Annotated in this window: 45 protein-coding genes, 1 tRNA gene and 1 CRISPR repeat array; of the genes, 35 read left to right on the plus strand and 11 right to left on the minus strand. The window is 37.9% G+C overall.

Annotation, left to right across the window (positions count from 1 at the left end; all coding sequences use genetic code 11):
• Window positions 1-29 precede the first annotated feature (29 nt).
• The gene (locus FFR48_RS03290; RefSeq protein ID WP_137666370.1) at window positions 30-893 is read right to left on the minus strand and encodes a M48 family metallopeptidase; all 864 of its coding nucleotides are present in this window, start codon (window positions 891-893) and stop codon (window positions 30-32) included.
• 202 nt (window positions 894-1,095) lie between these two features.
• Between FFR48_RS03290 and FFR48_RS03295 the strand changes: the two genes are divergently transcribed.
• From FFR48_RS03295 to FFR48_RS03310, 4 genes are all read left to right on the plus strand, one after another.
• On the plus strand, window positions 1,096-2,658 hold the full coding sequence (locus tag FFR48_RS03295; RefSeq protein WP_137666371.1) for a hydantoinase B/oxoprolinase family protein: 1,563 nt from the start codon (window positions 1,096-1,098) through the stop codon (window positions 2,656-2,658).
• A 482-nt stretch (window positions 2,659-3,140) separates the two neighbouring features.
• Window positions 3,141-3,509 (plus strand): pentapeptide repeat-containing protein, encoded by a 369-nt coding sequence (locus FFR48_RS03300; protein ID WP_096565005.1) that lies wholly within the window; start codon window positions 3,141-3,143, stop codon window positions 3,507-3,509.
• Window positions 3,510-3,841: 332 nt separating this feature from the next.
• Window positions 3,842-4,258 (plus strand): XisH family protein, encoded by a 417-nt coding sequence (locus tag FFR48_RS03305; RefSeq protein ID WP_137666372.1) that lies wholly within the window; start codon window positions 3,842-3,844, stop codon window positions 4,256-4,258.
• Window positions 4,246-4,581 carry a XisI protein gene (locus tag FFR48_RS03310; protein WP_137666373.1) on the plus strand — a complete coding sequence of 112 codons (336 nt, stop codon included), beginning with the start codon at window positions 4,246-4,248 and terminating at the stop codon, window positions 4,579-4,581. The genes FFR48_RS03305 and FFR48_RS03310 overlap by 13 nt, the downstream gene beginning before the upstream one ends.
• 72 nt (window positions 4,582-4,653) lie before the next feature.
• Window positions 4,654-5,476: a CRISPR direct-repeat array (repeat unit 36 nt; unit sequence GTTTCAATCCCTAATAGGGATTATTTAATGTTGCAA).
• A 241-nt stretch (window positions 5,477-5,717) separates the two neighbouring features.
• Here the strand turns inward: FFR48_RS03310 and FFR48_RS03315 are convergent.
• Window positions 5,718-6,533, minus strand: coding sequence for a DUF1838 domain-containing protein (locus FFR48_RS03315; RefSeq protein WP_137666374.1), 816 nt, complete (start codon window positions 6,531-6,533; stop codon window positions 5,718-5,720).
• 223 nt (window positions 6,534-6,756) lie between these two features.
• Window positions 6,757-7,788, minus strand: coding sequence for a VOC family protein (locus tag FFR48_RS03320; RefSeq protein WP_137666375.1), 1,032 nt, complete (start codon window positions 7,786-7,788; stop codon window positions 6,757-6,759).
• A gap of 378 nt (window positions 7,789-8,166) precedes the next feature.
• On the opposite strand from FFR48_RS03320, the gene FFR48_RS03325 reads away from it, so the two are divergent.
• The 4 genes from FFR48_RS03325 (at window position 8,167) to FFR48_RS03340 (ending at window position 12,783) form a co-directional block, all read left to right on the plus strand.
• Window positions 8,167-9,864: an NYN domain-containing protein gene (locus tag FFR48_RS03325; protein ID WP_137666376.1), complete on the plus strand. Its 1,698-nt coding sequence runs from the start codon at window positions 8,167-8,169 to the stop codon at window positions 9,862-9,864.
• A gap of 327 nt (window positions 9,865-10,191) precedes the next feature.
• Window positions 10,192-10,509: a hypothetical protein gene (locus FFR48_RS03330; RefSeq protein ID WP_096565013.1), complete on the plus strand. Its 318-nt coding sequence runs from the start codon at window positions 10,192-10,194 to the stop codon at window positions 10,507-10,509.
• Window positions 10,510-10,575: 66 nt separating this feature from the next.
• Complete coding sequence (locus FFR48_RS03335; RefSeq protein WP_096565015.1) at window positions 10,576-10,878, plus strand: DUF433 domain-containing protein; 303 nt, start codon at window positions 10,576-10,578, stop codon at window positions 10,876-10,878.
• A gap of 252 nt (window positions 10,879-11,130) precedes the next feature.
• Window positions 11,131-12,783 (plus strand): nuclease-related domain-containing DEAD/DEAH box helicase, encoded by a 1,653-nt coding sequence (locus FFR48_RS03340; protein WP_137666377.1) that lies wholly within the window; start codon window positions 11,131-11,133, stop codon window positions 12,781-12,783.
• On the opposite strand, the gene FFR48_RS03345 is transcribed toward FFR48_RS03340, so the two are convergent.
• The gene (locus FFR48_RS03345) at window positions 12,780-14,477 is read right to left on the minus strand and encodes a reverse transcriptase domain-containing protein (RefSeq protein WP_096565019.1); all 1,698 of its coding nucleotides are present in this window, start codon (window positions 14,475-14,477) and stop codon (window positions 12,780-12,782) included. The two genes, FFR48_RS03340 and FFR48_RS03345, sit on opposite strands and share 4 nt — an antisense overlap.
• 108 nt (window positions 14,478-14,585) lie before the next feature.
• On the minus strand, window positions 14,586-15,788 hold the full coding sequence (locus FFR48_RS03350) for a phosphoglycerate kinase (RefSeq protein ID WP_137666378.1): 1,203 nt from the start codon (window positions 15,786-15,788) through the stop codon (window positions 14,586-14,588).
• An 89-nt stretch (window positions 15,789-15,877) separates the two neighbouring features.
• Between FFR48_RS03350 and FFR48_RS03355 the strand changes: the two genes are divergently transcribed.
• From FFR48_RS03355 to FFR48_RS03365, 3 genes are all read left to right on the plus strand, one after another.
• Window positions 15,878-16,285, plus strand: coding sequence for a universal stress protein (locus FFR48_RS03355; RefSeq protein ID WP_137666379.1), 408 nt, complete (start codon window positions 15,878-15,880; stop codon window positions 16,283-16,285).
• Window positions 16,286-16,321: 36 nt separating this feature from the next.
• On the plus strand, window positions 16,322-16,489 hold the full coding sequence (locus FFR48_RS03360) for a hypothetical protein (protein ID WP_201277571.1): 168 nt from the start codon (window positions 16,322-16,324) through the stop codon (window positions 16,487-16,489).
• 127 nt (window positions 16,490-16,616) lie between these two features.
• Window positions 16,617-16,940, plus strand: coding sequence for a DUF1825 family protein (locus FFR48_RS03365; RefSeq protein WP_137666380.1), 324 nt, complete (start codon window positions 16,617-16,619; stop codon window positions 16,938-16,940).
• Between the two features lie 150 nt (window positions 16,941-17,090).
• Here the strand turns inward: FFR48_RS03365 and FFR48_RS03370 are convergent, their stop codons facing one another.
• Window positions 17,091-19,013, minus strand: coding sequence for a transglycosylase domain-containing protein (locus tag FFR48_RS03370; RefSeq protein ID WP_137666381.1), 1,923 nt, complete (start codon window positions 19,011-19,013; stop codon window positions 17,091-17,093).
• A gap of 182 nt (window positions 19,014-19,195) precedes the next feature.
• Between FFR48_RS03370 and tyrS the strand changes: the two genes are divergently transcribed.
• The 4 genes from tyrS to FFR48_RS03390 all read left to right on the plus strand — a co-directional run bounded on the left by tyrS (window position 19,196) and on the right by FFR48_RS03390 (window position 23,217).
• The gene (tyrS, locus tag FFR48_RS03375) at window positions 19,196-20,392 is read left to right on the plus strand and encodes a tyrosine--tRNA ligase (RefSeq protein ID WP_236103976.1); all 1,197 of its coding nucleotides are present in this window, start codon (window positions 19,196-19,198) and stop codon (window positions 20,390-20,392) included.
• Window positions 20,393-20,526: 134 nt separating this feature from the next.
• Window positions 20,527-21,147 carry a Uma2 family endonuclease gene (locus FFR48_RS03380; protein ID WP_137666382.1) on the plus strand — a complete coding sequence of 207 codons (621 nt, stop codon included), beginning with the start codon at window positions 20,527-20,529 and terminating at the stop codon, window positions 21,145-21,147.
• A 451-nt stretch (window positions 21,148-21,598) separates the two neighbouring features.
• Window positions 21,599-22,312, plus strand: coding sequence for an orotidine-5'-phosphate decarboxylase (pyrF, locus tag FFR48_RS03385; RefSeq protein WP_137666383.1), 714 nt, complete (start codon window positions 21,599-21,601; stop codon window positions 22,310-22,312).
• A 206-nt stretch (window positions 22,313-22,518) separates the two neighbouring features.
• Window positions 22,519-23,217 carry a hypothetical protein gene (locus FFR48_RS03390; RefSeq protein ID WP_236103977.1) on the plus strand — a complete coding sequence of 233 codons (699 nt, stop codon included), beginning with the start codon at window positions 22,519-22,521 and terminating at the stop codon, window positions 23,215-23,217.
• On the opposite strand, the gene glgB is transcribed toward FFR48_RS03390, so the two are convergent.
• Window positions 23,177-25,468, minus strand: coding sequence for a 1,4-alpha-glucan branching enzyme (gene glgB, locus FFR48_RS03395; RefSeq protein WP_137666384.1), 2,292 nt, complete (start codon window positions 25,466-25,468; stop codon window positions 23,177-23,179). The two genes, FFR48_RS03390 and glgB, sit on opposite strands and share 41 nt — an antisense overlap.
• A 731-nt stretch (window positions 25,469-26,199) precedes the next feature.
• Between glgB and FFR48_RS03400 the strand changes: the two genes are divergently transcribed.
• Window positions 26,200-26,748, plus strand: coding sequence for a peptidoglycan-binding domain-containing protein (locus FFR48_RS03400; RefSeq protein WP_096565035.1), 549 nt, complete (start codon window positions 26,200-26,202; stop codon window positions 26,746-26,748).
• On the plus strand, window positions 26,730-26,915 hold the full coding sequence (locus FFR48_RS03405; RefSeq protein ID WP_137666385.1) for a hypothetical protein: 186 nt from the start codon (window positions 26,730-26,732) through the stop codon (window positions 26,913-26,915). The genes FFR48_RS03400 and FFR48_RS03405 overlap by 19 nt, the downstream gene beginning before the upstream one ends.
• Window positions 26,916-27,112: 197 nt before the next feature.
• On the opposite strand, the gene FFR48_RS03410 is transcribed toward FFR48_RS03405, so the two are convergent.
• Window positions 27,113-27,185 (minus strand) — tRNA-His (locus FFR48_RS03410).
• 117 nt (window positions 27,186-27,302) lie between these two features.
• On the opposite strand from FFR48_RS03410, the gene FFR48_RS03415 reads away from it, so the two are divergent.
• Window positions 27,303-27,683 (plus strand): DUF4359 domain-containing protein, encoded by a 381-nt coding sequence (locus FFR48_RS03415; protein WP_137666386.1) that lies wholly within the window; start codon window positions 27,303-27,305, stop codon window positions 27,681-27,683.
• 130 nt (window positions 27,684-27,813) lie between these two features.
• Here FFR48_RS03415 and FFR48_RS03420 read toward each other — a convergent pair whose 3' ends face one another.
• Window positions 27,814-28,002: a hypothetical protein gene (locus FFR48_RS03420; protein WP_096565039.1), complete on the minus strand. Its 189-nt coding sequence runs from the start codon at window positions 28,000-28,002 to the stop codon at window positions 27,814-27,816.
• A 48-nt stretch (window positions 28,003-28,050) separates the two neighbouring features.
• Between FFR48_RS03420 and FFR48_RS03425 the strand changes: the two genes are divergently transcribed.
• Both FFR48_RS03425 and cobA read left to right on the plus strand, forming a co-directional pair.
• Window positions 28,051-28,782 carry a sirohydrochlorin chelatase gene (locus FFR48_RS03425; protein ID WP_137666387.1) on the plus strand — a complete coding sequence of 244 codons (732 nt, stop codon included), beginning with the start codon at window positions 28,051-28,053 and terminating at the stop codon, window positions 28,780-28,782.
• Window positions 28,775-29,521 carry a uroporphyrinogen-III C-methyltransferase gene (gene cobA, locus FFR48_RS03430; protein WP_096565043.1) on the plus strand — a complete coding sequence of 249 codons (747 nt, stop codon included), beginning with the start codon at window positions 28,775-28,777 and terminating at the stop codon, window positions 29,519-29,521. The genes FFR48_RS03425 and cobA overlap by 8 nt, the downstream gene beginning before the upstream one ends.
• Before the next feature lie 59 nt (window positions 29,522-29,580).
• On the opposite strand, the gene FFR48_RS03435 is transcribed toward cobA, so the two are convergent.
• Window positions 29,581-30,660 carry a response regulator gene (locus FFR48_RS03435; protein ID WP_096565045.1) on the minus strand — a complete coding sequence of 360 codons (1,080 nt, stop codon included), beginning with the start codon at window positions 30,658-30,660 and terminating at the stop codon, window positions 29,581-29,583.
• Window positions 30,661-31,728: 1,068 nt separating this feature from the next.
• Between FFR48_RS03435 and FFR48_RS03440 the strand changes: the two genes are divergently transcribed.
• The 15 genes from FFR48_RS03440 to FFR48_RS03505 all read left to right on the plus strand — a co-directional run bounded on the left by FFR48_RS03440 (window position 31,729) and on the right by FFR48_RS03505 (window position 45,672).
• Window positions 31,729-32,649 carry an RluA family pseudouridine synthase gene (locus FFR48_RS03440; protein WP_137666388.1) on the plus strand — a complete coding sequence of 307 codons (921 nt, stop codon included), beginning with the start codon at window positions 31,729-31,731 and terminating at the stop codon, window positions 32,647-32,649.
• A 24-nt stretch (window positions 32,650-32,673) separates the two neighbouring features.
• On the plus strand, window positions 32,674-32,802 hold the full coding sequence (locus FFR48_RS29975) for a hypothetical protein (RefSeq protein WP_268932399.1): 129 nt from the start codon (window positions 32,674-32,676) through the stop codon (window positions 32,800-32,802).
• A 561-nt stretch (window positions 32,803-33,363) separates the two neighbouring features.
• Window positions 33,364-33,885, plus strand: coding sequence for a C-phycocyanin subunit beta (cpcB, locus tag FFR48_RS03445; protein ID WP_096565049.1), 522 nt, complete (start codon window positions 33,364-33,366; stop codon window positions 33,883-33,885).
• 103 nt (window positions 33,886-33,988) lie between these two features.
• Complete coding sequence (gene cpcA, locus FFR48_RS03450) at window positions 33,989-34,477, plus strand: C-phycocyanin subunit alpha (RefSeq protein ID WP_096565051.1); 489 nt, start codon at window positions 33,989-33,991, stop codon at window positions 34,475-34,477.
• Window positions 34,478-34,833: 356 nt separating this feature from the next.
• Window positions 34,834-35,694, plus strand: a complete 861-nt coding sequence (locus FFR48_RS03455; RefSeq protein WP_096565053.1) for a phycobilisome linker polypeptide — start codon at window positions 34,834-34,836, stop codon at window positions 35,692-35,694.
• Between the two features lie 50 nt (window positions 35,695-35,744).
• Entirely contained in the window at window positions 35,745-35,987 is a 243-nt protein-coding gene (gene cpcD, locus FFR48_RS03460; protein ID WP_096565055.1) for a rod-capping linker protein CpcD, read from the plus strand.
• A 10-nt stretch (window positions 35,988-35,997) separates the two neighbouring features.
• Complete coding sequence (gene cpcE / locus FFR48_RS03465; RefSeq protein ID WP_137666389.1) at window positions 35,998-36,822, plus strand: C-phycocyanin alpha-cysteine-84 phycocyanobilin lyase subunit CpcE; 825 nt, start codon at window positions 35,998-36,000, stop codon at window positions 36,820-36,822.
• A 109-nt stretch (window positions 36,823-36,931) separates the two neighbouring features.
• Window positions 36,932-37,540, plus strand: a complete 609-nt coding sequence (gene cpcF, locus FFR48_RS03470; protein ID WP_096565059.1) for a C-phycocyanin alpha-cysteine-84 phycocyanobilin lyase subunit CpcF — start codon at window positions 36,932-36,934, stop codon at window positions 37,538-37,540.
• A 187-nt stretch (window positions 37,541-37,727) separates the two neighbouring features.
• Window positions 37,728-38,567 carry a phycobilisome rod-core linker protein CpcG1 gene (gene cpcG1 / locus FFR48_RS03475; RefSeq protein ID WP_096565061.1) on the plus strand — a complete coding sequence of 280 codons (840 nt, stop codon included), beginning with the start codon at window positions 37,728-37,730 and terminating at the stop codon, window positions 38,565-38,567.
• A gap of 90 nt (window positions 38,568-38,657) precedes the next feature.
• Window positions 38,658-39,401: a phycobilisome rod-core linker protein CpcG2 gene (gene cpcG2, locus FFR48_RS03480; RefSeq protein ID WP_137666390.1), complete on the plus strand. Its 744-nt coding sequence runs from the start codon at window positions 38,658-38,660 to the stop codon at window positions 39,399-39,401.
• 147 nt (window positions 39,402-39,548) lie between these two features.
• Window positions 39,549-40,310 (plus strand): phycobilisome rod-core linker protein CpcG4, encoded by a 762-nt coding sequence (cpcG4, locus tag FFR48_RS03485; RefSeq protein WP_096565065.1) that lies wholly within the window; start codon window positions 39,549-39,551, stop codon window positions 40,308-40,310.
• A 464-nt stretch (window positions 40,311-40,774) separates the two neighbouring features.
• Complete coding sequence (locus FFR48_RS03490; protein WP_137666391.1) at window positions 40,775-41,392, plus strand: DUF3859 domain-containing protein; 618 nt, start codon at window positions 40,775-40,777, stop codon at window positions 41,390-41,392.
• 2 nt (window positions 41,393-41,394) lie between these two features.
• A complete protein-coding gene (locus FFR48_RS03495; RefSeq protein WP_137666392.1) occupies window positions 41,395-43,110 on the plus strand; it encodes an asparagine synthetase B family protein in 1,716 nt (571 codons plus the stop codon).
• Window positions 43,077-44,312, plus strand: a complete 1,236-nt coding sequence (locus FFR48_RS03500) for a diaminopimelate decarboxylase family protein (protein WP_137666393.1) — start codon at window positions 43,077-43,079, stop codon at window positions 44,310-44,312. Before FFR48_RS03495 ends, FFR48_RS03500 begins: the two co-directional genes overlap by 34 nt.
• Before the next feature lie 61 nt (window positions 44,313-44,373).
• Window positions 44,374-45,672 (plus strand): toprim domain-containing protein, encoded by a 1,299-nt coding sequence (locus FFR48_RS03505; RefSeq protein ID WP_137666394.1) that lies wholly within the window; start codon window positions 44,374-44,376, stop codon window positions 45,670-45,672.
• 16 nt (window positions 45,673-45,688) lie between these two features.
• Here FFR48_RS03505 and FFR48_RS03510 read toward each other — a convergent pair whose 3' ends face one another.
• Window positions 45,689-46,150: a DUF29 domain-containing protein gene (locus FFR48_RS03510; RefSeq protein WP_137666395.1), complete on the minus strand. Its 462-nt coding sequence runs from the start codon at window positions 46,148-46,150 to the stop codon at window positions 45,689-45,691.
• Window positions 46,151-46,321 lie beyond the last annotated feature (171 nt).

The raw sequence follows: 46,321 nt of genomic DNA on the forward strand, positions 1-46,321 counted from the left end.
CCCCCAGTCCCCAATAGTTACCAATTTCTCTATCCTCCCTTGGGTGCGGTTTCAGTTTCTCCTTTAAAACCGTGATTTTGCATAAGTATATGGTATTCCGTACTACTTGCCCATCGATCAATTTCCCTGGCTCGCAATACGGGTACTGGGTGGCTTAACTGGGCAGTGCGGGCTTCTTTCACCATTACACCCAGTTCCGTGTTACTGATGTCATCATAAGCACGGGCTTGGGCAACAAAAGCATCAAGATTTAATTGAGGTGCTAAGGTGGGAGAACCACCAGCTAACTTCATTAACACAGACATGACAACTTTGGGGTTTTGGGTAGCTAACAAAGCAGCGCGATCGCAAGTAAACTCTGCACAACGTACCCATTCTAATAACTGTGCTTGTAATGTTTGAGCTAAAACCGCACCCACATTAGGTAAAATTGCAGCTGCTAAAATGAGTAAGTTCACAGGTGTTAAATAAACACTATGATCGCATTTGAGATGTCCTAACTCATGGGCAATAACCGCTTGTATTTCTTCTGGTGTGAGCATATCAATTAAAGAAGTATGCAACACCACAAATGGCTGTTTACCCCGCATGGCAAAAGTATAAGCATTAGGGGCGGGATGTTGACGCACGTATAGTTGAGGTGGTTCAATATCTAAAATATTGCAAGCGTCTAATAATAAATTGTGTAAATATGGTAATTGTTTTTCACCCACCAAGACACTAGCAGCAATATTTTCTACATAAAAAACCTGTTCTGCCATTGGACCTAGCCAATTTCTGACCATCATATCTATACCAGGAATTTGCTTGAGAGTTTTTGTAGCTTCCAAGTCTAGAGGATGACGGAATGAGTCAGCTTTTAAACCAATTAGAGCAGTTTTAACTAAAGACATAATGATGGCAATCAATAAAAAATATTATTCCCACAGATAGTATAGCGATTAGGATAGCGATTTCAGACCCGTGATAAAACCCAATACTTGTGGGTACAGGCGATCGCCTCAAACTCACTCCTGGGAGTACGGGTAACCACGGGGGTTTGCCCCTACGACTGTATCTAAAAAGATGTCAAAAATTAATTAGGAAGAAATTATCATGTACAACACAACTCAACCTGATCCAGTTCGTTTAGAAATATTCAAAAATCTCTATCAATTTATCGCCGAACAAATGGGAATTATGCTGCAAAACACAGCAGCATCAGTTAATATTAAAGAACGGCTAGATTTTTCCTGTGCGATTTTTGATAGTTCTGGTTTATTAGTTGCTAATGCTCCTCATATTCCTGTACACTTAGGCTCAATGAGTGAAAGTGTCCGCAGTTTAATTAATGATGTTGGGGACACAATCAAACCAGGAAATGTTTATTTATCCAATAACCCTTATAACGGTGGAACACATTTACCTGATGTCACAGCTATTACTCCTGTATTTTTAGGAACTAACATAGGAAATAAAAACAATATTCCCAGTCCTATATTTTATGTTGCTTCACGTGGACATCAAGCGGATATTGGTGGTATTACTCCCGGTTCTATGCCTCCTCATAGTACCACAATTTTAGAAGAAGGAATTATTTTTGATAATTTTCTCTTAGTGCAAGAGGGAGAATTTCAAGAAACAGCAATCAGAAATTATTTGTTAAATCATCCCTATCCTAGTCGTAATCCTGACCAAAATATAGCAGATTTTAAAGCTCAAATTGCTGCTAATGAAAGGGGAGTACAAGAACTGCTAAAAATGGTTGAGCAATATGGACTAGAAACTGTTAAACTTTATATGCAGTTTGTTCAAGACAATGCAGAAGAATCTGTGAGAAGAGCAATTGATGTTTTAAAAGATGGATCATTTATTTATGAAATGGATAGCGGTGCAAAAATTGAAGTTAATGTAAAAATCAACAGAGAAACCCGCAGTGCCAAGATTGATTTTACTGGAACATCTGCACAATTAAATAGTAATTTCAATGCCCCCAAAGCTGTAACTCAAGCGGCGGTTTTATATGTCTTTAGAACTTTGGTTGATGATAATATTCCCCTGAATGCTGGTTGTCTCAAACCTTTAGAAATTATTATCCCTCAAGGTTGTATGTTAAACCCAACTTATCCCGCGGCAGTAGTAGCAGGAAATGTAGAAACTTCCCAAACAATTGTTGATGCTTTATATGGTGCTTTGGGTGTGATGGCAGCTTCCCAAGGAACAATGAATAATTTTACTTTTGGTAATCAGAAATATCAATATTATGAAACTATTTGCGGTGGTTCTGGTGCAGGAATAAATTTTGATGGTACTGATGGGGTTCATACCCACATGACTAACTCCCGCTTAACAGATCCTGAAGTTTTAGAAACTCGTTATCCTGTGCAAGTGGAAAGTTTTGGTTTGCGTTCCCATAGTGGAGGGAAAGGAAAATATTGCGGGGGTGATGGGGTGATCCGTCGTATTAAATTTTTAGAACCAATGACTGCTAATATTCTCTCTGGCCATCGTCTGGTTCCTCCCTTCGGTTTAAATGGTGCTGAAGCGGGAAAAATAGGACGCAACTGGGTACAAAGACAAAATGGCACTGAGGAAATTTTAGGTAGTACCGCTACTGTAGAGATGCAACCAGGGGATATTTTTGTGATCGAAACTCCAGGAGGAGGAGGTTGTGGTTAAATGAAGCTACACAGGCAAAACCTGCCTACGCGGGTTATGTTTTCCACCAGTGTCAGTTCATAAACTGTCACTCTCTACACTGGCTATTTGGTGTCAAAAGAGATATTCTTATCTGATGCAAGGAGTGATACCACTTCACTCATGTTTGTTACAGGTTATCTTAACAGTGCTTTCCCTAATAGCAGTGTAGAAGATTTAATCGGTTGCATACGATGAAATGGTATAAAGTTATACGGGGGGTGCCTGAGTAAGCAAAAAGGACTCAGGCGCTTTTTCGTGTATAAAAAAAATGGTGATTTTTCTGGTATCAATTTGTTCGTTTGTAATGGTACTGGAAAAGATGGGAAAATACAGGGCAGGGTGCAAGGGGAGAAAAGTTAGAGTTTTCCTCTCTCTATCAATAGCGGATTAGCGGTTTTTGTGGTTAAATGATAGGTAGGAACAGAAATCACTGTGTCGTTGCTAAAGGCAGTGAAATATAGATGGATGCGGAGGATATTAAACGGCGCTATGCCGCTGGAGAGAGATATTTTCTATCTGCTCACTTGGTTGGAATCAAGTTGATTGATGCTTATTTACCGGGAATCAATTTGTGGGGAGCAGATTTAAGTGATGCTAATCTCGCTAAAGCTAAACTTTGGGGTGCAAATTTGAGTAGGGCAAATTTAGCTGATGCTAATTTGACTAGGGCTAATTTGTGTGGCGTTAATCTCTCTGAAGCTAATCTTCGGGGTGCGAGGCTGCACTATACTAAGTTATATGGTGCGAATTTGAAGGGCGCTTGTTATGATGACAGCACGCGCTTTTCTAAGGGTTTTGATCCCGTTAGTCATGGTATGCGGAAGTTGTGAAACTTTGGTTTTATTGTTGGTGATGGGGATAAATTGGGCGATCGCATTCTCTTGGATGATAGGAGGGCGATCGCACACAACTTTATTTTTATTATTGGGGTAAAACCTTCTTTTAGTGTCAGTTTTATGATCAATTAGTTAATGTCCTAACCAACCTATCCACCGATATTAAATTTTAACCCAAAATTCAGCAATTGAGCAATCCACTTTTGCTAGTTTCAATCCCTAATAAGGATTATTTAATGTTGCAATAATTTGTTCTAAGATTGTAATTGAAATACTGCCCACCCTAAAAGGGTAGAGATTCTGGGATCAACATTAGAAAGACAACAATGGCAGCTAAAGATAAGTTTCATACTGTGGTGAGAAGAGCTTTAGAAAAGGAGGAGTGGAAGATAACTGATGATCCCCTACGACTGGAAGTTGGCGGAACCAAGTTTGAAATTGATTTAGGTGCAGAGCAACTTTTGGCCGCAGAGCGGGGCAAAGAAAAAATTGCAGTTGAGATTAAAACTTTCCTGAGTGATTCGCCACTAACCGATTATCATGCCGCATTAGGGCAATTTTTGAATTATCGACTTGCTTTAGAAATCAGTGATCCAACTCGTATTCTCTATTTGGCAGTACCAATAGGTGTTTATGAATCTTTTTTTAAGCGGGAATTTGCCCAAATTTCAATAGAGAGATATCAGATTAAACAAATTATTTATGACCCAATTGAAGAGGTAATTTTACAATGGATACCATAGCATCTTATCGCAATATCATTCAGTCGTTGTTGACTGCTTATGCTGCCATCCCAATAGCCAATGGTAAGATTGATTGTTACACTGTTTTTGATACTAAACAAGATCATTACCAAGTCATGAATGTTGGATGGGATGGCCATCGGCGTGTCTATGGTTGTGTTTTACATTTGGATATTAAAGAGGGAAAAATCTGGATTGAGCAAAATATGACGGAAATGATGGTGGCTGAAGAACTTGTAGCGCGAGGAGTTGCAAAGGAAGATATTATTTTAGGTTTTCAAGCTCCTGAAATGCGGGAATATACAGACTATGGAGTTGCTTGATTGTATCTTCATCACAATTATTTCATGTTGCAACTTTGCAATTTTATAGATTGATTTTGGGTACTATCTCCAGTTTCAATCCCTAATAGGGATTATTTAATGTTGCAACTCTGTGAAGTCCGCAACGTTAATGCACATTAAAGCAGTTTCAATCCCTAATAGGGATTATTTAATGTTGCAAGAGTTGGCAGATTTAGTCCATATCTACCGCAATGGTTTCAATCCCTAATAGGGATTATTTAATGTTGCAAGCAATGTTCCTAAATAAGAGGATTAAGCACTTCTAGCGTTTCAATCCCTAATAGGGATTATTTAATGTTGCAACGTGGTAGATCCTCGCCAATTAAATTAGTAAAAAAAGTTTCAATCCCTAATAGGGATTATTTAATGTTGCAATAAAGGGAGTGGACTGAGGTAAAACTGATTTTTGGGTTTCAATCCCTAATAGGGATTATTTAATGTTGCAATGGCACAGGAGGAAAGAAGATTAATTTCCGAACGGTTTCAATCCCTAATAGGGATTATTTAATGTTGCAAGAAATCTTTTTCTTCATTATCCATACTTGTCTCTAGGTTTCAATCCCTAATAGGGATTATTTAATGTTGCAATCTCAAGCGACTAAAGCGGGTCTTATCTGGATTGAGTTTCAATCCCTAATAGGGATTATTTAATGTTGCAATTAACTATTCTAAATAGTTGAGTTCTATCTAAACGTTTCAATCCCTAATAGGGATTATTTAATGTTGCAACCCAATGGTACGACCGAAAAACAGCCATGATGGTGCTGTTTCAATCCCTAATAGGGATTATTTAATGTTGCAAGTGGGATTAACTAACATAGAAGCGCCCTTTTATGGAGTTTCAATCCCTAATAGGGATTATTTAATGTTGCAACGCGGCATCCTGGAAGCCTAGATATATGTAGTTTTCAAGATTCGGTTGCGCGGATGTTCTAATGATAGTCCATTTCAGGAATTGCGTCAAGAGGGAAAAACGTTGAAACCAAGACAGGGTAAGGTGCGCGGGTGGTTGTTCTACACAAATAACTCCCAATCCTTGCAGAGAGAGAGATCCAGGCATTTTTTTCAACACCTCAAAATTTACACCCACCCATCCGCGCATTTCGGACTACAAACTAACCTTCCTCCGCTGCTGGTAAAGGAAAAACTTCCCCAGCCAAATAATCAGAAAAATGCTTCTGAAAATATAACCAAGAAGTCATATCTTCCCCTTCCATAAAAGCATTCGGCGCTTGCTTATACAAAGGCACACGGTTATTAATTTCCGCTTGTAACAGTGGGGGTAACTCTGTAAAACCGCCCACCTTGCCACCAATAGCACTATATATAAGTTGTCCTGGTTGTTCACCCATCTTCATCCAAGGCAACCATTGACCAATTCTATCCCAACTTAATTTTAATTCTGTAACGGAATTAAGTTCTGAGTTGAGCAAATCTGCACTCTTGACAGTAATTTTAAATAACTCAGCCGCTTGATAAGTTGGAGATGGACTGTAGGAAGCAAACTGGGGATCTTTTGCCAAAGGGTTGGGATAATGGGGAAACAGATCAAAGACAAAGGTAGTATTTTCACCTTCCACCTGTACAGGCAGTTTACCTTTAAACTTACCTTGTACGGGATTATTAGCTACGTGCATCACCGTCACAGTTTCCCCAGTCCAGGGATTTTCCCATTTTCGTAAAATTTCATCTGTTTCTGGGTTGAGGTAATAAGTCAGTTCCCTAGAAGTAAAATCCCAACGACCTTCCGCAGTGGGAATACACCGACTTACACTCATACCGATAATTTTAAATAAAAGTTGTCGCTTTTCCCCAGGGACAAAACTATAAATTTTACCTGTCCAAACTAAAAAAGTAGATTCATTAGCATCTAAGGAAGAACGAGTTTTCACCCATTGTTGGGCATCAACTTCTTGGATGTGGGCTACCATATTCTGTATATTTTCTCCTTATGATTATAGTAGGGACTGGGGACTGGTGATTGGGGACTGGTGACTGGTGACTGGTGACTGGGGAAGAAAATTTTAGATTTTATATTTTAGATTTTAGATTGGAGTTGACAAAAACAATCCAAAATTCAAAATTCAAAATCCAAAATCCAAAATACATAACTCCTGACTCCTGACTCCTGACTCCTGACTCCTGACTCCTGACCTAACTTTTTGCTACTAAAGTCCAGAAATAACCATCTGGGGCAACAAAAGAAAAACTCATTTCTCCAAATTCATTATTTACAATATTAGTAAATTTCTGTACATTACTTGCCCGAATTTTATCAAAATAATCGTGTATTCCTTGCACCCGATAAGTGTAAAGACACATTCCTAAACTTCCTGGTTGAGCAAATGTAAAACTTGATTCTAAGGGGATATTTTCTGGAAAGCGTACAATATAAAGTCTACCACTGCGAGCTTCCATTAAGTTAGTTTGAGAAGAACGGGGATCATCAAAAGCCGTAACTATAAACTTTTCCCCTGGATGGAGGTCAAAAAAATCTCGTCCTGCAAAAGAAGATTCATAGCTGGTTTCTACATCATCTCGCACACGCAACAAACCCAAAACTTCTTCATAAAACCGCAGGGTTTCTTTGCTGTCGTCTTGAACTACTAACCCCAAATGGGTAAACTGACTGGTGCCAAAAGGTGCATTGTGATTTATTTTGCCATAGTAGGGCATGACATAACCAAAGCGTTGAAATAACACCTGTCGCGTTAAGGGTTGCAGCAGTAGCATTTCTCTCACTCCCACTGCTGGATCAACAAAGGGACGGTTTTTGTGTTCTTTTTGATAAATGACTTCCCAGTAAGGGTAAGTATATCTAATTGTATGACCTGCGGCTCTGGCATTTTCCGCATGATTTAAAATCCCTAATAAATCAGCAGTTAAAGCCGTAGTCCAGCGATTACCCTTGATTTTCATGGAACTGATACCCAAACCTTGATTTATGGGATTTTCCCAAGTCATCAATCTGATTAAACCATGATCTGCATCTTGGTGATTAAGACGAATTGCTTTTAAAGAGGAGTTTACCCCATATAATTGATACGCTGTTTCTGCGTTTAATTCTCCCACTGATCCAATACGATAACCAAATTGTTGCCAATATTGAATTGCTAAAATCGGCTCTGAAACGCCAATACAAACTTCATAGATACCTTCAATTGTCGTGGTTTTTGCTTGAGTCATGGTTCAATCAATTTAGGTGTAAACTGTTAGTACATAGGCAAAGTCGGGAACAGTGGAAAGCCAGCCCGGAAAGCGAACTAAATGCGATCGCTTAAAAAGTTCACCAATCTTTGGGCTTTTCCTATGAAGTGTCAGCAGCGAGAGAATATCAAGTGCGGAAATTTCCCCAAAAGTAGACTCACACTTTTATACTATTTGAGAGATGTTCCCACATCTAAAACTGTAAACTTGATATAAATTAGATATAAATTAGGTATAAATTAGGTATAACCTAAATATACATTAGGTATAAATTAGATTTTTGATAGATTTTTGATAGATTTTTGAAGAATAATTTACGCATTTTCCTCAAGGATGCTTTACTATATTGTATAAGTTATGTCAAATCATGAGCGATCGCTTACTACCTCTGATTCTGCTTTATTAAATCAAATAGTCTCTCAGGTCTGCCAAGCCATAATTACTATTCAACAACAGCAGCCAGAATTATTAATGGAAAAGTACAGAAAAGTCCAATGGCAAAAAACAGCTAATCAATCTGCTTTGAGTGCTAAATTTACAGAATTACTCAGTCAAACTCGCAGTAGGAAAGAACTAATAAATAAGCTACAACTATATTTAAAAGCTTTCCTAGTTCCCGCAGCTTTAAATGTACCAATCATATCAGAATTAATTGCTGAAATTAGAAATCACAATCCTGTTATATCTGATTTAAATAGCTGTTTAAATTCTACATTGTTTCCTGCTTTAGTACCAGTAGGAATAGGGGTTTTACTTTTAGATGCGGAAAATTTACAACTTAAGATCAATACAGAAAAATTTTTAGCAACTATTTGTCAATGTCCAATTCAAGTGAAAATTGCCTTTGCTAATTGGAGTAATCGGGGTAAACTAGATGTAGAATTACATGAACGTGGCTATGATTTGATTCATGTTCCTGCTGGTAGGGATAATGCAGATGGAAAAATGATTGCTTTTGGTTCTTCTATTCATGAATTTTATCCCAAAGCTAAAGAAGTTTTTGTTTGTTCATCTGATAAGGTAATGACTAATTTATGCAACAATTTACAGCAACATGGGTTAACAGTATATCAAGTCAGTCAGCACGGGGAAAATATCAATATCTTCAATAATGCCACAGGTGAAACTATTATCAATAGCATTAAACCCTTACCAGAAATACCATCTATTGATCAATTTGTTCTGCAAGTTAAACATTTAATTAAAGAAGAACAAAAGCAAACAGCTAATTATTGGATTAAACTCTCTCAAATTTCTAAATTATATAAAACGAAATATCAATTAAATATTAGTAATGTCATTGCTAAATATTTACCAGGTAAACGAGCGAGAGATATTTTTATTAGCTATCCAGCAGATTTTGTAATTCATCAAGTTGATGATGTAGGAGAATTATACATCACGCTTTTTGAACAACAACATTTTTCCCAAAAAGAAGATATTAATCCAGCAGAAAATAATAAAAACTCTCAGGTTAAAAATAACTCATTAGTGAATATTTTAACCACAAAATTAGATTTAGAAAAGGCAATAAAAAATATTTGGACGGAGTTAAGCAAAGAATCTAAAAATGAAAGTTTTGATATTAGTATTTTAGCCAGTAAATTTAAGCAAAAATATGGTAAACCGATTACTGAACAAATGAAAGAGTTACAAATAGGTGGTACATTTGCCAAGTTTTTACAATCTTGTAGTGATTTTCAAGTTCAACTCAAAGATAATAAATGGCAAGTAAGTAAACTTAATTCTCCCAGCCCTGCATCTGTGTTATCATCTGTTTCATCAACTAAGATCAATTCTGCTGCTGACTTAGAAAAAGCACTAAAAATGATTCTTACAGAGTTAACGAAAGCAGCAAACAACAACTATGTTGATATTGGGATTTTAGGAATTAAATTTCATCAACAATATGGTAAACCTATTACTAAGCAAATGAAAGAGTTACAGATTAATGGTAGTTTTATCAAATTTTTACAGTCTTGTAGTTCTTTCCAGATCCAGCAGAAAGGAAATAAATTTAAAATAGTACCATCTGTCACCATGACATCAGGATAAGTATATTATACCTCTCAGAAAAAAATGTAGGGACAATTCATGAATTTTCCATACCAAGGTTTTCAAATTACGCATATTTAATTTTCGGAGATATCTAATAAGTTTTTGAATACTACTAGAACGTCGATTCAGTAATGCTAGGTAATCTGTTTTTACCTTGTAGGGGCGAAGCATTCGGACAGAATATCAATGGTTTCAGTGATAGGTTATCACCCGAATGCTTCGCCCTTACGATTAATGAATCGGTGTTCTAGAGGGTTTAGGCTTTTGTAAGGATGTATGCTAAAATAAAGCCAAGTTTAGTTGCTTTTTTCACAAATACTATTTATGGAGATTGAAAAAATGCTAAACAATCAATCTATTACCGAAATGACTTTACAAGATTTAGAATCATTGATTGATAGAATTGTTGATCAAAAAATTAATCAGATTAATGTTGCTAAAAACAACATGGAGAAAAATATTGTCGCATCATTGACAACTGATGCTGCTATAAGTGTCGGTGAAGAAATTTTAAAAGATTTTCATCCATTAGTTCAATCTGATGGTATTTTTAAAGACGATCCTTTCTTTGATGATTTTGTTGAAGAAATGGCTAAAAATCGCCGTGAATTAGATGGAGAAATAGGTGAAAATGACGAATAAAACTGATATTCTTGATTTTGAAAATCAAATGTCCACTAAACTAATCTCAAGTATAAAGGTGAAATTATGCAACTAGAAGATTATTTTGAATTTTTAGACCCAGATGATATCCGTATTAAGGGGCATAGAATCGGTATTGATGATGTGATTGATTATTACTTGCAAGGGTTTACACCTGAACAAATTCTGGAAGAGTTGCCGTCACTGAATTTAGAAAAAATTCATGCTACTATTACATACTATCTCCATAATCGTGCGGAAATAGATGCTTATATGTTGCGTTTGGCTAGGTGGAGAGAACAGCGTTATCAAGAAGCGGCTGCTAATCCTTCCCCGATGATACAGCTTTTGAGAGCAATCAAGGCTTAAAGTCATGATGAAACGATTGTAACTGAGTCAATCTTAGCAATTCCTGGTAAGATGATAACGATTAGATTAATTTTTGTAACACAATATACTGGTTTTCAGGAAATATTGGTATTATACCGTAATAAAATTAATTTATTCAGCTTTCCATAGGTTTTATAGCTTAAAAATGTACTTATAATTTTAAACAATATATTTTTAACATAACATTAAATATAAATCCAAGCAAACTAACAACAGGACTAAGTATTAAAAATGGCTAAAATGTTTCCTCCAGACTGTCCATGTAATCCTGATTTATATGGAGAAAAGATAGTATATGGTCTACTTTCTCAACTTGACGATAACTTTTATATTTTCCAAGATAGATATTGGGTTTTCAAAAACAAATATAAATGTAGAACAGAGACCGAAACAGATTTTTTATTAGTTCATCCCCAGAAGGGTCTTTTAATTCTTGAAGTTAAGGGAGGAACTAGATTTTCCTATGATGGCGAAAATGATAAATGGAAATCTGGTGATGATATTTCGTATAAGAATCCATATACAAAACAATTAGCTAATTCTAAAAAGTTACCTTTATTTTTAAAAGAAAAAATACCTAGCTTAAAAAATAAATGGTTTAATTGTGGATATGCAATTTGTTTTCCTCATATTGATATATTAGAAGGTAACTTAGCTCCCTTTATGGAGAAAGAAGTGACATTATTTAGATATGATCTAAATAATTTAAGTATGAAAATTAATGAAATATATAAATATCATAGCCTTCCTTCTCATAAACCTCTTGGAAAGAGAGTAGTAGAATCAATCAAAGATTTAATTAGTCCTCAAATTGAGTTCAAAAAATCTCTTAGTGCAGAATTAGAAGATGAGCAAGAAAAAATTATTCGTCTTACTAAGGAACAGCAAAAAATTTTAGATGGTTTTTATTATAAAGCTAATCAACCTATTCTGATTGAAGGACCTGCTGGAACTGGAAAAACACAACTTGCAATATCTCAAGCAATATCGGATATCAAAGCAGATACATTTGTTCTATTTATTACAAGTTCCCAAGAATTAAAAAATTATATTAGTTATGAGATTTCTCTGCATATAAATATAAATACAAGTAATAAATATTTACAAATCTTAACTATTCAGGAAATGAATTTATTTCCAAATATTTTAGATGGTAAAATTAATGAGGAATATGCAGAAATTAGAATTATTATTGATGAAGCACAACAATTGGAAGTAAAATTTTTAAGAGAAATAGCTGAATATACACAAGATATATCAATCATTTCCATACTAATGTTTAAAGATGATTCTCAAAAAACTAAGGAAAATGAGATACAACAAATATTTAGACCATTTCAGTACACTTTACAACAAATCATAAGAAATACAGCTGAGATTTTTGATTCTTACAAAGAATACATCAGTCCAAGTTATAAGAAAATTCAAAGACCACGAAGACATTTCAAGGAAGTTATTACAGAATATTATACTAATGATGAAGAAATGATTAATATTGTTGTACAATTAATTTTGAGGATGATAACTGTAGATAAAGTTATACCTAAGAACATAACAATACTATTTTCTAATATACCAAATGATGAGATTTTAGAAGCAACTAATTTATTACTACAGAAAGAACAGCTTGTTTTGAAAAAATTTGATTTATCCAGTAATGATAATACTAATAAAGCCAAATTAATTACCTGGTCAACTCGGCATGATTTTCAAGGGCTTGAAAATCATATAATTGTATTAGTTGAATTAGAACCTGCAACTTCTGAAACTATTGTTGTAAGGAGATTAAGATATATCGGTAGATCAAGGGCTTGTAGTATATTATATCTCTTACTAAGAAAAGATGTAGATTCAAATATCGAAAATATTGCTGATATATTTTAGTTATAATCTAAAATATCTACCCCTATTTTATCTTGACTATTAGACAATTCTGTAAAATCAAAATAATCAAAAAAGTTGAAGCTATTTTTTTGTTCAAGTATTGATGATAAAATTCTTGAAATATTATGCGAAATGGGTCTAGATATATAATTATTGATGTTATTTCTAAATAAATCCTCATCAAAATACTTACCATTATCTCTGTGAGATAATATCCATATCGCATATAAAGCGTTAAGATTCAAGTCTATTGATTTAGTAGATAGGAAACTTTGAAATATAATAATCAATTTTTCACAAAGTTTTTGATTATTCTTCACCATCATTAGTATATAAGGAGGATCTTTTTTTCTAGGTTTAACTAAATTATGAATTAATCTTGTCCTAGCATAATGTATAATATTTGGGTTTTTAAAAACCTCATTCATTGCTTTATAACCTGCAATAATAACATCACTGGTATATCCAAAATTTATAATTTTTACAATACTCCAAGTATTTTTTCTAATTGTTTTAGGATATTCTTGAATTATTTCTGGAATTTTTGATATTAAATTTATAACTAAATCTTCATCATATTCGTCAAAATTACTTAAATCGAATAAGTAGGATGTTACTGTATAACTATCTTCTTGATTTAAAGTAGAATTTAAATTAATTTTTTTAAAATCTTCCGATCTTTGCTCAAAATTGATATTATTTAAATCATTTTTCACACTTAATATCTCTTCATTTAAGTGATCAGGTAACGAAATTTCATGATCTTTTCTAAATAGCTCTTCTACAGATTTAGGATTTTGAATAATTTCTGTTTTAGTAGAGTTTAAATTTAAGCCTATTCTATGCAATTCTTCCTGAAGAATATTAACGGCTCTAATTGCCTCTTGTTTTGTATTTGTAACTATTTTAATATCATCAACATATCTGGCATAATTAAAGTTATGAGAAATCATTAATTCATCTAATTGACTAAGTAATATATTGGCGAGATATCCTTCTGTGCTATTACCAATTAATAAACCTTGTTGTTTTTTCTCTGATTTTAGTGAACTATCCACTACAGAATAGAACTCAACTTCTGGTCGTAAAATTTGACGCAACAAAGGTTCATATTTTTGGGGTAGTATATTACCTACTAAATTAAAAATTGAATTAACTAAGTAATCATGAGATATTGCATCGTAAAATGATGTTATATCAGCTTTTAAAACATAAGAATCTTTTTCCTCTTTATTATATTTTATAATTAAATCCTCAGCCCATTCTATAAATTGTTTGTGTTGAGGATAATATTCCCGAAATAAATATATAAATCCACTTTTAGACCGTTGGGTTCTATTAGCAAAACTTGTTTTAATAAAGGAGTTTTCAACTGCTAGTGCAAGGGTATTTACAAGATGATATCTAACTGCTAGTTCTTTAAATGGAATATATATACATCTTCTCAAGAAAAAGTCATTCTTGGGATAAGAATAAGCAAATGATCTATCTTGTATATAAGGTTGTGATAGTGAGTAAATATTATGGATATATTCAACTAATTGATTAATTTTAGTATCATTTTTGCAGTTAATATGTAATTCAAAAAAGTTACAAACATGATCATCATTTAATCTGCTATAAATAGAATAATAAATAGAGTTTCTTATTAATTTTAAATCAGTCAGATAATCTTCTAAATTAAATTTAATCATAATTAAACATCAAATTAATTTTTCAACCTATACAAATTATAATTTTTTTCTATTTTTCGTAAATGAAGGACAAAGCCTAAAAACTTCATCCTTCACCCCTATTAATAATTACGCTTCATCCAAAGCTGCAATACCAGGTAAAACCTTACCTTCCAACAACTCCAAACTAGCACCACCACCAGTAGAAATGTGGCTCATTTGATCAGCCAAACCAACCTTTTCCACAGCCGCTACAGAGTCACCACCACCGATAATGGTAGTTGTGCCGGTTTTGCCGATTTCTGCTAAAGTATGAGCGATCGCCTCAGTACCCACAGCAAATTTATCAAACTCAAACACACCCATAGGACCATTCCAGATCACAGTCTTACAGTCAGCTAAAGCCTCTTGGAAAACCTTCACAGAGTCAGGACCAATATCTAAACCCATCCAACCATCAGGGATTGCTTCAATGCTGACGGTTTGAGAGTTAGCATCAGCAGCAAATTTATCTGCTAACACCACATCGGTGGGTAATAGCAAAGCTACACCACGTTCTTTAGCCTTAGCTTCCAAAGACTTCGCCAACTCTAACTTATCTTCTTCCACCAAAGACTTACCAACACTTAAACCACGTGCTTTATAGAAGGTGAAAATCATTCCCCCACCAATAATCAACTTATCGCACTTTTCTAACAAAGTTTCAATCACACCAATTTTGCTGGAAACCTTAGAACCACCGATAATAGCAGCCAAAGGACGTTGAGGAACTTCAATTGCACTTTGTAAATATTGCAACTCCTTCTCCACCAAATAACCAGCTACGGAAGGGCTTAAATACTTAGTTACACCTTCAGTAGAAGCATGGGCGCGGTGAGCAGTACCAAAAGCATCATTGACATAAAAATCAGCGTTTGCTGCTAATTTTTGAGCAAACTCAGGATCATTCTTTTCTTCTTCTTTGTAAAAGCGGACATTTTCTAATAACAGCACTTGGCCATTTTCCAAAGCTGCAACCTTAGCAGCTACATCATCACCGATGCAGTCATCAGTTTTGACCACTTCTTGTCCCAACAACTCAGAAAGACGTTTAGCGACGGGAGTTAAACGCAATTTTTCATCTACACCCTTGGGACGACCGAAATGGCTTGTTAAAATGACCTTAGCACCCTTTTGGGTCAAATCTTGGATAGTTGGTAGCGCTGCCCGAATCCGAGTATCATCGGTAATGTTGCCTTGATCATCAACAGGCACGTTAAAATCAACCCGTACCAAAGCACGTTTTCCAGAAATATCAGCAGCAGATAAACTTGCTAAACTTTTTTTCGACACAGCCAAATTCTCCTGATTATCTTTTTGTTATTGTTTGGAAAGTATCACCATCCAGATTTTACCGGAGTAAGGGGTGTGAAGATTAATTTATGTTTAAAACAGTTCTATTTCCCATTGACCAAAGTCGTGAAGCGCGAGAAGCTGCTGACGTAGTTACCAACATCGTGCAGAAATATAACAGTCGTTTGGTATTGCTGTCAGTAGTGGAAGAACCATCCCCAAATGGAGATGCTGGCGATATCATGGGTTCTCCAGAGGTGGTTGCTAAACTCCTAGAAAATGCCCAAACCTTATTTTCTCAGCAAGGTATTACGGCTGAAGTATTAGAAAGACAGGGTAAACCCGCTTTTACTATCTGTGATGTTGCTGACGAGATAGGAGCAGATTTAATTATTATGGGTTTTCGCGGACTGGGTTTAACTGATGAAGGCGCAAATGATAGTGTCACAACCAGGGTGATCAATCTTTCACCTTGTCCTGTTTTGATTGTGCCTTAGATCAGGGAACAGGTAATGGGTAATGGGTAATGGGTAATGGGTAATATTATTCCCAGTCACCAGTCCCCAGTCCCCAGTCACCAGTCACCAGTCACCAGTCACCAGTCCCCAGTCACCAGTCCCCAGTCACCAGTCCCCAGTCACCAGTCCCCAGTCCCCAGTCCCCAGTCACCAGTCCCCAATCCCCAATCCCCAGTCAAGTAGTGAAATTTCGGTAAAAAACCGTACTTCCAGCGAATTTTGTTCTCTAGATTAGTCCTCTAGACTAAAATAAGACTAGAGACAAAACTTTCAGCTACTGAGTACAAGCACTCAGTTGAATATAAGCAAAATGGGATTCTTTGACTCTGAAATAGTTCAACACGAAGCCAAACAGCTTTTTGAAGATTACCAAGCACTGATTCAACTTGGCAACAACTACGGCAAATTTGACCGCGAGGGCAAAAAGCTGTTTATTGAGCAGATGGAATCTATGATGGACAGATATCGCATCTTTATGAAGCGGTTCGAGCTATCAGAAGATTTTATGGCGCAAATGACCATACAGCAACTAAAAACTCAGCTAAATCAGTTTGGTGTTACACCACAACAAATGTTTGAGCAGATGAATATGACTCTGCAAAGAATGAAAGCTGAGTTGGAAAAACAGGTATGAGGGTATTGGTGATTGGTGATTGGTGATTGGGAAAAAATTTTCGATTTTAAATTTTAGATTTTAGATTGGAGTTCATGAAATACAATCCAAAATCCTAAATCCACTCATTGTATCACCCATTACCCATTACCCATTACCCATTACCTCACCCTAATTTGCTTTAGGACGTGGAAACTGGGAAGGTGTTTTAAATTTCTCTGATGGTACTCCTTTAAGGGCTTGCTCCATAAAATCACGCCAGATGGGAGCAACCATACCACCACCTGTAGCACCACTGGATAATTGTAGGTTATCATCTCTTCCCACCCAGACAGCAGTTGTGAGTTGTGGCACAGTACCCACATACCAAATATCTTTTTCTGAGGAAGTTGTTCCTGTTTTTCCTGCTGATGGTCTGCCTATATCTGCACCCTTACCCGTACCGCTACTAACCACAGATTGCATAATATCTATAGTTGCTGCTGATGCCCAGGGATCAAGCACTCGCTGGGGTTTTGGTGTGTTGTCGAGTAACACATTACCACTACTATCTGTAATTCTGACTATTACTGTTGCTGGTGATTGCCAGCCATAATTCGCAAAGGTAGCGTAGGCACTGGCCATTTCCAAGGGAGTCATACCAATAGCACCTAAAGGCAGGGAGGTAACTGGTTCCATTGGACTCATGATACCCAAAGTCCGACAGGTTTCAACAACTTTATTCATCCCTATGGCTTTACCAAGCTTAATTACAGGGATGTTGCGAGATTGAGCTAAAGCGGTACGAATAGACATTGCACCACTAAACCCACCATCGTAGTTTCTGGGGAAGTACCAACCATTGCCATCTCGGTAGCTAACAGGGGTATCTAATACGGTGCTATCTGGAGCATATTTACCAGTGGCAAAGGCAGCATAATAAACGAAAGGTTTAAAAGCCGAACCTGGTTGTCTGAGTGCTTGGGTAGCGCGGTTAAATTCACTTGCTCTAGAATCTACCCCACCAACTAGAGCTTTGACAAAATGTGTGCGGGGATCAACTGCAACTAAAGCAATTTGATTTCCACGCAACCCTTGACCTAGTAAATTTTTGTGCCACTTACTCACAGTTGATTCTGCCATCATCTGGAATTTGGCATCCACGGTGGTTTGTACCCGCATCCCGCCTTTGAGCATTGTATCCCTTCCAAACTTTTTCACCAGTTCCTGGGCTACGGTATTGCTAATATAAGGTAGGGCGCTACCTTGAAATGACCTAATTCTCCCTAGTTTAATTTCTTCCTTGATGGCATCATCATATTCTTTTTGGGTGATCCACCGCAAGTCTAACATCCGCCCTAACACTTCTTTTTGTTTTTGTTTTGCCTTTTTCATACTGGCAAAGGGGCTAAACTCTTCTGGGGCTTGGATCAAACCCGCCATCATTGCTGACTCACCCAAGGTTAAAAATTCGGCTGATTTATCAAAATAAGTCCGGGCGGCTGTTTGTACACCGTAGTTATTATGACCCCAATATACTTGATTGAGGTACATTTCTAAAATTTCGTTTTTCTCCAGAATTTGTTCTAAACGAATGGCTAAAACTGCTTCGGCTAATTTGCGAGTAAAAGCCCGCCGATGAGACAAAAACAGGTTTTTCACCAACTGCATGGTGATGGTAGAACCACCTTCTTTTACACCACCTGCTACCAAGTTTACTACTACAGCCCTTCCTACACCAGAAGGGTTAATGCCTTGGTGACTGTAGAAGTGACCGTCTTCACTGGCTAGTACAGCGCGTTTGAGGTTCGGGGAAATTCTATTTAAGGGTACTACTTCGCGGTTTGCTTCACCGTGAATGCTTGATATGAGTTTACCTTTAATGTCATATATGTATGTGGTTTCTGTGGGAGAAAAGCTGCGTAACTGTCTCACGTCTGGCAAGTTGCGGAAACTTATGGCCAGTCCCACCAGTCCCCCCGCTGCAATAGAACTTGACAGCAGTGTGAGCGATAGTAGGGTAGCGCCAGTTACCTGACCTACGCCTTTAAAAAATTCAAACCCAGATGAAGCCTGGTCTTGGGATTGCTTGTTTACAAAAGTCCTAGAAGACACGGCGGTTTTATTTCCTCACTAATAAATATAAATGTAATTGATGAAATGAAAAAAGTCGGTTAATTTTTTGCAATTATAGTAGTTTGGCAGGACAGAAAACGGATAATTTGCCAGTGGACTTTACCAACCTAATTTCTAAAGTGCAAAGTGTAGTTAATAGTGAATCTTATAGTATGGCTAGTATGGCGCAAAATTTTTCTTGGCTACATCGTGGTGTGGCAGAAATTTTTCCTCAACCTCATGATGCTGATAGTGAAACTGAAAGTTTGGAAAAGCGGTTGCTGAATGCTGACCGTCCTTTAAGGATCAAGTTGGGTATTGATCCTACGGGTGCGGATATTCATTTGGGTCATAGTATACCAGTAAGAAAACTGCGGGCGTTTCAAGATGCTGGTCATACGGCGGTTTTGATTATTGGTGATTTTACCGCAAGAATTGGTGATCCTACGGGTAAGTCTGATGTCCGTCGTCAGTTGACTGAGACAGAGGTTAAGCAAAATGCCCAAACTTATCTTGATCAAGTCCGTCCTATTTTAGATTTTGACACACCTGGGAGGTTGGAGGTACGCTACAACTCGGAATGGCTTTCCCGTCTAGATTTGGGGAAAATTCTGGAGTTGCTGTCTACGATGACGGTGGGACAGATGTTGGCCAAGGAAGGTTTTGCTGAACGTTATAAGAAAGAGAATCCGATTTTCCTCCATGAGTTCCTGTATCCTCTAATGCAAGGTTTTGATTCTGTGGCTGTGGAGTCTGATGTGGAGTTGGGGGGAACTGATCAAAAGTTTAACATTGCTGTGGGTCGAGATTTACAACGTCATTTTGGCTTAAAACCACAGTTTGGGCTATTATTACCTATTTTGATCGGGACTGATGGTGTACAAAAAATGTCTAAGTCTTTAGGTAATTATGTCGGTTTATCAGAACACCCTTCCCAGAAATATCAGAAGCTTCAAGGTGTGCCAGATAATTTACTGTCACAGTATTTTGAGTTGTTGACGGATTTACCTTTGGAGAGTTTGCCAGAAAACCCACGCGATCGCCAAGAATTTTTAGCCTGGGAAATTGTCCGTCAATATCACGGTGAACAAGCGGCTAATGAGGCTAGAGAAGCGGCGAAAAGTGGTGGTAAGGAGGGAGCATTACCGGAGTTTTCTTTGGCTGCTATACCTGATTTTCCGGCTAAATTAGCTTTTATTCTCGGTGCTACCGGTTTGTGTAAAAGTACCGCCGAAGGTAAACGGAAAATTCAAGAGGGTGGAGTCAGGATAGACGGTGATAAGATTAATGATGTGGATTTAATTTTTTCTCAGCCTGATGATTTATATGGTAAAGTGTTACAGGTGGGTAAAAAAAATTTTGTGCGGTTAGTAAAGTAAGAGAGAATAGCCGTTCACCCGTACAGGACTCGGAGAGTGCGTCAGACGTTAGAAGTCATGTAAATAAATATACTTTTGATATCTGACGCACCCTGCTGTTATAATATTTTCATCATCAATAATTGTTCACAGTCATGATTCAAACCCTAAATAAAATTGTCACCTTTGAGGAATTTGTTAACTGGCTTCCTGACAATTCCGATATACGTTATGAATTACATCATGGAGAAATTGTCACAATGGGGCAACCGGTGGGAGATCATGAAGAAGTTAAAGGATTTTTAACTATCAAAATTAGTGCTAAAATTGATGGGTTAAATCTTCCGTATGTGATACCTAATCAAGTTATAGTTAGACCAGAAGGTAAAGATTCTGGTTATTTTCCCGATTTGTTAGTTTTAAATCGTGCTAATTTAGCTAGTGAACAATTATGGAAAAAACAATCAGTTATTAGTCATGGTGCTTCCATTCCCTTAATCATTGAAATTGTTTCCACTAATTGGCGTGATGATTATTATTTAAAGTACGCTGATTATGAAGAAATGGGTATTGCTGAATATTGGATTATAGATTATGCAGCTTTAGGAGGACGTAATTTTATTGGTAATCCCAAACAACCTACTATTTCTGTTTGTAATTTGGTAGATGGAGAATATCAAATCAGTAAATTTAGAGATGATGAACGGGTTATTTCTCAAGTTTTTTCTGAATTAAATTTAACTGCAAATCAGATTTTTCAGGCGGGGATGATGTAGATTAATCTTCACAAAAATTTCTCACATATTCCCTAAAAATGGAAAAATGGGAGATAAATCAAACAATATGTTATCTTCTACAATTTTGTTAATTAAATATCTTTTTTGTAGAGATTCTAACCCATTTTGTAGAGATTCTAACCCATTAATAAAATTAGTGGAAGATAATTCTAAGGTCAGAAGTGTTGAATGTTAAGAAATCTGTGATAAAAATAGCCCAAAATATATTAAAATTTGAGCAAGCTATATCAAAATATTGATTGGATCATGATTATAAATTCATTTCCCAAGATTGTCAAAGACATCCTCAAATCCTTGCCAAAAAATGATTATCCGGTTTTGAACACCCGTCTTTACGTGTTAGATAAATTCCGCGGATGGAAGATATCATGAGATGTTGACATTTTCACCCTTAATAGGACTACTATAACTGAATGTAACAACCAGAATTATGAATGATGAAAAAATTATTGTACCTTTAGATGTATCAGATTTAGAAAGTGCGATCGCTCTTGTGGATAAACTTCCCCAAGTCACGTTCTGGAAGGTTGGTTTAGAATTGTTTACTAGCACAGGTCCGGCTATTCTGGATGTGCTAAAATCTCGCCAAAAGCGGATTTTCCTAGATTTGAAGTTTCACGATATCCCCAATACTGTCGCCGGTGCTTGTCGTGCTGCTGCTGGTTATGGGGTGGATTTGTTGACAATTCACGCCACTTGTGGTAAAGATTGCTTGAAGGCTGCTGTGGAAGCGGTGCAGGTGGGAGCGGAAAAAGCGGGAACTAAACCGCCTAAGTTAATTGCTATTACTGTGTTAACTAGCATTTCGGCGCGAGATTTGGCGTTTGATTTGAAAATACCTCTGGAATTGCCGGAATTTGCTTTAGAAATGGCACTTTTGGCAAAAAATGCGGGTTTGAATGGGGCGGTTTGTTCTCCCCAAGAGGTGGCACAGTTGCGGAATACTTGCGGTGAGAATTTTTTGCTGGTTTGTCCTGGGGTGCGTCCGAGTTGGGCTGATAAGGGTGATCAAAAGCGATCGCTCACCCCTTCTCAAGCTTTTCAAGCCGGTGCTGATTTTTTGGTGATCGGTAGACCTATTACTGCTGCTGCTGATCCGGTTCTGGCTTGGGATAAGATTTGTGAGGAGTTAAATTTGGGTTAGTGAACAACTTTGTTAAATCTCACGCAGAAGCGCAGAGAACCCAGAAGGATGAAGTTTTAAAGAGATTTTTTGCTGGTGTTTTCTGATTTTTGTGGAGTGGGCATACTTCGACTTTGCTCAGTACAAGCGTCGATCAGCTTAGTACAAGTCTTACCCGCCCAAGTTATGCGATAATATTTTTTACAAGATGTGATTTTTTGAATTTGATGAATTTTCAAGATGAAGGAAGAAAAAATGGCTGGTTTGTTTTTAAGGATTTAGTATTTCTTTTTCCTTTGTGGCTTTTTCTGTCTTTTGTCTTTATATCTCCTGTTTTCGCCAAAAAACTCTCTCCTAAACCTGTTGATTCCAAAATGAGTAGTTCTTGTTCTCAGCAAGGTTTAGAAGGTTTAACTACTCAGTTGATGTTAGATTTACCTAGCTATGCTAACCGTGTTATTCAAAGATCCCGTCGTCTGAGTCGCAGTGTTGATATCTATCCTTATATTTTGGTGGCAGGTAAGCCGAAGTTTCAACCTTTACCTTTAAACCCTGGTATTGATACTGCTAATAATACTGCTAATAATACTAATAATTATGCTTCCCAAGGGGTTGAGCAGGTTTTTTTTACAACTCTGGAACGACAGTATATAGATAAAAAGGCGGTGGAGTTGCAACAGTTCCACAGGTTGTTTTTGACGAAAACTACTTTGGGTTGGCAGGTGGTGATGATGTTTACTCAAACTGGTGAATATCCAGTAAAACCACATATAGCACCACCAAGAGATAGTAGTCAGGGGGCGATCGCTCAAGGTGTTAAACTTTGGTTACGGGATTGTGAAGCAGGAAGTGTAAACTACTCCCCGCAACATCCCAGTTTAAACCTTAACTCAGTGCTTCCGCAGTCTTTTCTTGATCCAGTTTGAGAATCAAAACTCCCAAAGGTGGTAAACACAAATCTAAGGAATAAGGACGATTATGTAAAGACCAATCATCAGTCCATTTTCCTCCTAAGTTGCCCATATTGCTACCGCCATATTTACGCGCATCGCTATTGAACAACTCAGTATAAAATCCTTTCTCTGGTACACCGATGCGATAGTGAGAATGGGGTTGAGGTGTAAAATTACAAATCACAACTACAAACTCATCAGAATCTTTAGCACGACGGACAAAAGAAACTACACTGTGACGGTTATCGCTACAATCAATCCAATCAAACCCTTCCCGCGCAAAATCCTGAGTATATAAAGCAGGTTCAGAACGGTAAAGATGATTTATCTCCTTAAAAAATGCTTTTAACTGTTGATGGGGTTCATGTTGTAATAATTGCCATTCCAAATCCGCCCACACATTCCACTCACTCCACTGGCCAAACTCCATACTCATAAACATGGTTTTCTTTCCAGGGTGAGCAAACATATAAGCAAATAAAGTCCGCACATTAGCTAACTTCTGCCATCTATCACCGGGCATTTTACCGATGATATTGCTCTTACCATGTACAACTTCATCGTGTGACAATGCCAACATGAAGTTTTCACTGTGGTTGTACCACATACTAAAGGTGACATTGTTTTGATGAAACTGCCTAAACCAAGGGTCCATGCTGAAATAATCCAACATATCGTGCATCCAACCCATGTTCCATTTCAGGTTGAACCCTAAACCACCTGTATAGGTAGGCCAAGACACCATAGGCCAAGAAGTAGATTCTTCGGCAATGGAAAGGACTCCGGGAAAATAACTAAAGATGTTGTGATTTACTTGACGCAGAAAATCAGCCGCTTCTAAATTTTCCCTACCACCGTACTGGTTAGGTAGCCATTCCCCATCTTTACGACAATAATCGTTGTAAAGCATCGAAGCAACCGCATCAACACGAATGCCATCAATATGGTATTTATCAAACCAGAACAGGGCGTTAGCAACTAAGAAATTTCTAACTTCGTTGCGGGAGTAATTAAATACTAAAGTTCCCCATTCCTTATGTTCACCTTTGCGGGGATCAGCGTGTTCATAAAGATGAGTACCATCAAAGAAAGCTAAACCATGACCATCTTTAGGGAAATGTCCAGGAACCCAATCTACCAGTACACCAATACCATTTAAGTGACATTGGTCTACAAAATACATGAAATCTTCAGGACTGCCAAACCGGGAAGTGGGAGCAAAGTAACCTGTGACTTGATAACCCCAAGAACCATCAAAGGGATGCTCGGCAATGGGTAACAATTCTATATGCGTATATCCCAGGTCTTTGACATAGGGGATGAGTTTGGCTGCTAGTTCCCGATAGGTAAGGAAACGCGCCCCAGGATTGAGTTCTGAAGCAATAACTACTGGTTCTGTTTCGCCGTTGGGCAATTTTGCTGGTTCGCCACTAGCAGCGTGTAACCAAGACCCTAAATGCACTTCATAAACGGAAATTGGTTGGGTGAGGGGATCAGTATGTCTCCTGGTTTCCATCCAATTTTCATCAGTCCATCTGTAAGCATTTAAGTCACTGACAATAGATGCTGTTTTGGGACGTGGTTCTTGTTGGAAACCGTAGGGATCAGATTTTTCGTAAATGTGTCCGTCAAAATTTTTGATTTCATATTTGTAATGTTCTCCCACACCCAGTTCAGGAATAAATAATTCCCAAACCCCTGTGTGTCCTTTCCGCATTTGGTGTTTGCGTCCATCCCAGTGGTTGAAGTCTCCCAAAACAGAAACGTTGCGAGCATTGGGGGCCCAAACGGCGAAATAAACACCTTTGACACCATCAACTTCTGTAAGATGCGCTCCCAATTTTTCGTAAATGCGGTGATGATTTCCTTCTGCAAATAAATGCAAATCAAAATCTGTTAAATGGGGAGAATGGAAGGCATAAGGATCATAAATGACTCGCTCATGCTCTCCTTCTTTGATTCGTAATTGGTAGTTGTTAAGTTCTGGTGTTTCTATGGTGCATTCAAAAAAATGGGGATGATGCACCGTTGTCATGGGATATTCTTTGCGTCCTTCTGGAACTACTACATAAACTGCGCTGGCATTTGGGAGGTAAGCTCGCACAGCCCAGACGTTTTTACCTTCCTGTTCTATAAGATGTGAACCTAGTACCTCAAACGGATCATGATGCTGATTCCCAACAATGCGATTAACCTGCTCAGGAGCGATGGTACTGATGGACATGAAGCTACCTACTGGAAATAAGGTGATTAACTAAATTCAGTTTTTAAGAACTTAATATATATTGTTTACATTTATTTGCATTTTTGTCGTCACGGTTATCCTAACACCAGAATGTATCTTATTGGGAAATGGGGACTGGAAGAGGTATTTTGGTAACGGTGATGATAACCGCTTCAAAAAATTTTTGCCTGAAAAGGTGTTAGCTTTGCGGGACTCAGCCCGGTTTTACACCCAATTGTTGCAATTATGTTGCTGTACTATGGGTAAAATAAACTTTTTGTCAATATTTTTTTTGCTAAAATTAACTAATAATTCCTGGACTGGTAAAGTGATAAAGTGATAAAACGTTATAAATATGACTCAGCAATAGCTTAATTGTGTAAATACAACATAGTAATATATACTACACAAAAATTGACAATTTGCATTTAGATATTACTGTTATCAACTGATAATTGACAATTGACAATTGATAAGTAGAAAGACGGGAAACAACCAAAGTATGTAAAGAAAAGTAAATTAACCTAAAAACCTCTTTTCTTCGATAGAATCATCGTTTACTATCATTAATCAAATTTCCCAATAAATAAGTTTTTACACTGTAATTGTTTGTCTCCTTTATTACTTTAGCTTACATAAAATAATTTGTTGGACGAGAGTTACAGTTTCACACTATTTGTTTGTCTACTCCTGGTTTATCCTTATAGGTACAAAATATCAGATAAACTAAAATGACTGAAATTGGCCTGCTAATGACGGGCGTATTAAGCACCACACAACCAAATTTGCCCCATTTGCCGGAGCAGCGACCATTGACAACGGAAAATGGCGTGCATAATTCAAAAAATAGTCAGTTATCTCAATTAACTTCTATTTCTCAAATCACACCACCTGAATTTATGACAGTAGACGGAAGGGACAAACCTCAAATTTCAGCACTGGCACATCAGCGGGATCATATATTAAAACAAATTCGACAAAAGCACCTGTCCTCAATATCTTTTGAGTTAGCTGATGCTCAGGATATCCCTACAAAAGAGCAGCTATTAGCACGATACCCAGCACATAACAGACAACCCATGCCAACTTTACGTTTTGGTAGTTCTGGTATGTCTGTAAGAATTATGCAGCGTTTATTGGTATCTAATGGCTATGGTATTCGAGTTGATGGTATATTTGGACCTCTTACTGAAGCAGCTATTAAAGCTTTTCAAAGTCAACGTAATTTATTAGTAGATGGTATTGTTGGTCAAAAAACTTGGTGGGAGTTGTCAATTTAGGAGGCAGGAGGGAAGAAGTAGTATCTTATTCTCCCCAGTCACCAGTCCCCAGTCACCAGTCCCCAGTCACCAGTCCCCTACTAATTAACGATACTTATGCTGTATCTCCAGAAAAGAAATTATGGAACCTATTTATGGGGGCGGGTCGAAGCTTATGGGATATCTAGATGTCTTATTTTTCCGTTAAATTATCACCCATAAGCTTCGCCCCTACAACTTATGACAAATTAATACATTCTATTTTGGAGAGGTCTATTGTATTAGTCAGCACTGAGTAAAAACAGAGCCAATATTAATTTACTTTCCTTTTTGTTTTCTTTCCTCGCGTTGCTTGAACCCACGGAAAATAATAATTTATTACCAGGGCGAACGACGGGACTCGAACCCGCGAGTGGTGGAACCACAATCCACTGCCTTAACCACTTGGCTACGCTCGCCATTTACTCTCTGAGCATAGCACGACTTTAAAAAATGATCAAGATTTTTTTTGACTGAAATTGACTAATTTTTTTGTAGTCTTTAAACTGTAGTCATTAGATCACAACCTGGTATATATGAAAGTATTGACTTTAATTGCATCTGTAGGCGCAGCAGGAATAGCAGTCTTGGGAGTGACGATGGCTACCACAAATCCACAACAGCCTAAATATGAAGAGTATGCAGTACAACGTTTGAAAACTTACTTAAAAACAGATTTTTGTCAAAAAACACCGAATTTTTTGCAAAATCTGATACAATTTAATTGCAACCAGCTGGTTGATTCCGCTCAACCGAAAATTAGAGATATTATTTCTGCCACCACAAAAAGACAGAACTATATTATTTTTAGTCTTTATACTACTGATTTAAAAATTGATAATTTAATACCTGGTTACAAATTTGAAACAGTAGGCGCATTTGACAACTTTTATACTTATAAAGCAGAAAAGAAATAGGGGATTGGTGACTGGTGATTGCTGACTGGTGATTGCTGACTGGTGATTGCTGACTGGTGACTGGGTTATTAACCTCCCTTACTTCCCCTACTTCCCCTTCCTCCCCATCTCCCTATGACTAATGACTTTTTCAAATATCGACATTGATATTTTCGATTTGTTTAGCTGCTTTTTCCCATAACTTGGCGTTTTCTTCATCATTCCAGTGAGTTCTGAGATTTTCTGCTTTTTTGTGGCAGATTCGTTCTAACATCTCTAAAATAGCACCTAGTGTTAGTTTGTCCACTAATTCTTCTAAAGAGTGCATAAATTCTTTCATAATAAATACTCCTTAACCTAAATTTTTAGTTAATCACATCGTCAGCCTATGTCATCTGCTTATCTTTTAGTATCTCACGGTAGTCGTGATCCGCGTCCAAATATTGCTATGCAGCAACTAGCAAAGCTGCTCAGTCTGAAATTACCAGATAGTGAACATTTAGTAGGGATAGCTACCCTAGAGCTAAATACTCAACCATTAAACCAGCAAATTCAAGATTTCGCGCCAAAGGCTTTAGCTTTTGGTTGCAAATGCCTAAAAATTATACCTTTATTTCTGCTACCGGGAGTTCATGTCATGTCAGATATTCCCGCAGAAGTGGAACTTGCACAAACAGCACTGGGTGAAAAGATCCAGATTGAGATTAAAGCTTATGTAGGAAGTCATGGAAATTTAGCAAAACTGCTGACTTCAACAATGGCTACTATAAAAGCAGAAGTATCAATTCTCTTAGCTCATGGTAGTCGTCGTTCTGGTTCTCAACAACCAGTAGAAGATATAGCTAGGAGTTTGGGAGCAGTAACGGCTTATTGGTCTGTATCTCCCAGTTTAGAAACAAAGATAAAAGAATTAGTAGCTGCTGGTAATCAGCAGATTGCAATTTTGCCATATTTTTTATTCGCTGGGGCAATAACTGATGCGATCGCCGAATCTTTAGAAAAGCTAAAATTAAAATTTCCTGGGGTAAAGTTGCAATTAGCACCACCTTTAGGAGTCAGCGCAGAACTAGCTGATATAATCTGGGATTTAGCAACAGAAGGGGAAAAAGTTTTTGGGTAAGGTTTATTTAATCGGTGCTGGTCCTGGTGATCCTGGACTCATGACTCTCAAGGGTAAAAGTTTATTGGAATGTGCGGATGTAGTTATTTATGATGCTTTGGTAAGTCCGCCGGTTTTGGCAATGATCAATCCCCAAGCTGAAAAAATCAACGCTGGTAAGCGCATGGGGAGACATTCGCTCTTACAGGAAGAAACTACCCAACTACTCATTGAAAAAGCCCAAGATCATGAAATTGTGGTGCGGTTAAAAGGTGGCGATCCTTTTATTTTTGGGCGTGGTGGGGAAGAAATGGCAGAGTTACTAGAATCGGGAATTTCTGTAGAAGTTGTGCCGGGGATCACAGCCGGCATTGCAGCGGCGGCTTATGCTGGTATTCCCTTAACCCACCGTCTGTATAGTTCATCAGTGACATTTGTAACGGGTCACGAAGCGGCGGGTAAGTATCGACCGACTATAAAATGGCAAGCGATCGCCCAAGGTTCAGAAACAATAGTTATTTATATGGGTATCCACAATCTACCTTATATTGTGGAACAGTTGAGTTCATCTGGGTTGAGTCTAGAGACTCCAATAGGTTTGGTGAGGTGGGGAACCCGGCCAGAACAAGAAGAATTAATTGGTGAGTTAGGGACAATTGTGCAACAAGTTGAAGAGACGGGATTTAGTGCGCCAGCGATCGCAGTCATTGGAGCAGTAGTCAAGATGCACAGTATTTTATCTAATTGTCGTCCAGTGTAATCTAGATCGAGAAAAACTTATATTTTCTACTTTCAATCATCTACTTTCAATTATCTGCTTTAAATCATGTGCTGAAAAACCGTTTTCAGTAAATCACTTTGATTTAAAGGCTTAGTCAAGCAAGCTGAAGCTCTAACGAGTTTTGCTTTAGCTTTATCTATCAAGCTGGCTTTTTCTGTCACCATAATTACAGGTGTATTTTTAAAATATGGCTGTTTCCGCAATAAAGAGCAAATTTCATAGCCATCTAAATTCGGCATCGTCACATCCAGAAAAATCATATCTGGTTTGGTATGGAAAATTTCCATCAAAGCTTTTACTGAATCTGTAACACCAAATACAGAAAATATTTGCTCATCTAAAAAACTTTTAATAGTATTTAACACCAAAGGACTATCATCCACACAGAAAATTGTGTAATGTTTTTTGTCCTTGGGTTGGGAATAAAATCTTTGATATTTGCTGGGAGTTGGTGGTTTATTGCCAATTGGGGGCAATTGTACTTCAATTTTAGGGCGTGTCTTTGGTTCATTGTCTGGCCAAAACTGCTCCGTAGCAACTCTGACACCTGCTGAAGATTGCTGACTATACTGCCAAAATTGTTCAGGAGAAACTTTTATCCCCGCCTGGCACTTTTCCACTAATAAGCGCAGATTCAAATGACAAAACTTGGGTAAATCATCCAAAAAGGTTTCATGGATAAACTCATAACTTCCCTCTTCGATTTGCAGAAATGAATCTAGAAATTCTAGAGCTAATTGTTCAATGAGCATTGCCGCTTGCATAGAGCTAATATATTGCTCATTCACCAACCAGCAAATAGCTAAATAATCTGGATTGGGAATAGCCTGATTTTCCACACCTCTTTCAAAGATGCTTTGTAACTGCTCATTAATACCTCTGGGAAGAGTAGAATTTTTCTGGGTCAACCTCTGCAAGTTGCGATACAGTGGCTCAAACATCTTCTCTGAGTAACAAGCATAAATTAATTTCCCCTCTTGTACATATATTGACCAAGCCCCGGAAGTGCTAAATACCTCTAAACAACCAGTAACCGACTTACTGGTGATTTTCTTCAACAGGGATAGAGGTTGTAGTTTTTGGAAAAATCTGTATCTACTAATAGGAAGCGTTTTCATTAGCATGGATTTGAATACAAATAAAAATTTGACATCACAATTTGTGAATCACCTGTAGAGGATTCACACCGGTCTTTTTGGACTTAATGCCAGATAAAGATAACGGTTTACATGGGAGTGAGTATAGCAAGTCTTTTCTCTAAACACACAATACCCAACACCCCACACCCCACTCACCCCTCACCTGGGCAAAAAGCAGAATTTATCTAAGCATTCCCCTATCAGCAGTCATATGGGCAAAATCCACATCCTGCACTTTTTCCATAAGGGCTGGTTGGCAATGCTCAATCTACGACATCATTGGATGTTATAGACTTTAATTTCCCTAATAAGATAAAGGTGTAAGACATGAGAATAGCAAAGATTTAGAAGCATTAAGTTCAGAAAAGTTACACCTTCTCTATTACTTCTAATTTGTTGTATTCCAGCCTTGAATGATTATGTGGTATATGTGTAGATGCTCAGTAATTACCTACTAATTTCACGTTACTATAGATTTAACAGGGAAATAAAAAACTATTTTAAACCTAATATAAAAAATTCAAGTTAATACAAAAATTAGTAATGAAAATAGCAGTTTATCAATTGATAATTGACAATTGACAATTGATAATTGTTTCATTCAAGGTTTAAAACCTCCCCTTTGAAGGGGAAAAAACCAAAAAAAATCCGCTTTTTCAATCCTCTGACTTTCAGGGAGAGGTCATTGTCAATTGTCCATTCTTGAAAAATACTATGTTTCACCTGATTTTGCTGATCAAACAAGATGTTTGTGCTTAAAATCAATAGTCCTTTTAAGCTAGTAAAGCTAATGACTACAAAGCAAATATACTGTAAATTAGCTATACTATATCCCGGACTATTTCTACTCATACAGTGCTTAATTTATTCTTTTCCTCTTTCATAATTCACTATCAGGATGATTTAGGGTATTGGGGACTGGGGACTGGGGACTGGGGGCTGGGTAATGGGTAATGGGTAATATTATTCCCAATCACTAATCACCAATCACCATTCCCTGATATCAGTAGAATTTTCATATACTTAGCTGTTTAAAATTAACCAACTGTGACCGCTATTAATCTTTTAGTCCAAGAGAAAACTGAACGTCTGGATCGTTATCTGTCATCTGCAATACCTGATTTATCTCGTTCCCGTGTACAACAGTTAATTGAACAGGGTCATGTTCAAGTCAATGATCAAGTTTGTACATCTAAAAAAATAAATCTCAAACTTGGCGATCGCATTTGTTTAGAAATTCCCGCAGTTCAACCGTTGGAACTGGTAGCAGAAGATATCCCTTTAGATATTCTCTATGAAGATGAGCAATTACTCATTCTCAATAAACCCGCAGGTTTGGTAGTTCATCCAGCACCTGGTCACGCAGATGGTACATTAGTAAATGCTTTGTTGGCACATTGTCCTAATTTACCGGGAATTGGTGGTGTGCAACGTCCTGGTATTGTTCACAGATTAGATAAAGATACAACTGGAGCGATCGCTATTGCTAAAACTGATATCGCCTATCAACACCTACAAGCACAACTACAAGCCAAAACAGCACGCCGAGAATATTTAGGGGTGGTTTACGGTGCGCCAAAAACCGAAAGCGGGACTGTAGATTTACCCATTGGTCGTCATCCCCAAGACCGCAAAAAAATGGCCATAGTCCCCATAGAAGAGGGGGGTAGGTCAGCCATAACCCATTGGCAAGTGAAAGAAAGGCTGGGGAACTACACCTTGATCCATTTCCAGTTAGAAACAGGGCGTACTCATCAAATTCGCGTCCACAGTGCCAAAATCGGTCATCCTATAGTCGGCGACCCTGTTTATGGTTCTGGTCGTTCTATAGGGGTAAATTTGCCCGGTCAAGCATTACACGCTTGGCGACTCAAGTTACAGCATCCCATTTCTGGAGATTGGATTGAAGTAACCGCACCTCTGCCCCAAACCTTTACAACGCTATTAGAAGTCCTCCGTCGTAGGTGATTGGTGATTGGTGATTGGTGATTAGTGATTGGGAATAATATTACCCAGTCCCCAGTCCCCAGTCCCCAGTCCCCAGTCCCTAGTCCCCAGTACCTAGTCCCCAGTCCCCAGTCCCCAGTCCCCACATCCCTGAAATCCCCCCTGGGAGGTTAATTTAACAGGTTCTCAACAATATTTAGAAATGTAAATTTTACATTCTTTAATATAAACTACTGGGTCTAGATATGATCCCAAAATACCTGTAGTTGAGTATTGGTATATGGTTTCAGAATCATTAAATTAATATAAAATGTATAAAATTTCTTCTTATCTACAAACTTAATGAAGTTTTGTAACGAAAATTAGTAACTTTTCGGGTATACACCCCTTATATGTAAAGGACTTGAGGCTTTTCTTATTACCTGATCTTATTTATTCATAAATTGTAACAAATAAAGTCTCTATAGCAGTGTATAAACTAATCTGGAGGGGTTCAAAAACAGAGCAAAGTTAAACGAGGCAACCAATCCAATCTCGTTGGCTGGTTTCTCATAAAATTACCTCTGATTCTCATATTTCTGCCTTCAGGAAGATAGACGAGAAAATGAGAAAAGAAGTAGACAACAACTTAGCTTTGATTAACTCATTGTTTTTGAGCATCCATTCCTGATTGATAAAACAGCACCTGTTTCAATCAACACAACTCTCAACTAAGTAATTAGGAGATTAGAGTCCATGACATTAGATGTATTTTCCAAGGTTGTTACTCAAGCTGACGCTAGAGGCGAATTCTTAAGCACCGAACAACTAGATGCTTTGACAGCAGTTGTAGCTGCTGGTAGCAAGCGTTTGGACGTTGTTAACCGCATCACCAGCAACGCTAAAGATATCGTTACCAACGCTGCTCGTGCTTTATTTGAAGAACAGCCCCAATTGATCGCTCCTGGCGGTAACGCTTACACCAACCGTCGCATGGCTGCTTGTCTGCGCGACATGGAAATCATCTTACGCTATGTTACCTACGCTGCATTGGCTGGTGACGCTAGTGTTCTCGATGACCGTTGCTTAAATGGCTTACGTGAAACTTACCAAGCTTTGGGTACTCCTGGTGCTTCCGTAGCTGTTGGTGTTCAAAAAATGAAAGAAGCTGCTATCAATATCGTTAACGATCCCAACGGTATCACCAAAGGTGATTGCAGTTCTTTAGTTTCTGAATTGGCAAGCTACTTTGATCGTGCTGCTGCTGCTGTTGTTTAATCAACGTTGTTTAATCAACAAGTACAAACAAGTACAAGTAGTCCACAGCTAAAAATCTAGCTATTCCAACAAGATACGAAACCAATCAAGGAGAAATTAGACCATGAAAACCCCAATTACCGAAGCTATCGCATCTGCTGATACCCAAGGACGTTTCCTGAGCAACACAGAATTACAAGCTGTTAACGGTCGTTTTGTACGTGCTGCTGCCAGCATGGAAGCTGCTCGTGGTTTGACAGCTAACGCTCAAAAGCTGATTGATGGTGCTACTAACGCCGTATACAGCAAATTTCCCTACACCACCTCTACACCAGGCGCTCAATTTGCTGCTGATGCTCGTGGTAAGTCTAAGTGCGCTCGTGACGTTGGTCACTACCTCCGCATCATCACTTACAGCTTGGTTGCTGGTGGCACAGGTCCTTTGGATGAGTTCCTAATTGCTGGTTTGGCTGAAATCAACAGCGCATTTGATTTGTCTCCTAGCTGGTATGTTGAAGCTTTGAAATATATCAAAGGCAACCACGGTTTGAGCGGCCAAGCTGCTAACGAAGCTAACACCTACATTGACTACGCTATCAACGCTCTCAGCTAGATAGCTTCTTGCCCGGAGAAGGGTACAAGTGCTGGATGAAGTTTATCCCTTTGGGGTTAAATCAGTTTTCGTGGGGAATCTCTTTTCACTCGACTAGACTGAATCACCTAGCAGTTGGATCTCGCTCCGGGCATAGTTTTATGTATGTTAGGTGACAGGTGACAGGTGACAGGTGACAAGTGACAGGTGACAGCGATAATAGTTTTCTGATCACTAAAGTTTGTATCACCAGTTAATTAATGTCCTGATTACCTTATCTGTGGCTATAGCTAACAAATAACCAACTTGATGCAACCAGCAATTGGTTAGAAAGAGCAGTATTGCTAATCAAAATTGCTAATCAAAGGGGAAAAACAATGGCAATTACAGCAGCAGCGTCTAGGCTGGGAACTGAGCCTTTTAGTGATTCACGTCGAGTTGAACTACGCCCCAAAGCCAGCCGCGAAGAAGTGGAAATGGTGATCAAAGCCGTTTATCGCCAAGTTTTAGGAAACGACTATATTCTGGCTTCAGATCGCTTGAAGAGTGCAGAGTCACTTTTGCGTGATGGCAATTTGAGCGTGCGTGAGTTTGTGCGGAGTATAGCTAAGTCAGAACTCTACAAATCCAAATTCTTCTATAACAGTTTCCAAACTCGGTTGATTGAACTCAACTATAAACATTTGTTGGGTCGCGCTCCTCTGAATGAGTCTGAGGTGACATACCACTTAGACTTATATATTAACGAGGGTTACGATGCAGAAATCGACTCTTATATAGATTCGATGGAGTATCAAAACAACTTTGGCGACAATGTTGTTCCATATTATCGCGGGTTTGATTTTCAACCAGGACAAACATCTGCTGGTTTTACCCGGATGTTCCGTTTGTACCGTGGATATGCCAATAGTGATACTGCTCAGGTAGAAGGTAGCAAATCACGTTTGGCGAGGGAATTAGCAAGTAACAAAGCTTCCTCCGTTGTCGGTCCATCCGGTAGCAATAATAATTGGGCATTCCGTCCCACTGCGGATAACGCTCCCAAACAAAACTTAGGTAATGCTGTAGGGCAATCGGATCGCGTTTACCGAATTGAAGTAGCGGGCATACGCAATCCAGGATTCCCCAGCGTGCGCCGCAGCAGCACAACTTTCATTGTACCTTATGAGCGCCTTTTAGACAAAATGCAGCAAATTCACCGATCCGGTGGCAAAATTGTCAGCGTTATATCCACATAAGGTAGAGTGCTGTTTGTTGGTATACCCCATCAAGAGGAGATTTAGAAGTAATGTTCGGTCAAACTACACTTGGTGCTAGTAGCGTTTCTTCATCTGCAAGCCGTGTATTTCGTTATGAAGTTGTGGGCTTAAAGCAAAACCAAGAAACCGACAAAAATAATTTCAGCATTCGTCGTAGCGGTAGCGTATTTATGACCGTACCCTACAGCCGGATGACTGAAGAAATGCAGCGGATCAGCCGCTTAGGTGGCAGAATTGTCAAAATTGAACCTTTGACTGTAGCAGAATCATAAAGCCCTGGTCATGATAGAACCCAGTACGTCAGAATATTCTGCCGAAAATGGGGCGCAGTTGACACCAGAGCAAGCGATCGCCAACCTGCAATCATCAGATTTAAGTCTCCGCTATTATGCCGCTTGGTGGTTGGGTAAATTTCGAGTCAGTCAGCCAGAAGCCGTAGACGCACTGATGACAGCGTTAGAGGATGAAGCTGACAAAACAGAACTAGGAGGTTATCCACTCCGAAGAAATGCAGCCCGAGCATTAGGAAAATTGGGCAGTCCTAAAGCTATACCGGGCTTGATTCAGTGTTTGGAATGCTCAGATTTTTATGTGCGGGAAGCAGCAGCCCAATCTTTAGCAATGCTGAACGCTAAAGCAGCATTAGCAGCACTGATCAAAATGCTAGATGGGGGTGTTGCCAAGGCCGTGCAAGTACCAGGCCGCCCCCATCTTACCCAACCATATCAGGCAGTATTAGAAGCCTTGGGAGCTATTGGTGCAACTGAGGCTATTTCCCTAATTCAGCCTTTTTTAGAGCATCCAGTCACAAGGGTGCAATGCTCCGCAGCTAGGGCTATGTATCAACTCACCCAAGATTCTCAGTATGGGGAATTTTTGGTGACAATGATGCAAAGCAGTGATCTGAAATTGCGGCGCTCTATTTTGGGGGATTTGGGAGCGATTGGGTATATGGCTGCTGCTGATGCGATCGCCCAAGCTCAGGCAGAAAATAGTTTTAAACTCATGGCGCTTAAAGGATTGTTAGAACATCAACTTGCGGATGGATTAGATTGCGTTTCTGATCAGGCAGTCCGAGTCATGCACCTGATGGATTCACTTTTATAAGTTGGTGATTGGTGATTGGTAATTGGTGATTGGTGATTGGGAAGAATAAACTTTTGCCTCTTGCCTCTTGCCTTCTTACTGTCACCTTCCAACTACTGACCACTGAGACATGAATGAACTAATTAATGCTGTCAACCAAGCGGAAACATCAGCGCAAATGGTGACAGCAGTGAAGAACCTAGCAGCAGCTAAAGATCCAGAGGCCATTTCTACCTTAATCGCTGTTTTTGGTTACAATAACCCAGCAGCAGCGGTGGTGGCAGTAGCAGGACTCACAGAATTGGGAGAAATAGCAGTACCCCAATTGCTAGAACAAATTGATGATTATAACTATGGCGCACGGGCTTATTCGATCCGCACCTTAGCTGCGATCGCCGATCCCCGTGCTTTAGATGTGTTAATCACCGCTGCTGCTACAGACTTCGCGCCTAGTGTGCGCCGTGCTGCTGCTAAAGGATTAGGAAATTTAAACTGGTCTCAATTAGGCATTGCTGAACGTCAAACAGCTATCAATCGCGCTTTAGAAACATTGCTGTTAATTTGTCAAGATACAGACTGGTCAATTCGTTATGCTGCCATTGTTGGTTTACAGTCTTTGGCAAAAATAGCGGAGGTTCGAGAAATCATCTTAACTCGATTCCAAGAAATGCTGGCTCATGATAGTGAAAAAGCTGTTTGCGCTCGCATTCAATTGGCTTCTAGAACACCGATTCATTAATCGTCAGGGCGAAGCATTTGGGTGATAACCTATCGCTGAAACCAGTTCATATTCTGTCCGAATGCTTCGCCCCTACAAGGTAAAAACATATTACCTAGCATTACTGAATCGACACTCTAGCCAATTAGCTTCTACCAGTTTGGGATTTTAAATTTCAGCATCACCATAAAACAAGGTAAAAGTCAAGATGTCAATACCACTTTTAGAATATTCTCCTTCTTCACAAAATCAGCGTGTCGAAGGTTACGAAGTTCCCAACGAAGACACCCCAACCGTTTATAAACTGAACTACGCCACATCAGATCAAGATGTTGATGCAATTATTTGGGCAGGATATCGGCAGATTTTTAGCGAACATCTGATTTTAAGCAGTTATCGTCAAAAATTTTTAGAATCTCAACTGCGAAACCGGGCTATTACTGTTCGTGATTTTATCCGGGGTTTGGGTAAATCAGATGTTTTCCGCAGCCAAGTAGCAGAGGTTAACTCTAACTATCGCTTAGTTGATATTATCCTCAAGCGGTTTGTGGGACGGGCAGCTTACAACAAAGATGAAGAAATTGCTTGGTCTATTGTTATTGCTACCAAAGGCGTACATGGCTTTATTGATGCGTTGTTAGACTCTGACGAGTACCTCAACAACTTTGGTGATGATATCGTACCTTATCAACGTCGTCGCTTTGGTTCACGTCCTTTTAACTTAGTTAACCCCCGTTACAATGCCAATTGGCGCGATACCCAAAGTATGCGTTCTTTTGGTTATCGTTCCTTCTACAGCATCCGCACTTCGGGAACTCTCACCACTGAAGATATCCGCAAAGCTATTCCAGCTAACTTCTTGGCAATGGCTGGAAACATCATTACTCCTGAACGCAACTACCAAAGAACAATTGCTGCTGTGACTTCTCAAGTGAAAACTTTGGAAATTCCCGACACTTCACGGGATGTCACCACAGAAGAAGTAACCATTAAACCAGTAGCAGTTTCTCTACCTTACAGCTATATCCCGGCGATCGCGAAAAATTAGGGCATAGGTGACTGGTGACTGGTGGACAGTAAAAAGTTTACCCATTACCCATTACCAATTACCCATTACCACTTACAAACAACATAAAATATGGCAATACCTTTACTAGAATATAAACCCAGTTCACAAAACCAACGGGTTGCTGGTTACGAAGTACCCAACGAAGATACTCCCAGAGTTTACCGCATTGAAGATTATGCTTTTGGTGGTGAAGTTGAAGAATTGATTTGGGCTGCTTATCGCCAACTTTTTAGCGAACACGTCATCCTCAAATTCTACCGCCAAAGTAATTTAGAATCTCAGGTAAAAAATAAAGCTATTACTGTCCGTGATTTCATCCGGGGTTTAGCTAAATCTGACGCTTTCCAGGATTTGGTAATTAAAACCAATTCTAATTATCGCTTAGTAGAAATTGGACTCAAGCGGTTGTTAGGTCGTGCGCCTTATAACAAAGATGAAGAAATCGCTTGGTCTATCAAAATTGCTACCGATGGCTGGGATGGTTTTGTGGATGCTTTGATAGATTCTCAAGAGTATCAAAGCTGCTTTGGGGAAAATATTGTTCCTTACCAACGCCGACGTTATAAAGATAGACCCTTTAATTTAGTCACACCCCGCTATGCTGACTATTGGCGGGATAAGCTAGAAGCTGAACGCTACAAACCCGGTAGTATCAGTGACTTCATGAAAATGGCTGCTGCTGTTAATATCAGGATTGTTACTTACACACCAGTTAGCACAGCTAACATTGCAATTCCCGATACTACTAGGGAAACAGTACCCGCAGGTGTTCCTGTGTCTATCAGTCCTAGTGCTAGTTTCCCAGTTCGTTAAATCTCTTAATTAGGTATGTAACCTAATGAGAGAAAATAGTTAAAGTGCGAATTGGGAATTTTAGTGATCAAACCTAATTCTGTTTTGAAACAAACCCAATTCTGTTTTTAAACGAAACGAATTTATCAACAAGAGGAAAGACGCAGCATGGCACTGCCATTACTTCAATACAAACCATCTACCCAAAACCACCGCGTTAGCAGTTTCGGTGTTGCTGATAAAAACGAAGATACTCCTTATATCTACCGTTTAGAAGATGTTAGTTCTTACACTGACATTCAAAGCATCATTTGGGCTTCCTATCGCCAAGTTTTCAGCGAACATGAAATTTTGAAGTTTAACCGCCAAATTACTTTAGAATCTCAACTGAAAAATGGTTCTTTGTCTGTTAAAGACTTCATTCGTGGTTTAGCTAAATCCGAAGCTTTCTATCGTTTAGTTGTTTCTGTTAACAACAACTACCGTTTAGTAGATATCACCCTCAAGCGGATTTTGGGTCGTTCTGCTTACAACAAAGAAGAAGAAATTGCTTGGTCAATTGTTATTGGTACTAAGGGTTTTGATGGCTTTGTTGATGCTTTGGTAGACAGCGAAGAATATAACCAAAACTTTGGTGATAACACCGTACCTTACCAACGTAAACGCATGGAAGGTCGTCCCTATAACTTGGTTACTCCTCGTTACGGTGTGGACTTCCAAGAAACAGCAGGTACAGTCAGAACCGACTGGCGCTTTGTGTTGGAAAACTTCTACACTGCAAAGGCGAAAACAAAACGTCTCAGAGAAGGCGATCCTGGCAAGTTTGCAGATATGGCCGCTTCTCTGTCTGGTAAGGGTAACTATGCTCAAAGAATCTCTTCTTTTGACATTGATTACTTGAATGAAGTTCCTTATCGTGGTAGACGCTAAAATCGGTAATTCTCTAATTACCTATTGATTACCTAAACTTTCTACTGGGTCTGGTTTTTACTTTGATATGATAACGAGTTGGCGGTTTCTATGTTAGCTAGTTATGGTGTTAGGTGAAAACTGGACCCTTGGTTTTAGGGGCAGAAGGCAGAAAGTTGGAAAAACAAAGATAATGCTTGCTGAAAATGAAAAAAATAAAAAAATAGCTCTGTTAAGGGCGAAGCATTCAGGCGATAAATTAAGCTGTTGTGCATTTAATTTGTATAAGTGGAACAGGCATCTTGCCTGTTAAACAAGAGTTCAGAACATTAGGATTATACAATTTAGCTGTGTAACAGCTTATCAATTTTGATCACAGGTTATTTTCCGAATGCTTCGCTCCTACGACTCCTGACTGCTGACATAAATCACACTTAAATCCTATTATCTTTTATCCACCAGTAAAAAAGTAAGTCGATTGCAATATGAACCAGCGAATAACGCAGGAACAGTTAAATCAAATTATTGCTGAAGTTCAAGGTTTACAATTACGTCAAGAAGCTGAATTTGACCAACAGCAAATTCAGCAAATTTTACAAGAGTTAAATTTACCTCCAGAGTTGTTAGATGAAGCTTTGATTCAGTTGCGTCGTCGTCAAGCTTTAGAGGTGCAACAACGTCGTAATAAGTTGATAGCTTTTGGGGTGGTTGGGGCAATTATGATTACTGTTGGAAGTTTAGTATTTTTTAATCAACAACAGGCTTCCTTATTAGCTAATGTTTCTGCTCAACAAGATAGAATTACTTTGGCTGATGAAGTTGATATAAAAACTGTTTCTCGTCAAGCTAATGGTGAAGTTTTTTATCGTGTAACTTTGAAAGATGCACCGATAGGTAAAAGGTTATCTCTTAGTTGTAATTGGATTGCTCCTAGTGGAAAAATTGTGAAACAAAATGCTTATGATACTAAAGATATAACTACTTCCATTTGGAATACTCATTGTAAGTATACGATTAATTCTACTGCACCTGTGGGTAATTGGCAGGTGGAAATGTTGCTGGATGGGAGAAAAATTAGTGAAGAAATTTTTGTTGTGCAATAGTTATGTTATCCTATCATTTTATCGGTTATTGGGGTGAGAAGAAGGAAGAAAAACTCACGCAGAGACGCAGAGACGCAGAGAGAGGAGGGGAGGGAGAAAGGTTTGTTTGGAATGTGGTTTATGTGGGTTGTGAGTCTGTACCGGAGATAGAAGGAAATACTATTGCTGCTGTTTCTGCTTCGGGTTTTTCTGATGCTGATGTTTGGGTGAGGGTGGAAGATGATAGTTTGATTTTGGGTAGGGAGGTTTTTGGTAAAGTTCCTTTATTTTGGAGTTGTCAAAATAATACTGTTTGGTTTGCTTCTCGGTTAGATTTGCTTTTGGAAATAATGGATAAACCGGAAGTTTGTATTTCTGGTTTATATGGTTATTCTTGTTTTTCTTATGTTCCTACTCCTGTAACTTCTGTTAGTGGGGTGTTTTCTGTCGGTGCGGGAACTGAGGTGATTTTTAATATTGATAACGTTGGTAATTATCAGGTAATAAATAATTACAATTATCAATGGTATGAATCTCAGGAACAAATTACAGATGAAAATACCGCAGTTTCTCAATTACAAAGTTTATTAAAAAATGCGGTAGAAAGGCAAGTTGCTGATGTAAAAGATGAACCTGTGGGGGTTTTTCTTTCTGGGGGTTTGGATTCTTCTATTGTTGCTGCTTTGTTGGTACAATTGGGGGTGAAGGTTCGCGCTTATAGTTTAGATTTTGGTGAATTTGGAGTTTCTGAGTATTATTATGGGAAACAGGTGGCAGAGTTTTTGAATATTCCTATTATTAAGGTTGATGCAAGTCCGAAAAATATTAAAAACGCAATTATTCCTACTGTTAAAGCTTTAGATTTACCTTTTGGTGATGGTGTGACTGTTCCTTTATATCTTTTAAATAAAGTTGCTTCTCAAGAAACTAAAGTGATTTTTAATGGTGAAGGTGGTGATCAATTATTTGCCGGTTGGACTAATAAACCTTTAATTGCTGCGGGTATTTATCAAGGTGAACATCCCCATAAAAATGAAGATTTTATTTCACAATATTTGCGAACTTTTCACCGTCTCTGGGGTTATGAATCTAGGGTGTATCAACCGGATATTTATGCTCAGATTCAAGGTTTAAATGCTCAGGAATGGCTGTTGGATGGGTTAGATAGTCGTTTTTGTCCTTCGTTGTTACATCGTCTGCGTCGTGCTAGTTTGATGTTAAAGGGAGCGCAAAATATTCATCCCCGTGCAACTGCGTTAAGTTTTGTGCATGGTTTAAATGTGCGATCGCCTTTTTGTGATTTAAATTTAGCAAAATGGACTTTTCAGCTATCTGGTGAACTCTGTTTACAAGGTGCTTGTGAAAAGTATATCTTGAAACGCGCTGTAGAAAATTTGCTACCATCGGAAATAGTCTGGAGACAAAAGCGGGGTATGGGTGTTCCCCTAACCTCTTGGTGTGTAAATAATTTTTGGCATGATCTTGGTAATTGGTTAAATCCGGGTATACTAGAAGCGGAAAATATTTTTTACCCTGATATAGCAACAAAAATTATTACCGGAGAACTGGGAGGACATATTCAAGGACGACGCATAGGTGAGATACTTTGGTTACTTATTATGTGGGAACTTTGGTATTTTCACGTTTTTGGTGTAAAACTAGGATCAAAGTCTTGGAAGCATCCGTTTTTATTACCTCGTGGTTTATGGAAACATTACAAGAAACTGCAAAATTATTAACTCCATTTTCTCAAGAACTTGCTGAGGAATTATTAAATATTTACGATTCTCCTTTATATGTTTATGATGGTGATATTTTAAATCAAACTATTTCCCATATTACTAACTCTTTCCATTATCCTCAAACTCGGTTTTATTTTGCTAGTGTCACTAACGGGAATATTGCGTTATTGAAGATATTTAAAAATGCTGGTTGGGGACTTCATGCTAATACACCAGGTGATATTTATTTGGGTTTAAATGCTAGTTTTACACCTTCAGAAATTGTCTATAGCGGTAGTAATTTAAGTCGGGAGGAAATGGAACAGGTTTTAAATTGGGGTGTAAATACTTTAAATTTAGATAGTATTTCTCAGTTGCGTTTGTTGTGTGAGGTTTTATTATCTCACGCAAAGACGCAAAGACGCAAAGAGAAGGAAGATTTAAAGATTGGATTAAGGTTGAATGTTTCTGAAGATAGTCGCATTGGTGTTAGTATAGCAGATTTTGATCAGGCAGTTTCTATTGCTAGAGATGCTGGTTTAAAAATTACAGGATTGCATTTTTATCGGGGTACGGGAACTAATGCGACTTCTGCTTTTACTAATGTTATTGATGAGGTAATATCCATAGCAGAAAATTTACCAGATTGGCAATATTTAGATTTTGGTGGTGGTTTTGGTTATCCCTATCATCATGATAAAATTGCTTTTAATTGGGAATTTTTTGGAGATGAGTTAAGTCAAAGAATTGGCAATTTAGGGAAAAATATTAATTTGATTATTGAACCAGGACGCGCTGCTATAGCTGGTTCTGGAACTTTGTTAGCTCAAGTTGTATCTGTAAAATGGCAAGGTAATAAACAAATTTTAGGTGTAGATTCTACAGTAGCTAATCTTTCTGTTCCTGCTGTTCATGGAGGTTATCGAGAAATTGTAAGTTGGAAAAATCAAACTTATGAAAAGTATATCACAAATTATATCACGGATGTTTGTGGAAATACGACTTATTCACGGGATTATTTAGCTAAAAACTGCCAACTTCCCGCTTTAGAAATTGGTGATATAATCGCTATTTTAGATGTGGGTGCTTATGGTTATGCTATGTCTTCTCATTTTTTACATCGTCCTAAACCTGCGGAGGTGTTATTAGAAAATGGTACTCATCGGTTAATTAGAAAACGAGAAGATTACAGTGTTTTACTGAATAATCAAATAGTTTAAATATCCTACCAATTACCCATTACCAATTACCCATTACCAATTACCCATTACCAAAAAACTTATGAAATGTATTAACTGCGGAACTGATAACAATTTAAAAGATAGAACAGCAAACAACGGAAGATGTAAACAATGTCATCATCCTTTTGTTTTTGAACCCACAACAATGGGGACTTTGAAAATTACAGATCCCATGTTTGCTAAAATATTGGCAGATATTTCTGCTAATCATACTTTATATTTTACACCTAAGCAGCTTTTATATTTTTTAGATAATCGCATCCGAAACAAAGCATTTCAAACCCGTAGTTTTGTGTTTTTATATTTCTTTTTCAATATTTGGGTTACTCTCTTTGTCGGAGGAATAACAAGTGCTTTTTTACCTAATTCTTTTCTGGTTGCTAATTTAGTTTATCAAGCAGCGACTATTTTCTACTTATTTAATAACACCAAATCAAGTAAATTAACTACTGCAAGTCGCAAAGCAAGTGCTAAAACTTTACGCATTGTGGGAATATTAATTCTAGTATTGGGAATATTGGTAAGTTTAACCGTAAACTCGTTTCCTATTTTTTGTATGTTGGTCATTTTAGGAATGTTGTCAATATTTTTAGGAACTAGACAGTTAGGAAGAGTGGGAAATTTACCACAGGAATTTTTAGTTACTCAATCCAATTTAGATGGTTGGTTGGAAAATTGGCAAACAGTTAATGGTATGATTGATAGAATTTTACCTGAACCACAAAATCAAATTTCACCTGCATCTATTAACCCCGATGTGACTGCTTATAGTTTTGATAGATTGGTTGTTTGTGATAGTGCTAACATTGCACAATTATTAATTGCTAATAATTTCCATTTTGAAAATAACTGTGCAATTCTTAGTGTTAATGGTTATCCCCAAAGCATTTTTAATACAACAATGGACATGCTACGACGTAACCCCAATTTACAAGTTTTTGCATTCCATGATTGTAGTCCTAAAGGTGTGAGTTTGGTCTATCATCTCCACACCAGTGAAAATTGGTTTTTAAATAGTGAGGTGACTATTATTGATGTGGGTTTATTACCGCGTCAAATTCTTGCTAATAAGCGAGGTATGTTTATTCAAAATGCAGAGTATTTAGCTAAAAAATCCAAAGAATTACCGTTAGAAATTCGTCAGAATTTAACTGCGGAAGAGTTAGCTTGGTTAGATGCGGGTAATTTTGTGGAATTAGAATCTTTTTCACCACAAATGTTGATTAAAGTTCTCAGAAGTGGTATTTATGGAAGTTTGAATTTAGCAAGTGATGATAGTAGTTTTATGGTAGTTGCTGATTCAGGTAATGATATTTATATGGTGGAAAGTTTTGGTTAAATGTTTAGAATGCAAGTTACAGATTATGCTCCCAATATTTTGCAGATAAAAGTAAATCTGTACCAAAATCAAATGGCCATGTATCAGGAAAATCTGTTTGTTTATAATCAACGGAAACAATATCTAAAGCATCAGCATAAACTTCTGTAAATATTTGTGCTAGATAAGGTTGTAAGCTAAGAGATTCTTTCAATAAAACTTTGATTTGTTTTCGTTGTTCTACAATAGTTACTTCCCATCCATTGAAGTTTTCAGAACTGTTAACATACATCCGTTTGAGAATATGCGCTATCAAAACTAATAATCTATTTCTTAATTCCCGTCTTTCGCTTTTTCCCAGACTTTCAATCTCCTCTATTAAATGTTCAAAATCAAAATTTTCTACATCTTTTGCTTTGAGTTGAGTAACTGTTTTTTCACACCAAGCAAGAAAATCGGTTTCATATAAAATATCATGTTTTGGTATGTTTTGTATCATTACTCTTACTCCTGGAGTGATTTTTACTTGATTTTCTCAAATATATAATTAGGGGTTGCTGAGAAAGTCTTTCCGTGAGGGCATAGGAGTCAGGAGTCAGGAGTCAGGAGTCAGGAGAAGATTTGAAAATTTCTTTGCCATCTCTTGAAATCCCAAAAAATGCACACTTTT

This window comes from Sphaerospermopsis reniformis, assembly GCF_005402885.1.
In the GTDB taxonomy this organism is placed as follows: domain Bacteria; phylum Cyanobacteriota; class Cyanobacteriia; order Cyanobacteriales; family Nostocaceae; genus Sphaerospermopsis; species Sphaerospermopsis kisseleviana.

Coding starts and splice junctions, on each gene's coding strand:
- FFR48_RS03290 (WP_137666370.1), bottom strand. CDS start 893: ATGTCTTTAGTTAAAACTGCTCTAATTGGTTTAAAAGCTGACTCATTC.
- FFR48_RS03295 (WP_137666371.1), top strand. CDS start 1,096: ATGTACAACACAACTCAACCTGATCCAGTTCGTTTAGAAATATTCAAA.
- FFR48_RS03300 (WP_096565005.1), top strand. CDS start 3,141: ATGGATGCGGAGGATATTAAACGGCGCTATGCCGCTGGAGAGAGATAT.
- FFR48_RS03305 (WP_137666372.1), top strand. CDS start 3,842: ATGGCAGCTAAAGATAAGTTTCATACTGTGGTGAGAAGAGCTTTAGAA.
- FFR48_RS03310 (WP_137666373.1), top strand. CDS start 4,246: ATGGATACCATAGCATCTTATCGCAATATCATTCAGTCGTTGTTGACT.
- FFR48_RS03315 (WP_137666374.1), bottom strand. CDS start 6,533: ATGGTAGCCCACATCCAAGAAGTTGATGCCCAACAATGGGTGAAAACT.
- FFR48_RS03320 (WP_137666375.1), bottom strand. CDS start 7,788: ATGACTCAAGCAAAAACCACGACAATTGAAGGTATCTATGAAGTTTGT.
- FFR48_RS03325 (WP_137666376.1), top strand. CDS start 8,167: ATGTCAAATCATGAGCGATCGCTTACTACCTCTGATTCTGCTTTATTA.
- FFR48_RS03330 (WP_096565013.1), top strand. CDS start 10,192: ATGGAGATTGAAAAAATGCTAAACAATCAATCTATTACCGAAATGACT.
- FFR48_RS03335 (WP_096565015.1), top strand. CDS start 10,576: ATGCAACTAGAAGATTATTTTGAATTTTTAGACCCAGATGATATCCGT.
- FFR48_RS03340 (WP_137666377.1), top strand. CDS start 11,131: ATGGCTAAAATGTTTCCTCCAGACTGTCCATGTAATCCTGATTTATAT.
- FFR48_RS03345 (WP_096565019.1), bottom strand. CDS start 14,477: ATGATTAAATTTAATTTAGAAGATTATCTGACTGATTTAAAATTAATA.
- FFR48_RS03355 (WP_137666379.1), top strand. CDS start 15,878: ATGTTTAAAACAGTTCTATTTCCCATTGACCAAAGTCGTGAAGCGCGA.
- FFR48_RS03360 (WP_201277571.1), top strand. CDS start 16,322: ATGGGTAATATTATTCCCAGTCACCAGTCCCCAGTCCCCAGTCACCAG.
- FFR48_RS03365 (WP_137666380.1), top strand. CDS start 16,617: ATGGGATTCTTTGACTCTGAAATAGTTCAACACGAAGCCAAACAGCTT.
- tyrS (WP_236103976.1), top strand. CDS start 19,196: ATGGCGCAAAATTTTTCTTGGCTACATCGTGGTGTGGCAGAAATTTTT.
- FFR48_RS03380 (WP_137666382.1), top strand. CDS start 20,527: ATGATTCAAACCCTAAATAAAATTGTCACCTTTGAGGAATTTGTTAAC.
- pyrF (WP_137666383.1), top strand. CDS start 21,599: ATGAATGATGAAAAAATTATTGTACCTTTAGATGTATCAGATTTAGAA.
- FFR48_RS03390 (WP_236103977.1), top strand. CDS start 22,519: ATGAATTTTCAAGATGAAGGAAGAAAAAATGGCTGGTTTGTTTTTAAG.
- glgB (WP_137666384.1), bottom strand. CDS start 25,468: ATGTCCATCAGTACCATCGCTCCTGAGCAGGTTAATCGCATTGTTGGG.
- FFR48_RS03400 (WP_096565035.1), top strand. CDS start 26,200: ATGACTGAAATTGGCCTGCTAATGACGGGCGTATTAAGCACCACACAA.
- FFR48_RS03415 (WP_137666386.1), top strand. CDS start 27,303: ATGAAAGTATTGACTTTAATTGCATCTGTAGGCGCAGCAGGAATAGCA.
- FFR48_RS03420 (WP_096565039.1), bottom strand. CDS start 28,002: ATGAAAGAATTTATGCACTCTTTAGAAGAATTAGTGGACAAACTAACA.
- FFR48_RS03425 (WP_137666387.1), top strand. CDS start 28,051: ATGTCATCTGCTTATCTTTTAGTATCTCACGGTAGTCGTGATCCGCGT.
- FFR48_RS03435 (WP_096565045.1), bottom strand. CDS start 30,660: ATGAAAACGCTTCCTATTAGTAGATACAGATTTTTCCAAAAACTACAA.
- cpcB (WP_096565049.1), top strand. CDS start 33,364: ATGACATTAGATGTATTTTCCAAGGTTGTTACTCAAGCTGACGCTAGA.
- cpcA (WP_096565051.1), top strand. CDS start 33,989: ATGAAAACCCCAATTACCGAAGCTATCGCATCTGCTGATACCCAAGGA.
- FFR48_RS03455 (WP_096565053.1), top strand. CDS start 34,834: ATGGCAATTACAGCAGCAGCGTCTAGGCTGGGAACTGAGCCTTTTAGT.
- cpcD (WP_096565055.1), top strand. CDS start 35,745: ATGTTCGGTCAAACTACACTTGGTGCTAGTAGCGTTTCTTCATCTGCA.
- cpcE (WP_137666389.1), top strand. CDS start 35,998: ATGATAGAACCCAGTACGTCAGAATATTCTGCCGAAAATGGGGCGCAG.
- cpcF (WP_096565059.1), top strand. CDS start 36,932: ATGAATGAACTAATTAATGCTGTCAACCAAGCGGAAACATCAGCGCAA.
- cpcG1 (WP_096565061.1), top strand. CDS start 37,728: ATGTCAATACCACTTTTAGAATATTCTCCTTCTTCACAAAATCAGCGT.
- cpcG2 (WP_137666390.1), top strand. CDS start 38,658: ATGGCAATACCTTTACTAGAATATAAACCCAGTTCACAAAACCAACGG.
- cpcG4 (WP_096565065.1), top strand. CDS start 39,549: ATGGCACTGCCATTACTTCAATACAAACCATCTACCCAAAACCACCGC.
- FFR48_RS03490 (WP_137666391.1), top strand. CDS start 40,775: ATGAACCAGCGAATAACGCAGGAACAGTTAAATCAAATTATTGCTGAA.
- FFR48_RS03495 (WP_137666392.1), top strand. CDS start 41,395: ATGTTATCCTATCATTTTATCGGTTATTGGGGTGAGAAGAAGGAAGAA.
- FFR48_RS03500 (WP_137666393.1), top strand. CDS start 43,077: ATGGAAACATTACAAGAAACTGCAAAATTATTAACTCCATTTTCTCAA.
- FFR48_RS03505 (WP_137666394.1), top strand. CDS start 44,374: ATGAAATGTATTAACTGCGGAACTGATAACAATTTAAAAGATAGAACA.
- FFR48_RS03510 (WP_137666395.1), bottom strand. CDS start 46,150: ATGATACAAAACATACCAAAACATGATATTTTATATGAAACCGATTTT.